Annotated in this window: 69 protein-coding genes (2 of these 69 running past the window's edge); 9 read left to right on the forward strand and 60 right to left on the reverse strand. The window is 43.1% G+C overall.

Annotated features, from left to right (window positions below; all coding sequences use genetic code 11):
• Both ES017_RS08245 and ES017_RS08250 read left to right on the forward strand, forming a co-directional pair.
• Window positions 1-125, forward strand: partial view of a hypothetical protein gene (locus ES017_RS08245; RefSeq protein WP_021094967.1) — the final stretch only. 136 nt of this gene lie to the left of the window's left edge; the window shows 125 of its 261 coding nt (coding positions 137-261); the start codon falls outside the window, past its left edge; its stop codon occupies window positions 123-125.
• A gap of 73 nt (window positions 126-198) precedes the next feature.
• Window positions 199-624: an Hsp20/alpha crystallin family protein gene (locus ES017_RS08250; protein WP_021094968.1), complete on the forward strand. Its 426-nt coding sequence runs from the start codon at window positions 199-201 to the stop codon at window positions 622-624.
• A 72-nt stretch (window positions 625-696) separates the two neighbouring features.
• Here ES017_RS08250 and ES017_RS08255 read toward each other — a convergent pair whose 3' ends face one another.
• Both ES017_RS08255 and ES017_RS08260 read right to left on the reverse strand, forming a co-directional pair.
• Complete coding sequence (locus ES017_RS08255) at window positions 697-2,349, reverse strand: glycerol-3-phosphate dehydrogenase/oxidase (RefSeq protein WP_075039308.1); 1,653 nt, start codon at window positions 2,347-2,349, stop codon at window positions 697-699.
• A 113-nt stretch (window positions 2,350-2,462) separates the two neighbouring features.
• Window positions 2,463-2,615, reverse strand: coding sequence for a hypothetical protein (locus tag ES017_RS08260; RefSeq protein ID WP_160289329.1), 153 nt, complete (start codon window positions 2,613-2,615; stop codon window positions 2,463-2,465).
• 124 nt (window positions 2,616-2,739) lie between these two features.
• Here ES017_RS08260 and ES017_RS08265 point away from each other — a divergent pair, with 124 nt between their 5' ends.
• On the forward strand, window positions 2,740-3,162 hold the full coding sequence (locus tag ES017_RS08265) for an Hsp20 family protein (RefSeq protein ID WP_021094970.1): 423 nt from the start codon (window positions 2,740-2,742) through the stop codon (window positions 3,160-3,162).
• Window positions 3,163-3,263: 101 nt separating this feature from the next.
• Here ES017_RS08265 and ES017_RS08270 read toward each other — a convergent pair whose 3' ends face one another.
• Window positions 3,264-3,584: a YppG family protein gene (locus ES017_RS08270; RefSeq protein ID WP_021094971.1), complete on the reverse strand. Its 321-nt coding sequence runs from the start codon at window positions 3,582-3,584 to the stop codon at window positions 3,264-3,266.
• Window positions 3,585-3,736: 152 nt separating this feature from the next.
• Between ES017_RS08270 and ES017_RS08275 the strand changes: the two genes are divergently transcribed.
• Window positions 3,737-3,949 carry a YppF family protein gene (locus ES017_RS08275; RefSeq protein WP_021094972.1) on the forward strand — a complete coding sequence of 71 codons (213 nt, stop codon included), beginning with the start codon at window positions 3,737-3,739 and terminating at the stop codon, window positions 3,947-3,949.
• Window positions 3,950-4,009: 60 nt separating this feature from the next.
• Window positions 4,010-4,177: a hypothetical protein gene (locus tag ES017_RS08280; RefSeq protein ID WP_019417582.1), complete on the forward strand. Its 168-nt coding sequence runs from the start codon at window positions 4,010-4,012 to the stop codon at window positions 4,175-4,177.
• Window positions 4,178-4,200: 23 nt separating this feature from the next.
• On the opposite strand, the gene ES017_RS08285 is transcribed toward ES017_RS08280, so the two are convergent.
• Window positions 4,201-4,404, reverse strand: coding sequence for a hypothetical protein (locus tag ES017_RS08285; RefSeq protein WP_035063231.1), 204 nt, complete (start codon window positions 4,402-4,404; stop codon window positions 4,201-4,203).
• A 410-nt stretch (window positions 4,405-4,814) separates the two neighbouring features.
• Here ES017_RS08285 and recU point away from each other — a divergent pair, with 410 nt between their 5' ends.
• Complete coding sequence (recU, locus tag ES017_RS08290; protein ID WP_021094974.1) at window positions 4,815-5,414, forward strand: Holliday junction resolvase RecU; 600 nt, start codon at window positions 4,815-4,817, stop codon at window positions 5,412-5,414.
• A gap of 15 nt (window positions 5,415-5,429) precedes the next feature.
• Window positions 5,430-8,045: a transglycosylase domain-containing protein gene (locus tag ES017_RS08295; RefSeq protein ID WP_021094975.1), complete on the forward strand. Its 2,616-nt coding sequence runs from the start codon at window positions 5,430-5,432 to the stop codon at window positions 8,043-8,045.
• Between the two features lie 8 nt (window positions 8,046-8,053).
• On the opposite strand, the gene ES017_RS08300 is transcribed toward ES017_RS08295, so the two are convergent.
• The 19 genes from ES017_RS08300 to ES017_RS08390 all read right to left on the reverse strand — a co-directional run bounded on the left by ES017_RS08300 (window position 8,054) and on the right by ES017_RS08390 (window position 24,686).
• The gene (locus ES017_RS08300; protein ID WP_021094976.1) at window positions 8,054-8,545 is read right to left on the reverse strand and encodes a YpoC family protein; all 492 of its coding nucleotides are present in this window, start codon (window positions 8,543-8,545) and stop codon (window positions 8,054-8,056) included.
• A complete protein-coding gene (nth, locus tag ES017_RS08305; protein WP_021094977.1) occupies window positions 8,546-9,196 on the reverse strand; it encodes an endonuclease III in 651 nt (216 codons plus the stop codon). It abuts the gene before it with no gap.
• A 13-nt stretch (window positions 9,197-9,209) separates the two neighbouring features.
• Window positions 9,210-9,881 (reverse strand): DnaD domain-containing protein, encoded by a 672-nt coding sequence (locus tag ES017_RS08310; RefSeq protein WP_021094978.1) that lies wholly within the window; start codon window positions 9,879-9,881, stop codon window positions 9,210-9,212.
• Window positions 9,882-9,948: 67 nt separating this feature from the next.
• The gene (gene asnS / locus ES017_RS08315; protein ID WP_021094979.1) at window positions 9,949-11,241 is read right to left on the reverse strand and encodes an asparagine--tRNA ligase; all 1,293 of its coding nucleotides are present in this window, start codon (window positions 11,239-11,241) and stop codon (window positions 9,949-9,951) included.
• A 111-nt stretch (window positions 11,242-11,352) separates the two neighbouring features.
• Window positions 11,353-12,540 (reverse strand): pyridoxal phosphate-dependent aminotransferase, encoded by a 1,188-nt coding sequence (locus ES017_RS08320; protein WP_021094980.1) that lies wholly within the window; start codon window positions 12,538-12,540, stop codon window positions 11,353-11,355.
• Window positions 12,537-13,025: a cell wall elongation regulator TseB-like domain-containing protein gene (locus ES017_RS08325; protein ID WP_035063233.1), complete on the reverse strand. Its 489-nt coding sequence runs from the start codon at window positions 13,023-13,025 to the stop codon at window positions 12,537-12,539. The genes ES017_RS08320 and ES017_RS08325 overlap by 4 nt, the downstream gene beginning before the upstream one ends.
• Window positions 13,026-13,031: 6 nt before the next feature.
• Entirely contained in the window at window positions 13,032-13,202 is a 171-nt protein-coding gene (locus ES017_RS08330) for a YpmA family protein (protein WP_006319505.1), read from the reverse strand.
• 184 nt (window positions 13,203-13,386) lie between these two features.
• A complete protein-coding gene (locus ES017_RS08335; RefSeq protein ID WP_021094982.1) occupies window positions 13,387-14,127 on the reverse strand; it encodes a ComEC/Rec2 family competence protein in 741 nt (246 codons plus the stop codon).
• 53 nt (window positions 14,128-14,180) lie between these two features.
• A complete protein-coding gene (gene dinG / locus ES017_RS08340) occupies window positions 14,181-16,826 on the reverse strand; it encodes an ATP-dependent DNA helicase DinG (RefSeq protein WP_021094983.1) in 2,646 nt (881 codons plus the stop codon).
• 51 nt (window positions 16,827-16,877) lie between these two features.
• Window positions 16,878-17,261 carry an aspartate 1-decarboxylase gene (gene panD / locus ES017_RS08345; protein WP_009373643.1) on the reverse strand — a complete coding sequence of 128 codons (384 nt, stop codon included), beginning with the start codon at window positions 17,259-17,261 and terminating at the stop codon, window positions 16,878-16,880.
• A 12-nt stretch (window positions 17,262-17,273) separates the two neighbouring features.
• Window positions 17,274-18,122, reverse strand: a complete 849-nt coding sequence (panC, locus tag ES017_RS08350) for a pantoate--beta-alanine ligase (protein WP_021094984.1) — start codon at window positions 18,120-18,122, stop codon at window positions 17,274-17,276.
• A 1-nt stretch (window position 18,123) separates the two neighbouring features.
• Window positions 18,124-18,954: a 3-methyl-2-oxobutanoate hydroxymethyltransferase gene (gene panB, locus ES017_RS08355; protein ID WP_021094985.1), complete on the reverse strand. Its 831-nt coding sequence runs from the start codon at window positions 18,952-18,954 to the stop codon at window positions 18,124-18,126.
• A gap of 225 nt (window positions 18,955-19,179) precedes the next feature.
• On the reverse strand, window positions 19,180-20,160 hold the full coding sequence (locus ES017_RS08360; protein WP_021094986.1) for a bifunctional biotin--[acetyl-CoA-carboxylase] synthetase/biotin operon repressor: 981 nt from the start codon (window positions 20,158-20,160) through the stop codon (window positions 19,180-19,182).
• Window positions 20,130-21,323 (reverse strand): CCA tRNA nucleotidyltransferase, encoded by a 1,194-nt coding sequence (locus tag ES017_RS08365; RefSeq protein ID WP_035063236.1) that lies wholly within the window; start codon window positions 21,321-21,323, stop codon window positions 20,130-20,132. The genes ES017_RS08360 and ES017_RS08365 overlap by 31 nt, the downstream gene beginning before the upstream one ends.
• Window positions 21,323-22,453: an N-acetyl-alpha-D-glucosaminyl L-malate synthase BshA gene (gene bshA / locus ES017_RS08370; RefSeq protein WP_021094988.1), complete on the reverse strand. Its 1,131-nt coding sequence runs from the start codon at window positions 22,451-22,453 to the stop codon at window positions 21,323-21,325. Before bshA ends, ES017_RS08365 begins: the two co-directional genes overlap by 1 nt.
• The gene (bshB1, locus tag ES017_RS08375; RefSeq protein WP_167333731.1) at window positions 22,450-23,142 is read right to left on the reverse strand and encodes a bacillithiol biosynthesis deacetylase BshB1; all 693 of its coding nucleotides are present in this window, start codon (window positions 23,140-23,142) and stop codon (window positions 22,450-22,452) included. The genes bshA and bshB1 overlap by 4 nt, the downstream gene beginning before the upstream one ends.
• Window positions 23,142-23,549 (reverse strand): methylglyoxal synthase, encoded by a 408-nt coding sequence (gene mgsA, locus ES017_RS08380; RefSeq protein ID WP_042535577.1) that lies wholly within the window; start codon window positions 23,547-23,549, stop codon window positions 23,142-23,144. Before mgsA ends, bshB1 begins: the two co-directional genes overlap by 1 nt.
• A gap of 13 nt (window positions 23,550-23,562) precedes the next feature.
• Window positions 23,563-24,357 carry a 4-hydroxy-tetrahydrodipicolinate reductase gene (gene dapB, locus ES017_RS08385; RefSeq protein ID WP_042535575.1) on the reverse strand — a complete coding sequence of 265 codons (795 nt, stop codon included), beginning with the start codon at window positions 24,355-24,357 and terminating at the stop codon, window positions 23,563-23,565.
• On the reverse strand, window positions 24,354-24,686 hold the full coding sequence (locus tag ES017_RS08390; protein WP_021094990.1) for a nucleotide pyrophosphohydrolase: 333 nt from the start codon (window positions 24,684-24,686) through the stop codon (window positions 24,354-24,356). Before ES017_RS08390 ends, dapB begins: the two co-directional genes overlap by 4 nt.
• Before the next feature lie 118 nt (window positions 24,687-24,804).
• Here ES017_RS08390 and ES017_RS08395 point away from each other — a divergent pair, with 118 nt between their 5' ends.
• Window positions 24,805-25,665 (forward strand): YitT family protein, encoded by an 861-nt coding sequence (locus ES017_RS08395; RefSeq protein ID WP_035063237.1) that lies wholly within the window; start codon window positions 24,805-24,807, stop codon window positions 25,663-25,665.
• 22 nt (window positions 25,666-25,687) lie between these two features.
• Here the strand turns inward: ES017_RS08395 and ypjB are convergent, their stop codons facing one another.
• From ypjB to ES017_RS08575, 36 genes are all read right to left on the reverse strand, one after another.
• On the reverse strand, window positions 25,688-26,461 hold the full coding sequence (gene ypjB / locus ES017_RS08400; protein ID WP_021094992.1) for a sporulation protein YpjB: 774 nt from the start codon (window positions 26,459-26,461) through the stop codon (window positions 25,688-25,690).
• Between the two features lie 66 nt (window positions 26,462-26,527).
• A complete protein-coding gene (gene lhaT, locus ES017_RS08405) occupies window positions 26,528-27,097 on the reverse strand; it encodes a lipoprotein heptaprenylglyceryl N-acetyltransferase LhaT (RefSeq protein ID WP_021094993.1) in 570 nt (189 codons plus the stop codon).
• Window positions 27,098-27,154: 57 nt separating this feature from the next.
• Entirely contained in the window at window positions 27,155-27,922 is a 768-nt protein-coding gene (locus ES017_RS08410; protein ID WP_021094994.1) for a menaquinol-cytochrome c reductase cytochrome b/c subunit, read from the reverse strand.
• A gap of 25 nt (window positions 27,923-27,947) precedes the next feature.
• Window positions 27,948-28,622, reverse strand: coding sequence for a menaquinol-cytochrome c reductase cytochrome b subunit (qcrB, locus tag ES017_RS08415; RefSeq protein WP_006319468.1), 675 nt, complete (start codon window positions 28,620-28,622; stop codon window positions 27,948-27,950).
• 3 nt (window positions 28,623-28,625) lie between these two features.
• Window positions 28,626-29,135, reverse strand: coding sequence for a Rieske (2Fe-2S) protein (locus ES017_RS08420; RefSeq protein WP_021094995.1), 510 nt, complete (start codon window positions 29,133-29,135; stop codon window positions 28,626-28,628).
• A 129-nt stretch (window positions 29,136-29,264) separates the two neighbouring features.
• Window positions 29,265-29,699: a YpiF family protein gene (locus ES017_RS08425; protein WP_021094996.1), complete on the reverse strand. Its 435-nt coding sequence runs from the start codon at window positions 29,697-29,699 to the stop codon at window positions 29,265-29,267.
• 105 nt (window positions 29,700-29,804) lie between these two features.
• Window positions 29,805-30,329, reverse strand: coding sequence for a ReoY family proteolytic degradation factor (locus tag ES017_RS08430; RefSeq protein ID WP_021094997.1), 525 nt, complete (start codon window positions 30,327-30,329; stop codon window positions 29,805-29,807).
• Between the two features lie 31 nt (window positions 30,330-30,360).
• A complete protein-coding gene (locus ES017_RS08435; RefSeq protein ID WP_021094998.1) occupies window positions 30,361-31,614 on the reverse strand; it encodes a tetratricopeptide repeat protein in 1,254 nt (417 codons plus the stop codon).
• Window positions 31,615-31,703: 89 nt separating this feature from the next.
• Window positions 31,704-32,990 carry a 3-phosphoshikimate 1-carboxyvinyltransferase gene (gene aroA / locus ES017_RS08440; protein WP_021094999.1) on the reverse strand — a complete coding sequence of 429 codons (1,287 nt, stop codon included), beginning with the start codon at window positions 32,988-32,990 and terminating at the stop codon, window positions 31,704-31,706.
• 14 nt (window positions 32,991-33,004) lie between these two features.
• Window positions 33,005-34,108 (reverse strand): prephenate dehydrogenase, encoded by a 1,104-nt coding sequence (locus ES017_RS08445; protein ID WP_021095000.1) that lies wholly within the window; start codon window positions 34,106-34,108, stop codon window positions 33,005-33,007.
• Window positions 34,090-35,205 carry a histidinol-phosphate transaminase gene (gene hisC, locus ES017_RS08450; RefSeq protein ID WP_021095001.1) on the reverse strand — a complete coding sequence of 372 codons (1,116 nt, stop codon included), beginning with the start codon at window positions 35,203-35,205 and terminating at the stop codon, window positions 34,090-34,092. The genes ES017_RS08445 and hisC overlap by 19 nt, the downstream gene beginning before the upstream one ends.
• The gene (trpA, locus tag ES017_RS08455; RefSeq protein WP_021095002.1) at window positions 35,147-35,989 is read right to left on the reverse strand and encodes a tryptophan synthase subunit alpha; all 843 of its coding nucleotides are present in this window, start codon (window positions 35,987-35,989) and stop codon (window positions 35,147-35,149) included. Before trpA ends, hisC begins: the two co-directional genes overlap by 59 nt.
• Complete coding sequence (gene trpB, locus ES017_RS08460) at window positions 35,986-37,182, reverse strand: tryptophan synthase subunit beta (RefSeq protein ID WP_021095003.1); 1,197 nt, start codon at window positions 37,180-37,182, stop codon at window positions 35,986-35,988. The genes trpA and trpB overlap by 4 nt, the downstream gene beginning before the upstream one ends.
• Window positions 37,176-37,811, reverse strand: coding sequence for a phosphoribosylanthranilate isomerase (locus ES017_RS08465; RefSeq protein ID WP_021095004.1), 636 nt, complete (start codon window positions 37,809-37,811; stop codon window positions 37,176-37,178). The genes trpB and ES017_RS08465 overlap by 7 nt, the downstream gene beginning before the upstream one ends.
• Window positions 37,808-38,569 (reverse strand): indole-3-glycerol phosphate synthase TrpC, encoded by a 762-nt coding sequence (trpC, locus tag ES017_RS08470; RefSeq protein ID WP_021095005.1) that lies wholly within the window; start codon window positions 38,567-38,569, stop codon window positions 37,808-37,810. The genes ES017_RS08465 and trpC overlap by 4 nt, the downstream gene beginning before the upstream one ends.
• Window positions 38,562-39,572 carry an anthranilate phosphoribosyltransferase gene (gene trpD / locus ES017_RS08475; protein WP_021095006.1) on the reverse strand — a complete coding sequence of 337 codons (1,011 nt, stop codon included), beginning with the start codon at window positions 39,570-39,572 and terminating at the stop codon, window positions 38,562-38,564. Before trpD ends, trpC begins: the two co-directional genes overlap by 8 nt.
• Window positions 39,565-41,070, reverse strand: a complete 1,506-nt coding sequence (gene trpE / locus ES017_RS08480; RefSeq protein ID WP_021095007.1) for an anthranilate synthase component I — start codon at window positions 41,068-41,070, stop codon at window positions 39,565-39,567. Before trpE ends, trpD begins: the two co-directional genes overlap by 8 nt.
• 168 nt (window positions 41,071-41,238) lie before the next feature.
• Window positions 41,239-41,619 (reverse strand): chorismate mutase, encoded by a 381-nt coding sequence (gene aroH / locus ES017_RS08485; RefSeq protein ID WP_021095008.1) that lies wholly within the window; start codon window positions 41,617-41,619, stop codon window positions 41,239-41,241.
• The gene (gene aroB / locus ES017_RS08490; RefSeq protein ID WP_021095009.1) at window positions 41,579-42,718 is read right to left on the reverse strand and encodes a 3-dehydroquinate synthase; all 1,140 of its coding nucleotides are present in this window, start codon (window positions 42,716-42,718) and stop codon (window positions 41,579-41,581) included. Before aroB ends, aroH begins: the two co-directional genes overlap by 41 nt.
• Window positions 42,718-43,887 (reverse strand): chorismate synthase, encoded by a 1,170-nt coding sequence (gene aroC, locus ES017_RS08495; protein ID WP_021095010.1) that lies wholly within the window; start codon window positions 43,885-43,887, stop codon window positions 42,718-42,720. The genes aroB and aroC overlap by 1 nt, the downstream gene beginning before the upstream one ends.
• Before the next feature lie 108 nt (window positions 43,888-43,995).
• Entirely contained in the window at window positions 43,996-44,766 is a 771-nt protein-coding gene (locus ES017_RS08500; RefSeq protein ID WP_021095011.1) for a CheR family methyltransferase, read from the reverse strand.
• A gap of 100 nt (window positions 44,767-44,866) precedes the next feature.
• Entirely contained in the window at window positions 44,867-45,313 is a 447-nt protein-coding gene (ndk, locus tag ES017_RS08505; RefSeq protein WP_009373682.1) for a nucleoside-diphosphate kinase, read from the reverse strand.
• Window positions 45,314-45,434: 121 nt separating this feature from the next.
• Entirely contained in the window at window positions 45,435-46,397 is a 963-nt protein-coding gene (gene hepT / locus ES017_RS08510; protein ID WP_021095012.1) for a heptaprenyl diphosphate synthase component II, read from the reverse strand.
• Between the two features lie 11 nt (window positions 46,398-46,408).
• Complete coding sequence (locus ES017_RS08515; RefSeq protein WP_021095013.1) at window positions 46,409-47,122, reverse strand: demethylmenaquinone methyltransferase; 714 nt, start codon at window positions 47,120-47,122, stop codon at window positions 46,409-46,411.
• Between the two features lie 25 nt (window positions 47,123-47,147).
• A complete protein-coding gene (locus ES017_RS08520; protein WP_042535563.1) occupies window positions 47,148-47,798 on the reverse strand; it encodes a heptaprenyl diphosphate synthase component 1 in 651 nt (216 codons plus the stop codon).
• 60 nt (window positions 47,799-47,858) lie between these two features.
• Complete coding sequence (mtrB, locus tag ES017_RS08525; RefSeq protein ID WP_004889838.1) at window positions 47,859-48,086, reverse strand: trp RNA-binding attenuation protein MtrB; 228 nt, start codon at window positions 48,084-48,086, stop codon at window positions 47,859-47,861.
• Between the two features lie 8 nt (window positions 48,087-48,094).
• Window positions 48,095-48,658: a GTP cyclohydrolase I FolE gene (folE, locus tag ES017_RS08530; protein ID WP_035063241.1), complete on the reverse strand. Its 564-nt coding sequence runs from the start codon at window positions 48,656-48,658 to the stop codon at window positions 48,095-48,097.
• Between the two features lie 109 nt (window positions 48,659-48,767).
• Window positions 48,768-49,040: an HU family DNA-binding protein gene (locus ES017_RS08535; RefSeq protein WP_003394524.1), complete on the reverse strand. Its 273-nt coding sequence runs from the start codon at window positions 49,038-49,040 to the stop codon at window positions 48,768-48,770.
• A 259-nt stretch (window positions 49,041-49,299) separates the two neighbouring features.
• Window positions 49,300-50,778, reverse strand: a complete 1,479-nt coding sequence (spoIVA, locus tag ES017_RS08540) for a stage IV sporulation protein A (protein WP_009373691.1) — start codon at window positions 50,776-50,778, stop codon at window positions 49,300-49,302.
• A 124-nt stretch (window positions 50,779-50,902) separates the two neighbouring features.
• Window positions 50,903-51,625 (reverse strand): hypothetical protein, encoded by a 723-nt coding sequence (locus tag ES017_RS08545; RefSeq protein ID WP_171335001.1) that lies wholly within the window; start codon window positions 51,623-51,625, stop codon window positions 50,903-50,905.
• Window positions 51,626-51,640: 15 nt separating this feature from the next.
• Entirely contained in the window at window positions 51,641-51,844 is a 204-nt protein-coding gene (locus tag ES017_RS08550; protein ID WP_042535560.1) for a DUF2768 domain-containing protein, read from the reverse strand.
• A 174-nt stretch (window positions 51,845-52,018) separates the two neighbouring features.
• On the reverse strand, window positions 52,019-53,038 hold the full coding sequence (locus tag ES017_RS08555) for an NAD(P)H-dependent glycerol-3-phosphate dehydrogenase (protein ID WP_042535559.1): 1,020 nt from the start codon (window positions 53,036-53,038) through the stop codon (window positions 52,019-52,021).
• Between the two features lie 12 nt (window positions 53,039-53,050).
• Window positions 53,051-54,361 carry a ribosome biogenesis GTPase Der gene (der, locus tag ES017_RS08560; protein WP_042535557.1) on the reverse strand — a complete coding sequence of 437 codons (1,311 nt, stop codon included), beginning with the start codon at window positions 54,359-54,361 and terminating at the stop codon, window positions 53,051-53,053.
• Window positions 54,362-54,451: 90 nt separating this feature from the next.
• A complete protein-coding gene (locus ES017_RS08565; protein WP_042535555.1) occupies window positions 54,452-54,634 on the reverse strand; it encodes a capping complex subunit for YIEGIA in 183 nt (60 codons plus the stop codon).
• On the reverse strand, window positions 54,631-55,527 hold the full coding sequence (locus tag ES017_RS08570) for a YIEGIA family protein (protein ID WP_042535553.1): 897 nt from the start codon (window positions 55,525-55,527) through the stop codon (window positions 54,631-54,633). The genes ES017_RS08565 and ES017_RS08570 overlap by 4 nt, the downstream gene beginning before the upstream one ends.
• Complete coding sequence (locus ES017_RS08575; protein ID WP_042535552.1) at window positions 55,524-56,123, reverse strand: YphA family membrane protein; 600 nt, start codon at window positions 56,121-56,123, stop codon at window positions 55,524-55,526. Before ES017_RS08575 ends, ES017_RS08570 begins: the two co-directional genes overlap by 4 nt.
• 101 nt (window positions 56,124-56,224) lie before the next feature.
• Here ES017_RS08575 and ES017_RS08580 point away from each other — a divergent pair, with 101 nt between their 5' ends.
• Window positions 56,225-56,329, forward strand: a complete 105-nt coding sequence (locus ES017_RS08580; protein WP_009373698.1) for a YpzI family protein — start codon at window positions 56,225-56,227, stop codon at window positions 56,327-56,329.
• A gap of 45 nt (window positions 56,330-56,374) precedes the next feature.
• On the opposite strand, the gene fni is transcribed toward ES017_RS08580, so the two are convergent.
• Window positions 56,375-56,691, reverse strand: partial view of a type 2 isopentenyl-diphosphate Delta-isomerase gene (gene fni, locus ES017_RS08585; RefSeq protein WP_042535549.1) — the end only. Its footprint extends 733 nt past the window's final position; the window shows 317 of its 1,050 coding nt (coding positions 734-1,050); the start codon falls outside the window, past its right edge; its stop codon occupies window positions 56,375-56,377.

The raw sequence follows: 56,691 nt of genomic DNA on the forward strand, positions 1-56,691 counted from the left end.
AATCACCTTATGAAAAATTTTCATTAGCGATGAAGCGAATTGCCACATCATCGCTTGATGCCAAACAGCAATACGAGCTCGTTCGTTTATACGTGCAACAGCTTGAAAACTTGCCTTCTCGCTAAGGCAAGTTTTTTTGTATAACATTGTCCGATTTGCACAAAATACGTATCGAATATGATACGAGGAGGCTTTACGATGGATCCATTTCGTTCGTTAGATGTGATGCGCCGAGATGTAGAACGTATGTTTTCTAACTTCCCTTCTTTTTTATCGCATATGGATGATATGTTTCGTATGCCGCGCGTCGATGTGCATGAAAATGACAAAGAAATGATTGTCACGTGCGACATTCCGGGACTAGAACGAAAAGAAGATGTTGACATTCATATCGACGATCAAACATTATCGATTAGCGGTCAAGTGCGGCGACAATATGATGTAAAAGATGAACATATGCATCGACAAGAGCGGTTTTACGGACGATTTTATCGCACGATCCCACTTCCGTCCCATGCTGCACATGAGAACGTACAAGCATCATATAAAAACGGTGTGCTTGAAATTCGCATTCCGAAAGCACAATCGGATGGGAAAAAACGAATTGATGTACAATTTCATTAACACCGGCACAATTGCCGGTGTTTTTTTTAGAAATGAAAGAAATAGAAAAGGCGGAAGATCCCGCCTAGCGCGCTAACGTTGTGCTTCATCGCTCGGAATAACGACATCATGAAGCGCAACGTTTACTTGTTGTTCGTATTTATTTCGCTCTTCTTCTGTCCAATGAAAATACGATTGCATCAACGTAACAACTGCTTCTTTTAACTGACGAACCGCATGAATGTCAAAAAAGAGCGCTCCGGTACGCCGAATGAAAAAGTCGAGCGGTGTCACCGTCATTTCGCATTCGAGTGCATATAGGCACATCGCATACCAATCAATAGGAAGAGCTGTTTCTTTTCGATTATATGTGCCAGCCAAAGCGAATAAACGATCGACATTCGTACCGTATCGTTGCACGAGCCGTTTTGCTTGTTGTTCCGTTAAGCCGCAAGCCATTCCTTCGGCTATTTTTTCGGCCATAAACGTATGCCATCGGCTCGCACCGCCAACGTCTCCACCGGAAATCGGCAAATGTTTCGTTTGACACGGTGGATACGTCCCACCTAGCTGTTTAGCAATCAAATCAACAACAGTTTCAGCCATTTTGCGATATCCTGTTAACTTTCCGCCTGCAATCGTAATCAGACCAGATGCCGATTGCCAAACTTCATCTTTCCGTGAAATTTCAGATGGATCTTTCCCTTCTTCATAAATGAGTGGACGCAATCCAGCCCAACTTGATTCAATATGTTGTTCCGTCAAATGAACGGACGGGAACATGTACCGAATGGCGCGCAGTAAATAGTCGCGATCGTCTCTTGTCATTTTCGGATGGACGCGATCTCCGTCATAAAACGTATCTGTCGTGCCGACGTACGTCTTTCCTTCGCGCGGAATCGCAAACACCATGCGACCGTCAGGCGTATCAAAATATACCGCTTGCTTGAGTGGAAAATGCGCTTGATCAACGACAATGTGCACCCCTTTTGTTAAGCGCAATTTTTTTCCGACGTGTGAGCCGTCTTTTTCACGTAATATATCGACCCATGGCCCTGCCGCATTGACAATTTTTTTCGCATATATCGTAAACGTTTTCCCTGTCGTTTGCTCACGACATGTCACGCCATTAATCCGCCCATTTTCATCATACAAAAACGATTCTGCTTTTACATAATTGACTGCGTGAGCTCCGCATTCCATCGCTTTTTTTATCACTTCTATCGTTAATCGTGCATCATCTGTCCGATATTCAACGTAATAACCGCCACCAAGCAATCCGTCTTGTTTAATTAACGGCTCTTTTTGCAACGTTTCATGTGCGGATAACATCGTCCGCCGTTCCGCTTTTTTGACGCGTGCCAAATGATCATACACCCATAGCCCGATAGACGTACTCCATTTTCCGAACGTGCCACCGCGATGAATCGGCAATAACATCCATTCTGGTGTCGTGACATGCGGACCGTTTTCATACACAATAGCTCGCTCTTTCCCGACTTCTGCGACCATTTTTACTTCGAACTGTTTTAAATAACGTAATCCCCCATGAACGAGTTTCGTCGAACGGCTTGACGTGCCAGCCGCAAAATCTTGCATTTCAATGAGCGCTGTTTTCATTCCGCGCGTCGTTGCATCAAGCGCGATGCCACAACCGGTAATGCCACCGCCGATCACAAGCACATCATACGTCGTTTTGCTCATTTCCTCTGTTATTTCCATTCGTTGTTTCGCTGAAAACATCATCATTCCCCCTGTAAAAATAAAAAGAGACCAAAACAAGCACAATAAGCTTCACTTATTATGCATGTATGGTCTCTCTTCGTCTCTTGACATATATGAACTTTAGTTTCATTGTATCATATATGTGGAAAAAGGCAACTGTTTTGCACAAAAAGCCATTTGATCGCTGAACGTGGCTTACATAAGCTAATGTTAATTCCTTTTTCTTTATATTTGTTGACGATATGTTTGACGTTTGGTCGCTTGTTTTCCTCTCGCTTTCTTTGCACGCGCTTTCTTCCTTTCTTATTCTCTTTTACATATTTACGAATCACCATATAAAAAGTTTCGCGAACAATTTATTTTTTCCTGCATATATTACGAACAAACATATGTCGTAAGGAGTGAACATGTATGAAAAAAGATTTGTCTCATATGCTCGATTCGTTTTTTGATGATCGGTCATTAAAAAAATTGTTGTATACGCTCGATGAATATGTTCACCGTGCATTTTCACCGATTTATATTCCAATTGATGTACGCGAAACAAAAGAACAATATGTCATCATTGCCCATCTTCCAAATGCGAAACGTGAGAACGTTCATCTACAATTTATTGACAACACACGTCTGTTGTTATCCGTCGTTTACGATGAACAGACGGAAACGATTGATGATGAAAAGAAAATGATTCATCGTCAGCACACGTATGAACGAGCGACAAAATCCATTTTTCTCCCTTATCCTGTTCAGGAATCAGACATTCAAGCATCGTTTCAAGACGGCAAACTCATCATTCAACTCCCACAAAAGAAAACATTTATTCCAATTGAATAAATAAGAAAAGCGCAAAGCGCCCGCCTATCGGCTTGAAGCTAGACAGTTCCCTAAATTAGAAATTGTATACTTTCTTAATCTTTATAAGAAAAACGCAAACGTTATATTTTAAACGTTTGCGTTAATCCTTTTACAAGCCCGCTCATTTGATTCATCACTTGCACCGCCTGCCCCATCGTATTCATCATTTTTGTAATATCGTACGTCCCATCTTTCGTTTTAAACTGCTCAAGCAAGCTTGGCGGCTTTGCAGGAGCGAATGGGGGCATAGGTGGAACGAACGGAGAGACAGGTGGTGTGGTGAATGGAGACATGGGCGGAACGACTGGTAGAACAGGAAACGAAGTCGGTTGGGAATAATATGGATAATAATGCGCAGGTGCCACATGTGGCATTTGCATCGTAGACCATGGCTGGTACATATTTTCTCTCCCCTTTCACTACATCGTATTCGTTTTTCATAAAATGGTTCTTGACTAATCGTGTCAATCGATGTCGGAATTCTCAATTTTTTGAATTTAACATGTTGTCTTTTTTTATGTTATGATAAGTGGAAAAGGGGGAGGGAATAATTATGACAATTATTGAATTAAAAAACAAATTTATCGCAACGAAACAATATGAGCCGATCGATGCAAACGAGCTGCTTGACTTTGCGCGTCAACTTTATTTGCGCAACGAATTGCCGCTTAGCGTGTACCGCCATCTTGTGCGTGATTTAGAAGCGCTTGGGGCTTACAAACCTGACGATGAGCGTATTAAACAATATTCAGGAAGCGCTGAATGATTTCTCCCCTCTTGTGCCATGCTAAGTGGGACGCTAGCATGGAAAAGGAGGCGGATGAAAATGGGTCGTGGTGTTCATTTTCACCATAAGAAAAAAGGACATGAAAGCGAGAAGCCAAAACATGGCGAACATGTTGAGTCGAAGCAACGTGAAGTTGTCGACTATGCCATTGACACAGTAGGAAGCGAAACGCATCGTCCAGTGACAATTGAACGTGTAAAAGAATAAAGGTGGCCAACGCGCCACCTTTTTTATATTGCCGGAACGAACATATACGTTTCTTTTTTTTCGATTTGTTGTTCGATGTTGTTGAGTTGGCGTTCGATGTCTTGTAAACTGTCTTGTTGCATATCGTAATGTGTATCCATTTGCTCGGTCGTACGCTCTTTTAATTTTTTTTCTAATTGTTCAATTTCCTCAAACAATTGTTGTAATTGCATTTGAATATGTTCCATCCTCCAACTCCCCTTTCGCCTTTGCCATACACATTCGCTATCCATATCCTCGTCCCTTCTTGATTGACAAAACTAGAAGAAATTCGGCAAACAAAGTCGTATACGTACAAAATTCGACAAATATGTTCGCATGTTTTTTATATGAACGGTCAAAATAAAATGATGAAAGGAGGCGACAACATGGCGAAAAAAGAGCAAAAGAAAAAACAAAAGCCGAAGCAAGAAGAAACAACAGGATTTGGCGACAAAAAACTAGAAGGTCCAGACCGCCCTTCTACATAAAATCGAAAAATATCCAAAGTCATGTTTTAGAAAAAGCGAGTATATTTGCTCGCTTTTTTCTAATTTTCGGGCAAATGACGAACAGACGAAACATATGGTATAATGTTGAACATTCAAGGGGGGATGATATGTTTAAATATCCGAATGGGCGAGCATATGAAAAAAAAGAAGATGAACGCATATTGCATACTCGTGCTTCTGATACGTATGGAAATCGCGGAATGACGCTAGAGGCGGATTTAAACGAAACAAACGCCTATTATTTAGCTCAAGGCATTGCCGTCATTCATAAAAAGCCGACGCCGGTGCAAATCGTCCGAGTCGACTACCCGAAACGAAGCGCGGCCGTCATTAAAGAAGCGTATTTTAAACAACCGTCAACGACGGACTATAACGGCGTATACCGTGGGAAATATATTGACTTTGAAGCAAAAGAAACGAGAAATCGCACGTCGTTCCCGCTTCAAAACTTTCATGAACATCAAATTGAACATATGAAACAAGTGCTAGCCCACGGAGCGATTTGCTTCGTGATTTTGCGTTTTACAACACTCGATGAAACGTATTTATTCGATGCACATCACCTCCTTGAATATTGGGAGCGAAAGCAACAAGGTGGACGCAAATCAATGACAAAAGCGGAAATCGAACGACATGGCCATCTCATCCCGCTTGGCTATCACCCACGAATCGATTATATTCAAATTGTGGACAAACTATATTTTTAGAATAGGAGGAACGATATGGCGAATTATCGTTCACGAACGGAACGAAAACAAGTAGAACAAAAAAAACAACGTCCGCGAGAGCGAGGGCGTTCGATAATGAAAAAAATTGTGCTCATCATGTTGCTCACCATGACCATTGGCATGTTTTCTGGTGTAGCCGCATTTGCTTGGATGATTAAAGATGCACCGCCGCTCGATGAAACGTTGTTGCGCGATCCTTTAGCTTCGATCGTGTACGACGTGAATGGCCAAAAAGTAACAGAGCTCGGTCAACAAAAGCGCATTTACGTATCGTATAACGATATTCCAAAAGTGCTTGAAAACGCGGTGCTTGCGACAGAAGATGCGCGCTTTTACAAACATCACGGTTTTGATATTGTACGCTTTTTCGGTGCCGTTTTAGCAAACATTCGCGAAGGATTTGGCGCTGAAGGTGGAAGTACGATTACACAACAAGTCGTCAAACTTTCTTTTTTAACGCCTGAAAAAACGTTAAAACGAAAAGTGCAAGAACTATGGCTTGCCATTCGACTTGAACAAAAATACTCTAAACACGAAATTTTAGAAATGTATTTAAACAAAATTTATTACTCAAATCGGGCATACGGTGTCGCAAAAGCGGCGGAAACGTACTTTGGCAAAAGTGATTTATCGCAATTAACGCTTCCGGAAGCGGCATTGCTCGCCGGCATTCCACAAAGCCCGAACAACTACAATCCGTTTACGCATCCAGAAACGGCGGAAAAGCGTCGAAATACAGTATTGTCGCTAATGGTAAAACATGGTTTTATTTCAAAAGAAGAAGCTGAAGCGGCGAAAAAAATACCTGTTCAATCGTTATTAACGGAAAATAAACAACAAAGCGATATTCCATACGATTCCTTTATTGATCAAGTGATCGATGAAGTGACAGAAAAAACAGGGCTTGATGTATTTACTGCCGGATTACACATTTATACAACATTAGATCCGAACGCCCAATCATATGTGGAAGATTTGTTGAACTCGGACGAAGTCATTCGTACGAACAAAACTGATTTCCAAGCTGGCATTGCGGTCGTAGATACGAAAACAGGTGAAATTCGGGCGCTTGGCGGCGGTCGGAAAAAAGAAGAAGGCGTCACGTTCGGATTCAACTATGCAACCGATACACGAAAACAACCAGGTTCGACAATTAAACCGATTGTCGATTACGGCCCAGCGATTGAATATTTAAAATGGTCAACATACCACCAATTAAAAGATGAACCGTATCAATACTCTGATGGAACGCCAATTAAAAACTGGGACGGCAAATATGAAGGACAAATGTCGATGCGAACAGCACTTGCTCGTTCACGAAACATCCCTGCCTTAAAAGCGCTCCAAGAAGTCGGTTTAGAGCGAGCGAAACAGTTTGCGAACAAGCTTGGCATGGGCTTTGAAGAAATGCATGAGGCCTATGCGGTTGGCGGCGTCGGCAAAGGGGTGTCACCGCTACAAATGGCTGGCGCATATAGCGCATTCGGAAACGGCGGCATTTACATTGAACCGCATGCGGTGAAAAAAGTGGTGTTTCCAGATGGAACAGAAATGGATCTTCGTCCAGAACCAAAAGCCGCGATGAAAGATTATACGGCGTTTATGATTACCGATATGTTAAAAACGGTCGTTCAATCAGGTACAGGTACAGCAGCAAACGTACCAGGGCTTCATATTGCCGGAAAAACAGGAACGACGAACTACGATGAAAAAGACCGTCGCAAGTATGGTCTGCAAAGAGGAGCTGTTCCTGACAGTTGGTTTGTCGGTTATACACCAAACTATACAGCAGCCATTTGGACTGGTTTTAGTAAAAAAAGTAGCGAAGCCTATTTATCAAAATCCGAACAACAATATGCGAAACAGTTGTTTAAACGCGTCATTTCCCATATTGATGACGGCAGCGGCGGCGATTTTAAACAACCGAAAAGCGTTGTGAAACTAGCGGTGAAAAAAGGAACGAATCCGCCGAAACTCGCCAGTGAACATACGCCAGAAAGTGAAATTACGTACGAATATTTCGTTCGCGGTTATGAAGAGCCAACAGAAGTGGCCGAAGATGAACCGGAAGTGATTGAACCAGTCAAAGACTTACGAGCGCAATACGATCCAGCAACACAAACGATTTCGCTCGCATGGTCATACACGATCGACCCAGAAAAAGATGTATCATTCGAAGTACGGCAAACAGTAGACGGTCGCAAACCGACAGTTATCGCAAAAACAAAAGATTCACAGCTAACTGTCGATGCGAAAGAAGGCTCCGTATATTTGTTTGAAGTATACGTCGTGACAGCTGACGGCACACAAAGCGCGCCAGCGACAGCGCTTGTGCAAATTCCAAAAGAAGAACCGAAACAACCAAACGAAAATGAGTCACCAGGACAGTCGGGAAACGAAGGAACCCCGGAGACGCCAACAAATCCGGAAAATCCAACAAATCCGAACGAGCCAAATCCGAGCAATCCGGGGACACCAACAAACCCGACAAATCCGACAAACCCGACAAATCCGAACGAGCCAAACCAAAACAATCCGAACAACAATCCATCGGGGACGAATAGCCAACAACGAGGCGGAAATAATGATGGCACACCAAAAAGAGACTGAGCGCGTACTCAGTCTCTTTTTTGTTGAACCATTTGTTTATAAAACAGTTTCGCAAGCTCGATAAATAATTCATCTAACTGAATAAACGAATGATGAAGAGCAGGATGAGCGAAAATAAAAGAAAGACGATCGATGACATTTAACGGGCGAAGCGAAAGCGATTGGACTTCCTCTTCCCAGCAGCATATGTTTCCTATCGGGCGTTCGTTCAGCCAATATAGTGCGCATAAAAAATAGCTTATCCCCCGAATGATCCCGTCTTTTGCTTGTTTCGCTTGACGTTTTGCAAACAACGGGGCAAGCTCACGTTTTTCTTCTTCCCAAAGCTGAAATACGGCAGGAAGCGCGCGTTCTTTTTGTTGCCACGGCTTTTCTTCATTTGTTATATCATAATAAAACGGCACATGCTTCATCATCATCGGAAACGGCTGAAGCGTATCGATATCGACCGTATCGGTCGCAAAAAAGAGCGGATGTTGAAACGTTTTCGGAACGATCATTTACATCTTCCCTTTCATCCGTTTTTTTCCTTCACGACAAAGATGAAGAAGTGGACATGCGTCACACCTAGGCGATTGTGCTTTACAATGATAGCGCCCAAAAAAAATAAGGCGATGATGGGTCACCGACCATTCTTCTTTCGGAATTTTACGCATTAACGTTTCTTCTACTTCTAACACTGAATCTTTCCAGCGGCAAATGCCGATCCGTTTGCTTACTCGTTCAACATGCGTATCCACAGCAATGGCAGGAACGCCGAAGGCAACAGATACGACAACGTTCGCTGTTTTGCGCCCAACACCAGGAAGCTTCATTAATTCCTCGCGGCTTTGCGGCACGTTTCCATCATATTGTTCAATTAATATCCGACATAATTGTTGAATGTTTTTCGCTTTATTCCGATATAAACCGATCGAACGAATATCTTGTTGTAGCTCTTCTAGCGGAACAGACACGTAATCTTCTGGTGTTTTATATTTTTCAAATAGTTGCTTCGTCACTTTATTGACGAGTGCATCTGTACATTGGGCTGATAAAACGACGGCGATTAACAGCTCAAACGGGTTGCGATGAACGAGCTCACAATGCGCATTTGGAAACATGGTTGCGATCTCATCCAAACAGTAGCGAATTTGTTGCTTTGTTAACATGTAACCATCCTTTCTACGACTGTTCAAGCCAATTATAAATCGGAACGGTTGGTTTATATGGTTGTTCTTGCTTTCCTTGGTTTTTGCGAAACTTTTTTGCATGTTGCTGCGCTTGTTCAATTGTTTTAATGCCGTTCTTTTTCCATTCAAATAAAATTCGATCAATATAACGGAAATTTAGTTTTCCAGATAATACAGCTTCTCGTAGGGCCGCTTTAATGATCGTTGGATCATGCTCGTCTTGATCCATCCACATCGCTAACGTTTCACACTCCATCGGTGAAAGCGGACGGCCAAACTCATGCTCGAAAACGGTGTACAGTTGTTCTTCTTGTTCTTCCTCTTGTTTTTGTCCTTGAAAAACGGTGCGAACGAGCTTTTCCCAAAGCGGATCAAGCGAATAACATTCACTTCGAATATGGTTATCCATCTGTTCTTCAATGGCTAAAAACCCTTTTTGAACGAGCTTTCTTAATTGTTGCATGCACATTTCTGGAGAAATCGTCATTCGAGCCGCAATTTCATCTGGCGTTGGAAACGAAATGCCTTGCTCAAGAAACGAATGAATGTGTAAAAGGAGCATAAACTCTGTTTCATTTAATCCAAGCGTCTTATAGTTCGTTAACAATAATCGTGGAATGGCAATGCTTCCTTCACGGAAAAAACGAATCATTTCATTATTCATATCAAACACCTCACGCCCTATTATACCATAAAACAAATCCCCCATGTGAGCACGGGGGATTTGTTCATTATGGATATAAACGATTTAATAAACGCGGGAATGGAATCGTTTCACGAACGTGTTCGACGCCACAAATCCACGCAATTGTCCGCTCAAGACCTAATCCGAAACCAGAATGCGGCACAGAACCGTATTGACGAAGCTCTAAATACCATTTGTATGCATCAAGCGACAGTTGATGTTCTTCTAACCGTTGCTTTAATAAGTCGTAGTCGTGAATGCGCTCCGAACCGCCGATAATTTCGCCGTATCCTTCTGGAGCAATTAAATCGGCGCAAAGAACAACTTCAGGACGCTTCGGATCCGGCTGCATGTAAAACGGCTTTAATGTCGTTGGATAATGTGTAATAAATACCGGTTTATCAAAACTTTCGGCAATCGCCGTTTCATGTGGAGCACCGAAGTCATCGCCCCATTGAATGTCGTCAAACCCTTTTTCATGAAGAAGCTGAATCGCTTCATCATACGTAATGCGCGCAAATGGCGGCTTTACATTTTCTAATTTCGACGTATCACGACCGAGCGTTTTTAGCTCTAGCTGACAATGTTTTAACACCGACTGTACAATATGCGATACGTATTGTTCTTGTACTTGTAAATTGTCTTCAAACTGATAAAACGCCATTTCCGGCTCGATCATCCAAAACTCAATTAAATGGCGACGCGTTTTTGATTTTTCGGCACGAAACGTCGGACCGAACGAAAATACTTTGCCGAGCGCCATCGCTGCTGCTTCCATATAAAGCTGGCCACTTTGAGAAAGGTACGCATCTTCATCAAAATATTTTGTATGGAACAATTCTGTCGTTCCTTCTGGCGCGCTTCCTGTTAAAATGGGTGGATCGACTTTGACGAAGCCATTTTCATTGAAAAATTCATACGTTGCCCGAATGACTTCGTTGCGAATTTTCATAATTGCATGTTGACGTTTCGAACGAAGCCATAAATGACGGTGATCCATTAAAAACTCGATCCCATGTTCTTTTGGTGTAATCGGATAATCAACAGCCATATGAATGAGTTCAATGTTTGTGACAGAAAGCTCGTATCCGAACGGTGAACGGGCATCTTCACGCACAACACCTGTGACATAGAGCGAACTTTCTTGCGTCATGCTTCTTGCCGCTTGAAAGACGTCTTCGCTCACTTGCGCTTTTTCCACGACTCCTTGAATAAAGCCTGTACCATCGCGCAATTGTAAAAAGGCAATTTTTCCGCTTGACCGTTTGTTCGCAAGCCAAGCCCCAATCGTTACTTCTTGACCTACATATTTATGTACTTCTGCAATCGTCGTTTTCACAAAAAGTCCCTCCAAAGACGTTCAACTAGTATGTACATCATCAATATTATACATTTCGACAAAAAAACGCAAGATCATCTCGCGTTCAGAAGAAAAGGCTAGTCACATCGACTAGCCGCGCGTCTTTTCACTAATAAACGTTTCAATGCGATCGAGTGCTTTATGCAGAAGATCAAGCGATGTCGCATATGATAAACGCACGTTATTTGGCGCACCGAAACCTGAACCTGGCACGAGCGCCACTTTCGCTTCTTCAAGCAACGCTTCGACAAACGCATCGACGTTTTCATATCCGGTCATCGTCGCCGCTTCTTTTGCATTCGGGAACAAGTAAAATGCTCCTTGTGGTTTCACGCAAGAAAACCCTGGAATTTGAACGAGACGATCATAAATAATGTTTAAACGTTGTTCAAACGCTTGACGCATATGTTCTACTGGCTCTTGCGGCCCGCTATATGCGGCAATTGCTGCATATTGAGCAATCGATGTCGGATTCGATGTGCTATGGCTTGCTAAGTCTGTCATCGCACGAATGATGTCAGCATCGCCTGCTGCATAACCAATTCGCCATCCTGTCATTGAATGTGATTTGGACACACCGTTAATAATGATCGTTTGTTTTTTCAATTCCGGTGAAAGTTGCGCAATCGAAACGTGTTCATGTCCACCGTAAACGAGCTTTTCATAAATTTCATCAGAAACGATGAGAATGTCGTGGGCTAAGCATACTTCACCGAGCGCCTGTAGCTCTTCTTTCGTATAAATGACGCCCGTTGGGTTGCTTGGCGAGTTAATAATAACCGCCTTCGTCCGATTTGTTATTGCCTGTTTTAGTTGCTCCGGTGTAATTTTGAACTCGTTTTGTTCAAGCCCTTCCACATAAACAGGGACGCCACCTGCCAGTTTGACTTGCTCTGGATAACTAACCCAATACGGCGTCGGAATAATGACTTCATCGCCTTCGTCTAAAATAACTTGAAATAGCGTATAAAGCGCATGTTTTGCTCCAACACATACGATAATTTCTGACGGTTTATAATCGAGCTGTTGATCTTGTTGAAATTTTTTTATAATCTCTTGTTTTAACGTTGCTAATCCACCGGATGGCGTATATTTTGTATGTCCGTCGTACATCGCTTTTACAGCAGCTTCCATAATATGTTGAGGCGTATTAAAATCTGGTTCACCAGCACCAAGCCCAATTACATCATGCCCTGCTGCTTTTAATTCTTTTGCTTTTGCCGTAATGGCAAGCGTTGATGACGGCGTTAATGCGGCGACGCGTTTCGCTAATTTCATACATCCTTCCCCCTCGTCAAATGATATCTTTTCAAAAAGGCCCCGTCTTCAAAACGAACGTAATAAAACGAGTAACGGTTTTGTTCGTCAATATATGTAATTTCCCAAAGCGGGATCCCTTTTTCCATTCCTAATTTTACGGAAATGACTGTTTTTGGACGATACGGCTTAACGGAAGATAACGCTTGTTGTTTCGTCAGTCCTTCTGAAGCCCGATGCATCGCAGCCACTTTCCCTTTTTCTGTCACCCATACGATCCATTGTTCACCTTCATCGTCTTTCCCTGTCACAATGACGTATACGTCGTTTCCTCGATACGTATATACGTCAGTCACTTGAACAATTCCTTTTTTCTCGGCTTGTTTCACCGCACGCTGCTCGCTTTCATTTTTAGACGATACCGCATCACTATATGCATGAATATATAGCGATAACGCAGCGAACAAAACGCACGCGAAAGCAATGATTATTTTTTTCACCCTCATCCCTTCTTACGTTCGATAAATCGTAAACACGGCCTTTTCTTTATTTTCTTCATCAAGCGCGAGCCCGAACATTAAGTCTTTTTCTTTTAACGTCCGATTTAAACAATCGACAATTTTGTATAAATCTGATGAGTATTCAACTTTTACAGTAGCTAACACTTCTATTTTACTTTCCACGACCCGATCCTCCATGTGCACAAATTTTGTTACTTATATCGTTCATCGCGAACGGAAACAATACAACTACACACCGATTTTAGTGTATAAACATCTTCATTGTAGCAACGGTTTCCTACATTGGTCAATTTGAAATAAAAAAATTCCTATCGTACACACCGCGGGCCGAACGTTGGCCCTTTTTTTAAAACGTTATGACGTCATATTCGTGTAAATTACATTTCACAGCAATGACTCCGAAACGGCTCGTTTCATAGCAATCAATCCAGGCCGCATACAACCGTTCAAGCAATCGTTCATTCGGCCAACTTCCGTGCTTTTTAAAGATGATGGCCACTTGCGGATCGACATGTTTTAAAAAAGAGGTACGCGGATAATCATTTAAACCAAAATGTGCAATTTTCAATATGTTTACATCGCTAAGTGGCATCGTCATTAATTTTCGTTCAACGTCATTGTCAGCATGCGCCATATATAAAAGGCGAAGCTGGCCGTATTGAAGAGACATCGTCACATCCCCATGGGCAATATAGAGCGGCTGCATACGAAAATGCGGAAACGGCTCATACACTTTTTGTTCTTCCCATTCATTCACAATTTTCGGACCGTACGTTTGTTCAATCCATTCTACATTTCCCACATACTCTTCATCATCGCTCGTGAGAATGAGTTCATCAATTTCAGTAATATGAAAATGTTCAAACCATCTTTTTAGTTCCCGCTCTGTATGTGGGGCACCTGTATTGAACAATATTGTCTTTCCGCTTGCATGTTTAAATAACGTCGCTTCCCCGTTACTGAGGGGCAAAAAAATGATCGCCATTTCTTCTTCTTCAAGCATCATATCAATTTTTTGAATATGCTCTCCTGTCGCAGAAGGATGCATTAAACTATTGAGTAGCAAAAATAATAACGCCCACGGCAAAACCGCCCACTCCCTTCATCTACCCCTTTTATTTTTCACCGATGAAGGGAAAATTATAGCCACTCATTTACATGTTGTAAAAGTTCCGTAAGCGGCGCATGATATACACGGATAGGCGGTAAAGATTGCAAAAAATATTTACTGTATGATGCGGTTAATAAACGTTGGTCTAAAACGAAAATGATCCCGCGATCTTCTTTTGTGCGAATTAATCGTCCGAATCCTTGTTTAAAGCGCAAAATCGCTTGTGGCAACGATAAATCGTAAAATGGATTGCCCCCTTTTGAACGAATATAATCGCTTTTTGCCGCCATGACCGGATCGTCTGGTGGAGCGAAAGGTAAACGAACGATAACGACGCATGTCACTTCATCTCCCGGAAGATCTACCCCTTCCCAAAAGCTACTTGTCCCAAATAAAATGGCTTGCTCAAACTGTTGAAAATGGCGTGTTAATTTAGCTGCATTGCCTCCGCTCACTCCTTGCGCAAGCAATACAAATGATTGCTCGTCATTGAGCTGTTTAGCAAATGCATACGTTTGTTTCAATAGCTCATACGACGTAAATAATACGAGCATTCGTCCTTTCGTATGTTTAGCGATACGTATTATTTGTTGTGCCGCTTGCTCAGCGTATTGTTCAACCGTAGCGGAAGGAAACGTCGGCAAATCGGTCGGAACCATAAGCGCTGCTTGTTTTTCATATGAAAATGGCGACGGAATGGTACGTGTAAACGGATAAAAATCATCGAGACCAAGCCGTGAAATCATGAATGAAAAACGATTGTTTGTCGTTAACGTAGCCGACGTTAAAATGACGCTTCGCTTACGTGAAAATAGTTGATCTGCAAAAAACTGGGCTAAATCAAGCGGCTGTGAAATAACCGTAACCGCATTGACCGCCGCTTTTGTATCTACCTCTAGCCAGCGGACGATGTCGTCATCGTCGCTCGTGAGTAAATGTTGTAACGTATATAAAACGTCTATAAACGTTGTAAAAGGTTTGACATCTTCTTTCGGAACATCGTTCATCATATATGACAATTGCTGTACATCGCTCATAATACGCATAAGCAATTCTATCGTTCCGCTCCATTCTTTTCCGTACTCTTTCCAAGGAACGAAACGGTAACGGATGCGACCGTCCCCTTTTTGTCGGCGCAGTACGTAATGGCGAAGAGATTGAAACAGTTGATTTAGTTCATATTCTAAATCCCCAAGAAGCGAGCGAAGTGCGCCCATTTGGTGCACCGTGGCTATATCGTTCATCCGCGTCCATAATAGCCGAACGTACTCATATGACACGTGCCGTCCGAAAAAATGAGCAGCGACATCTTCCAAATGGTGTGCCTCATCGATAATAAGCTGTTCGTGTGGCGGCAAAAACTTTTCGTCTGCTGTTAAATCATGCATAACGAACGAGTGATTTGTAATAATCACATGCGCATGTTTCGCTTTTTCTTTAGCGCGCACAAAAAAATCGTGTTCTTCATTTGTTTCATCGCTATGCACCTCTTCCCAAAATAGCGCTCCCCCTGCAGTTAAGTTTAATTCATCGACATCTCCTGTTTCCGTTTCCGTTAGCCAAACGAGCAATTGACATTTTGTTAAAGCAATATCATAGTTTGCATCGACATGTTTTAACGTACGGGCAAATTTTCGCACGCTCATATAGTTTCGTTTACCTTTTAACATCGCGGTCGTAAATGAAAAAGGAACGAGCTTAGCGACGCGTGGTAATTCTTTTTCAATCATTTGTTTTTGCAACTGGAGGGTATGTGTGCTAATGACGACAGGGCGCTGTTGTGTTACTGCATAAAACGCTGCAGGAAGTAAATAAGCGAGCGTTTTTCCAACGCCTGTTCCTGCTTCAATGAGCGCATGTTGACACGTTTGCAACGCTTCGTTTACGTCGATCATCATTTGCTGTTGCCCGTCGCGATATTCAAATGGCGCAACAAACGGATTTGTCGCAAGCCATTGTGAAAAAGACGGAACATGTTCATTCCGTTCTTCACGTTTCGGCAAAAACCATGCTTTTAAAGCGATTCCTTCATATTCAACGACTGATTCATCCGGTTGAACCGTGCGTTCTTTTTTAGCAATGAAATGATTGAACAGAGCGGTCAAATCGCTTTTTAACGGTTGGCTATGTCGGCGTAATTGCTTTAATGTCACAAGCGGTAAGCGAGATAGCTTGTGAAGTAAAAAAAGAAGAAGTTGGGCAGTCGCTTCCGCGTCGTAATCGGCTTGATGTGGGCGATCGTGCGCAAGCGACAACGATTCAGCTAAATGGCTAAGCTTATAACTTGATTGTGTCGGCATGAGAAAACGTGCGAGCTCTACCGTATCTAAAAGCCGACATGTCGGTGGTTGTACCCCGCTACGAATAAATTCCTCTTGCAAAAACGCCCAATCAAAATGGACGTTATGGGCAACAAAATAAGCTCCTTCCCATTTTTCAACAAGCATCGGTGCAATATGATGAAACGAAGGAGCATCATGCACCATCGTATCATTAATGCCTGTTAACTGTTGAATAAATGGCGGGATGTCCCGCTCAGGCTGAATAAATGTTGAAAAACGTTCGCTAACTTTGCCGTCCTCGATGACGACAAAACCAATTTGAATGATACGATCTTCTTTTTTCGGGGCATTTCCTGTCGTTTCAATATCGACGACGACAAAGCGATCATTCATATTTCTCCACCTCACATGTATAACAAACAAAAAGAGGCGGCATGGCTCCCGTTATAAAACGGTCGCCGCCGGCTCTTGAACAATAAGCTCTTTAATGCGATTATGCTCGTCCATAATCGCGATTTTCGGACGGTGTGAAGCGACTTTTTCTTCTGGTACGAGCACATATGAAATGACGATAATGACATCGTCTTTTTGAACGAGACGAGCTGCTGCCCCGTTCAAACAAAACACGCCGCTCCCTCTTTCGCCTGGAATAATATATGTTTCAAATCGTGCACCGTTATTGTTATTTACAATTTGCACTTTTTCATTTGGAACCATGCCGACTGCATCTAAAATATCTTCATCGATCGTAATGCTGCCAACATAGTTTAAATTCGCTTCTGTCACGCGAGCACGGTGAATTTTAGCGTTCATTAATGTGCGAAACATGATGTTTCCCCCTTATTGTACGTTCATAACGATATTATCAATCAAACGAGCGTTTGTAAACCGCACAGCGAGCGCAATAATGATATTTCCTTGCAACGTTTGAATTGGCTTTAATTCAGGATACGAATACATTTCAACATAATCAATCACACCGCTTGTATGTTGTTCGATATGATGCACAATGGCTTGTCGTACCTTCTCTACGTTGCGTTCCCCAGCTTCGATGCATGCTTTTCCTTTTTGTAAAGCAGCATATAATGCAGGGGCTTCTTGTCGCTCACGCTCGCTTAAATATACGTTGCGCGAGCTTTTAGCAAGTCCGTCCTCTTCACGAACGGTCGGAACGACAATTAACTCAATCGGAAAATGAAAATCCCGAATAAGCCCATCGATCACAGCGACTTGTTGTGCATCTTTCATTCCGAAATAGGCGCGATGTGGCATGACAATATGAAATAGTTTCGTCACAACCGTCGCAACACCATCAAAATGACCTGGGCGCGATTTTCCACAAAGCACATCGACGCGCTCATGCACTTTCACCGTCACAGATGGCTCGTGTGGGTACATTTCATCGACGGATGGATAAAAAACAATGTCGACACCTGCCTGTTTAGCCATTTCACAATCGCGTTCAAAATCGCGCGGATAACGATCAAAGTCTTCATTTGGTCCGAATTGGAGCGGATTGACAAAAATACTTAAAACAACGATGTCATTTTCTTGGCGTGCTCGTTTTAATAATGCGACATGCCCTTCATGTAAATAACCCATCGTCGGTACAAAACCGATTGTTTTTCCTTTTTGTCGTTCAGCAATGATATGCGCTTGCATTTGCTTAATTTTTTCAATGATAACCACCTTATTTCCCTCCATACAATGCAATCCATTGTTGCTCGTTCATCGTAAATGATTGTTCATCGCTCGGGAATTGACGTGTTTTGACGTCAGCAACATACTCGGCAAGCGCTTGTTGCATCGTTTGTTGAACGTTCGCATATTGTTTAACAAACTTTGGCACACGGTCTACACCATATCCAAGCACATCGTGATAAACGAGCACTTGTCCGTCAGTACCAACTCCCGCTCCAATGCCAATCGTCGGAATCGTTAGTTGTTTCGTGATCGCCTCTCCAAGTTGTTTCGGCACACATTCTAACACGAGCGCGATCGCTCCTGCTTGCTCACACGCTTTCGCTTCTTCTAAAAGACGCTTTGCACTTTCGGCATCTTTTCCTTGCACTTTATATCCTCCTAATACGCCGACCGATTGTGGCGTTAAGCCGAGATGGGCAACAACAGGAACGCCCATTTCTGTTAAAGCAGAAATGACTTGCAATACGGAACCTGCTCCTTCTACTTTTACAGCATTTGCACCGGATTGTTGCATGATCGCTTTTGCATGTTGCAAAGCGTCGTTCACCGTACTATAAGACATAAAAGGCATGTCTGTGACGATAAACGTATTCGGTGCACCACGTCGAACAGCTTTCGTATGATGAATCATATCTTCAACTGTTACAGGGATCGTTGAGTCGTATCCTAATACGACCATGCCGAGCGAGTCGCCAACTAAAATCATATCAACACCGGCCGCTTCAGCAAGCTTGGCTGACGGATAATCGTAAGCCGTCAGCATAACGATTGGCTCGTGATTTTTTTTCATGCGAAGAAAATCTAATTTTGTTTTCATATACATCCTCCTCTCATATGCAGAGGAAATGGACAAAAAAAGCCTTCTTTCTGCCAACATCGAGAAAGAAGGACTTTTTGTTTCGCTCCATCCCTCTGTCCCCGTCCGCTTCATCGGATCAAGGCAGAAATCATTTTCAACGTATCGTCCATGCGTGGTGCAGTTCTTACAAAGATACTGCCCAATTTCAACCGCTTTCATTTTAACAAATATTTCGAAATTTTCCTACTGTTTTTTTATTTCAATATCTGCTGAGTAAATGTAATGAATCGCTCCGTCTTCTGTTTGTACTTTTAATGTCCCCGAATCTGTAATGCCAAGTGCAACACCGCGAATCGCTCCGTTTAGCGTACGCGCTACAATTTGTTGACCAATCGTTACCGCATAACCTTCCCACAACAGTTTAATTGGTAAAAATCCGTGCTGTAAATATTGTTCATATAACTGTTCTAATTTTTGCAATAACGTTTGAACAATTTTCGGACGATGAAACGTTCGTCCTGTTTCGATCGCAAGCGATGTCGCAATCGAGGCAATATCGCTTGGAAATTGTGTTTGATTGACGTTCATGCCAATGCCGACGATGACCGCCCGCACTTGATCGGGATCCGCTTGCAATTCTGTTAAAATGCCCACAACTTTTTTCCCGTTGATTAATACATCGTTTGGCCATTTAATGTCTGGTACGATGCTTGTTACTTCTTGAATCGCTTGGGCAACCGCAACGGCAACTAAAAGCGTCAGCTGAGGTGCTTGTTGTGGCGGAACGGACGGACGTAAAATGACGCTCATCCAAATGCCTGTTCCTTTCGGTGAATGCCATGATCGGTTTAAACGTCCTCTTCCTGCTGTTTGTTCCTCAGCAATGACAATCGTTCCTTCTTCGGCACCTTCGTGCGCAAGTTGATGGGCTAATTGTTGCGTGGATGGCACGCTTTCTTGATCGTATACGTTCCAACCAAAACGTTTCGTTTTTAACCCAAGTTGTAATTCATTCGCGTTCAGTTTGTCAGGCATTTGTTTTAGGCGATAGCCGAGCCTTCGAACAGCTTCGACCTCAAACCCTTCTTTTCTTAAGTCTTCAATATGTTTCCAAACTGCTGTTCGTGAGCAACCGAGCAGCTCGCTAATTTTTTGTCCCGATAAAAATGACTCGCCTGCTTCTGTAAATAGTTTCAATAGTTGTTTTCTCGTCTCTGATTGCACACCGCCCACTCCTTTAACTTCTCTTTCTCGTTTTCCACTTGACGATGCAGTACGGCACGCTCGATATTTTCAATCATTTCAGCTAACCACGGACCGGATTTTCTTTCGAATAACGCAAGCAAATCGTGACCGTTGATCGCAAGCTCTTTCCGATCACGAATCGGCAACGCTTCCCACTGTTTCATTAACAGAGACACATGCGGTTCGTCACCATAAAGCGCTGCGCGTGTACGCTCGATATGCGGAATGTACGGTCCGTACTCATACAGTGCATCGATTGTCCAATCCGCAAGAGAACGAATATGTTCGAGCGCTTTTAAACAAATCGAAACGTCGCGAATGAGGTGGTTTGGCAATTTCCATTTTTTCAATTGTTGGTTGTCAAAATGGACGACAAATGCTAATCGCGCCCACGCTTCAATGCGATGAGCTGGCACAAGTGAAGAAGCACCGAGTTGAGCAAGCTCTCCTTTTTTTGTCGCAAGCTCAGGCAAGTACAAAAATAAATTCGTTTCCATTAAAAGCTCGATCGCTTTAGACATGAACGGGCCGAGCAACAACTTTTCGAATTCAACCGCTATGCGCTCAACTGCAATATGTTGTAATAAATGACCGTATTGCATGATCGCTTGTTTTGTCCCTGTTGATAAAGAAAAGCCCAGCTGACTAACAAATCGAAGCGCGCGCATCATTCGCAACGCATCTTCGTTAAATCGCTCTGCGGCATCGCCAACTGTTTCGATGATGCGTCGTTTTAACGCTTCGATTCCGCCAAACGGATCGATCATCTCACCGTGTTCATTCATCGCAATGGCGTTCATCGTAAAATCCCGTCGCTGCAAATCTTCATAAAGAGAACGAACAAACGTGACGTCTTTCGGTCTTCGATAATCTTCGTAACGCCCCTCTTTTCGAAATGTCGTCACTTCATATGAAATGCCGCGCTCAATGACCATCACTGTTCCGTGAGCAATACCAACGGGGACGGTTTTCGGGAAGATGGCCATCACTTCTTGCGGGTGGGCGGATGTCGCAATATCAATATCTCCGATTGGTCTTTGCAATATGTAGTCACGAACTGCGCCGCCGACAAAATACGCTTCATGCCCGTGACGTTTTAATGTTTCAATGACAGAAAGCGCCTGTTGAAATTGTTCGTTCATCATTCATCCCCTTTAAGTTGAAAATAAATGTGTTCATATTGTGCCACAATTCGCTCGGAATAAAATTTTTCATACACCGTTTCATACGCCTTTTGTCCCATCGTTTCCCGAAGATCTTCATCCGTCAATAAGCGAACCGTGTGATGCGCCGCTTCGTTTATATCACCGAGCGCACATAAAAAGCCGTTTTTTCCATCTTCAATCACTTCAGGAATGCCGCCAATCGCAGTTCCTACACAAGGAACGCGACAAGCCATCGCTTCAAGCAAGACGAGACCGAAACTTTCTTTTTCTGACAATAACAATTTTACATCGCTCATTGAATATAACTCCGCTAAGTTTTCTTGTTTTCCTAAAAAACGAACGTGATCGCATAGTTTTAATTCTTTTACAAGGCGACAAACGACCGTCATTTCCGGTCCATCGCCGACAAGAAGCAATTTCGCAGGGACTTGTTTCACGACGAGCGCAAACGTGCGAACGACATCGCATACCCGCTTCACTTTACGAAAATTCGAAACGTGAATGATCACTTTTTCATGCGGGGCGATGCCGTATTGACGACGAAGTTCATCATTTCGCTGTTTGCTGTATACACGTTCATCAACGAAGTTGTACACCGTTTGAATTGGCTTTTGTACGTCAAGTAGCTCATACGTTTGAATCGCTAACGCATTCGATACCGCCGTTACAACATCTGATTGTTCAATGCCAAATTTAATTAAGTCGCTTAATGACGGGTCGTATCCAAGAACGGTAATATCTGTCCCGTGTAGCGTCGTCACAATTTTCAAATGGTCGCCGACCATTTGTTTTGCTAAAAAGGCGCAAAGGGCGTGCGGAACAGCGTAATGTGCATGAATAATATCTAGCTGCTCCCGCTTTGCCACTTCCGCGATTTTGCTCGCCAACGCTAAATCGTATGGCGGATATTGAAATACAGAATACTGATTGACTGTCACTTCATGATAATAAATGTTTGGATACACTTTATTTAGCCGAAACGGAATGCTTGAAGAAATAAAATGAATATCATGACCGCGTTCGGCAAGCATTTTTCCTAATTCCGTCGCAACGACTCCAGAGCCGCCGACTGACGGATAACAAACAATTCCTATTTTCAGTTTCATCGTTCTTCCCCTAACAAGTCATGTGCAAGTATAAGTGGTTTTTTTGAAATAAATCCTTCCGCAAACGAAACACCAACTTCTTTTCCGAACAATCGCTCGCGGCTTTCAACGGTTTCAATATAGCCGTTTGTTAACGGTGTGTCAACTGAACCGCTCATTCGTTCAAACTGGCTTTCATATGCTCGTAAACTCGCCAATTTTTTGTCGATCGTATCGCTAATATCAACGACAAAATGAGGGCGATGAAATCCGTTAATCATATAAAAATAAACCGCTTGCACGCGATGAGGGGGAAGTTCTCCGTAACGGCGAATAGCGGCTGAAAACACCGCTTCTTCCACTAACTTCGCACATTGTCCATGATCGGGATGGCGATCTTCCCAATATGGTGCAAATACGATGCGCGGCCGATACGTACGAATGACAGTCACGATCGGATCAATATGCTCCTTTTGGATCGTTAATCCTCGATCAGGAAGTTTTAGCTGTATGCGCGTGCGAACGCCGAGAATGTCGGCTGCCCGCTTCGCCTCTTGTTGCCGAATATGTACGGTTCCGTTCGATGAAAGTTCTGCTAGCGTCAAATCGCATATGCCGATGTCATATCCTTGTTGGGCGTATTTCGCAATCGTCCCACCCATTCCGATCTCTACGTCGTCCGGATGGGCGCCAAACGCTAACATATGCATTATTGTTTTCCTCTCTTCACAATATTTCGCCATGCAAAATCGCCACGCTCTAAACCGTGTATGAGCACCTCAGCTGTTCCCATGTTCGTCGCTAACGGAATGGCATACACGTCACAAAGGCGAATGAGCGCGCTCACATCTGGTTCATGTGGTTGGGCAGTCAACGGATCGCGAAAAAAAATAACCATATCCATATCGTTATTTGCAATCATCGCACCAATTTGTTGATCGCCGCCAAGCGGGCCAGATTGAAAACGGTGAACAGAAAGACCGGTCGCCTCTTGAATACGCAATCCTGTCGTACCTGTCGCATATAACTCATGTTCCGCTAAAATATGTTGATAAGCTGTCACAAATTGTACCATGTCTTCTTTTTTCTTGTCGTGCGCAATTAATGCAATTTTCATTGTCCTCGCCTCCTTATTCAATTAAATGCTCTAATCCATATACGAGCGTTTCTAGCTTCATCACCGTTTCAACAGCAAAGCGAACGCCTGACATAAATGACGCGCGGTTAAACGAATCGTGACGAATCGTAAGCGTCTGTCCATCGCCACCAAAAATGACTTCTTGATGCGCCACAAGCCCCGGCAAGCGAACGCTATGAATGCGCATGCCGTCATATAATGCACCGCGGGCACCTTCAATCGTCTCTTTCTCAGCTGGATGCCCTTGCATGAATGAAGAACGCACTTGTTGAATGAGCTGGGCCGTTTTTAACGCTGTCCCTGATGGGGCATCAAGCTTTTGATCGTGATGAAGTTCAATGATTTCCACGTGAGGAAAATATTTGGCCGCCATTTGTGCAAATTTCATCATTAAAATGGCACCGATAGCAAAGTTTGGCGCAATGATTGCACCTATTTTTTTCTCTTCAGCAACTTGTGTTAAACGTGCGATATCATCTTCTGTAAATCCCGTCGTACCAACAACAGGCCGAACACCATAGCGCAATGCGATTTCTGTATGAAGTTTTCCGACTTCTGGCGTCGTTAAATCGATCACTACATCCGCTTGCACCGTTTGCAAGCACCGTTCTAAATCGGTAAAAATCGGCGCCTCTATCGCAGGAAAGCCGTCAAGTTCCGCTAACGTTTTTCCTTCATTCATTCGATCTACAACTGCCACGAGTTGAAAATGTTCTGTATGATGAACGAGAGAAACAGCCTCCCGTCCCATTCGTCCACGTGGTCCAGCAATGACAATTCGAATCATCGTTCCTCTTCCTTTCTTGTCCAACGATCGCGATCTCGCGTTTGAAATTTATGCATGACTGCATCATGTGCCTCTTGTAAATCGATATGTAACGAATTCGCCATGCATATAAGTACAAACAATAAATCGCCTAGTTCTTCTTGAATCGTTTTTTCTTGTTCCGTTTTCTTTTTTGGTTTTTCCCCATAATAATGGTTGACTTCACGAGCGAGCTCCCCCAATTCTTCTGTTAAACGAGCGAGCATCGCCAGCGGACTAAAATACCCTTCTTTAAACTGTCCGATGTATGCATCGACTTCTTGTTGTAGTTGCCGCATCGTTTTCTCCATTGCGATCACCTCTTACATTCATGTTAGCCAAAAGTGGGACATTTGACAAATGTTTTTGACGGGTATGCTGACATTCCTCTATAATAAAAAACGCAGTCATATTCAAGGGGTGAAGTTAATGAAGCTAAAAAACGTAGCATTTATTTTACTAGGTTCGGCCATTTTTGCGTTTGGACTTGTCCATTTCAATATGGAAAATAAATTAGCGGAAGGCGGGTTTACAGGAATTACGCTTCTTTTATACTTTTTGTTCGGGATCGATCCTTCGATTTCGAACTTAGTGTTAAATATTCCTCTCTTTTTTATCGGTTGGAAATTGCTCGGGCGAACGACGTTTTTTTATACGATTCTCGGAACGGTTAGTTTATCTGTCTTTCTTTGGATTTTTCAACGATACGGATTTCACATTCCGTTAAATAACGATCTCACGTTAGCTGCGTTGTTTGCAGGGGTATTTATCGGAGTCGGTCTCGGTATTATTTTCCGCTACGGAGGAACAACAGGTGGTGTCGATATTATTGCTCGACTCGTTTATAAATATAAAGGCATTAGTATGGGAAAAACGATGTTTCTATTTGACTCGTGCGTCATTTTTCTCTCGTTGCTTACGTATTTACCTTATCGTGAAGGGATGTATACGCTCGTTGCGGTGTTTGTCGGTGCGCGCGTCATCGACTTTTTACAAGAAGGAGCATATGCAGCAAAAGGGGCAACGATCATTTCTGAAAAAAGCGACTTAATTTGCGAAAAAATTATGACAGAAATGGAACGAGGGGTTACGATTTTAAAAGGAATCGGCTCTTACACAAAACGCGAGCGCGATGTTTTATATTGCGTTGTAGCGAAAAACGAATTATCGCGTTTAAAATCAATTATTACGTCCGTCGACCCGTATGCATTCGTTGCGATTAGCGATGTGCATGATGTGCATGGAGAAGGATTTACGTTAGATGAAAATAAACAACCGCTACATGAATAAAAGCGTCCGACGTTGGACGCTTTTATTGTTTATCCCTTACCATTTTTCGTTCTTTTTCACCACGGTATTTTCGCCACCCTACATACGTTAACGTCATCACGATCATGCCACCGATCGACGTCATCACCCACCAAAGTGAAGGAAGTGCCGTTTCTTTTTTTCCATCCGCAAACAACGCTTGCAAATCTTCTTCCATTTGCCGCAACTCTTTCATTCGCTCCGTTGCATGCAGTTGACGAAAAGCGGGTGCTTCCAAAAGGGAAATATGGGCAGATACACGTTGTACTTGTTCACGATCAGCGTTAATTTTCACGCTCGGTTCAATGAGTTGGTACCGTTGTAAAAATTGATGAAACGCCTGTTGAAACGATTGCTCGTCTTCTCGCTCCATCGCTTGCTTCATCTTGTCAAACGCGGACATGACAGCGTCTTTCATTTCTTTCCAAAGCGGTTGATGTTTGGCGTGAACAGCATCCACCGCAAGCCGAAATTGCGTCAATTGGTTAATTCGTTGTTCCATCGGTACACTTGATGCCGTGACCGCTTTCAACGCTTCTTCGTGTGTAGCTGTTAACACATATATGACATCCATCGAATGAATATCTTCACGAAATAAAGTGAATTGTTGTTCAAAGTATTCCAATAACTGCTTTGCTTCTTGCAAGCGGTCATTTTTTGTTAGCTGAAGCGCTTCGTCAGAAATTTGATCTAGTTTGTCCCATTCATGACCGGTTGCATATACTGTATACGGAAATAAATAAATGATGATAAACATCACGACGAGTCGAATGCGCATCTCCTTGTCCCTCCTTACGATCTTACTATTGAATATATGACCGTAAAAAGAGACATAGACCATGATTTATCGCCGACGTGAAAAAATGTAAGCCACAGCAATCGAAACGATGCTGAGCCAAAACGTAAAATAGCCAATTTGTAACGTATATTGCGCTAACATATGATATTGTGGCATCATGCCAAACACGTAATCGATGACGTCGTTATGCAACGTCCAAATCGCTGCGACAACAACATGAACGAACGACATTCGATAGTGTGGAGCATACAACAACGCTTGCACCGCCATCGCCCCGTGCGATATAACGAGCATCCATCCTGCCCAACCGAGTTGCCCGGTCACAACAAATACAAGCATATTCATCACAACAGCCCAAATGCCATATTTCACAAGCGTTACAACGGCTAACGCTTCCATAAACGGCCAATGCGTATGACGAAGCCATGCCATTAAAACAAATACGAAAAATAAGCTCGCTGTCGGACTATCTGGAACAAACGGAAGAAAGATCGTTGGCGTTTCCGACAATTGTGGTCCGTACCATATGTAACCGTAAATCGTCCCAATGACATTCACGATCAACAAAAGCATAAGAAACGAACGATGCATTAACAAAGTACGTATGTGTAGCATATATTGACCTCCCGTATGTACAAAAAAGCTGACTGATGTTCAGTCAGCTTTTACACATTATTCTGCTTTTAAACCGGCGACAAACTCTGCAAGTTTTTGCAATTCTTCATCTGTACCTTTGAAAATACCTGCAGGCATGCTCCCTTGACCATTTTTAACAATATTAATAACTTCTTCAGGAGATAATCCTGTGCCAACGAGCGATGGTGCCGCTGGGCCCCCTTGCAAGTTTTCACCGTGACATGTTAAACATGTATTTGCTTCTAAGATTTTATATCCTTCTGCATTTTTGTCAATGTCTACTTCCGCACGAATTTTTCCTTGCTCAGCCGCTGCTTCCCAGTCGTGCGTGACGACAGATTCCCATGTTAAGAAAATGATTGCCGCAAGCGTAAGCAACATCATCCCGACAGCAACTGGACGTTTTGATGGACGACGTTCTGGACCACGATCTAAAAACGGCGCAAGCAATAGCGCTCCAAACGCAAGCCCAGGAATAATAATCGCTCCAACAACTGTATATGGACCAGATGCAAACGAGTACTTCAATAGTTGGTATAAGAATAAGAAGTACCAGTCTGGAAGCGGAATATAACTTGTATCTGTCGGATCCGCAATTCGCTCAAGTGGCGACGGATGCGCAACGGTTAAACATAAAAAGCCGATTAAAAAGACGGAGCCGACCATCCATTCTTTTAATAAAAAGTTCGGCCAAAACGCCTCTGTTTTCCCCGGATATTCGGAATAGTCTTTCGGAATGTTCGGCTTGCGTACTGCAGGTACGCGCGAGTCGCCGACAAATTTCATCCCTTTTCCGCGATGCATAGTGTTCCCTCCCTTATGCTAAATTTTACAGTGGACCAGAAATTCCTTGTTTCCGAATCATTAAGAAGTGTGCAGCCATTAATCCTAATAACGCTCCAGGCAAGAAGAAGACGTGAATCGCAAAGAAGCGCGTTAACGTTTGTGCCCCAACGATTTCGTGATGACCCGCTAATAACGTTTTAATCGCTGGACCGATTACTGGTGTCGCCTCAGCAATTTGCAATCCTACTTTCGTCGCAAAGAGCGCTTTCATATCCCAAGGCAATAAGTAGCCTGTGAAACCAAGACCCATCATGACCATAAAAATAAGTACGCCAACGATCCAGTTTAATTCACGTGGCTTTTTGTAAGCACCTTGGAAAAATACGCGCAACGTATGTAAAAACATCATCACGATAACGAGACTTGCTCCCCAGTGATGCATGCCGCGCACAATTTGTCCAAAGGCTACTTCGTTTTGTAAGTAATAAACAGATTCCCAAGCGTTTTTAATATCTGGTACGTAATACATCGTTAAAAACATACCAGATAAAATTTGAATGACTGTCACGAAAAATGTTAATCCACCAAAGCAGTAAACAAAGGCAGAAAAGTGATGCGCAGGGTTTACGTGCTCTGGCACTTCATGGTCTGCGATATCGCGCCACAAAGGCGTAATATCTAGCCGTTCGTCAACCCAATCATAAATCTTATTAAGCATGTATTACGCCTCCCCTCGTGGTTTCGCTTTCCCTAAATACAACGTGCCATCTTTTACTTCGTACTCATATCGATGCAATGGAGCCGTTGGCGGTGTGTTCGGCACGTTCGTTCCGTCCTTTTCATATAAACCGTAGTGACAAGGACAGAAGAAACGGTTCGGATTGCTTTTTTCACCGTTCCAGTTTACCGTACAGCCAAGATGTGTACAAATTGGTGATAGCGCAACGATATCCCCTTTTTCATCTTTAAATACCCAAGCAGATCTTGGCTCTTCTGATTCGTACCACGCGTCTTTTACTTTTACTTTAAAGTCAAAGCGCTGTGGCTCTGTCGTAATGTCTTTTACTTGGGCAACCGCAACCATATCTTGCCCAGCTTCTTCTTTCAAGATCGGATCTAAGGCGAAGCGCACCATCGGTGATAAAATGCCAGCCGCCATAAATCCGCCTACACCTGTTAACGTGTAGTTTAAAAATTGCCGTCTTGACACGCGATGCTTTTTCTCGCTCATCGTTTTCCCCCCTCTATGCGAAGTTAAGTCCATCCGGACGAATTGTTATAACACATATATAAAACTAGGACAACCTAATGATATATCATGTTTCCACCAAGGTCAATATAATGATAGTGTAAACGCTATCTAATTTTTTAACGTCCATTTTGCGACTAACGCATCCATTACTTGTTCCACTTGTTGACGAGCAACTTTTTGCTTATATTCCTCATCCGCATGTTCAAGCGGAAGCGCTGGTACATAAATAAACGAATCATCAGCAACGTCCGCATGTGAAGTGACAAAACATACATGTTGAAATCCCGCTTGTTTAAGCACGTTTGTCCATTCATGCACGCGCGCTTGGATTTGTTCTTGTACGAAATATGTCAATGGTGGAAATAGCATCACCCTCCCTTTAAACTGTCGTTCTACTTCATTTGTAATAAACAACGTATGCTCGCTCATTTCAGCAAACGCTTTCATATTTGTGCTTCCTATCGGTATGCACGGAACGAGCGCTGTATCAACATACTCTTTTGCTTGATGATACGCATCTACATCTTTTGCTGTCCATTTCATTGAAACCACTCCTTATGTTTCCATCTTACACGAAACGCATATGTATTTTTTTGAACATTTTGTGAAAAATATATGCATCGTAAAAAGCGTTGCGAAACCACGAGGTTAACGCAACGCTTTTAATTGTTCGGTCAGCTCGCGAAATTTTTGTTCATCTTGCTGATCAAGCGCCTCGTCAATTAATCGCATAATTTTTTGCCGTTGAAAATGTTGAATCGATTGATGAACGATTGTTTCTACCAGTTGTTCATCTTGTTTATTCACCCGTTTTGGCATGTACGGATTTTCTTCAAGCACCGCCACATATTGTGGCGAATGAAAGGCCCCGCGAAAGTTTAATTGAATGTAAATGTCTTCATCGCGGTTTAACCGAATGTCGTGAAACGATTTTTCTGCATCCGTCGTGATGACGTTTTGCTTATAAAACCGAAACGGTACGTCGTCTACACAATGTGTCGACATCATCATGCCGCGCGGGCAATATTCAGCATGTTCTACAAAATGCACTTTTTCCATCAGCGCATCATGGCTAAGTAAATAGTTTAAAATCCATACACATTCGCGCCGTTTTAATTGGTAATTGTTTAAAAACCAGCGCACGAACTCTTTTTTCTCCCGAACGGAAACCATTCCCTTCCCCCCTTGCATCCGAATGACATCTTCATTCAAATTGCAACATCATGTGGGCAATCTCTTCGTTTGTCGGATCAATACGCAATAGTTGTTCAAATATGTCTTTCGCCCTTTCTCTTCTTCCCTCCTCAAATAAAAAATAGCCAAAATCATATAAAAAGTTTGGGTCATCTTTAAAAAAAGTATATGCCTCTTCATAATGATTTAATGCCTGATCATACATTTCAAGCTTTTGCTTCGCTTTCGCAAGCTCCCACTCAAATTGCGGATCGTATTCCCCTTGATCGAGCGCTTGTTGAATGATACGGACGACATCTTCGTACCGTTCTTCGTGAAACAGCAAGCTTGTCTGTATGAACAACGCTTCTAAATAGCCTGGATCGATACGAAGCGCTTGCTCGATATACCCGATCGCTTCTTCCCGCTTCCCAAGCTTCAATGCAATTTTTCCAGCATATACGAGCAATTCTTTATTCCATTCATCAATCGTTAACCCTTCTTTTGCTATTTCGTAACTTTGTTGTATATCTCCTTCTTGTTCATACGATTTCGCTAAAAATAAATAAAGCGGCACGTATTCGCGATCAAGCGCCTTTAACTCACTTAGTTTGGCAATCGCTGTTTTATATGCTTCCGCTTGATATGCCGTAAATCCGTATTGAAATAACGTGTGAGCATCGAAACGTTCATTTAATGCTTGCTCATAATAAAACATCGCTTGTTCAAATTCACCGAGCAAACTGTATGCTTCCGCCATGCGCTGGGCGATTACTGTACCTGCCATCGTTTTTACTTGCTTCATGACTTTCTCATAATACGGCAAGCTTTTTTGATATTGTCCGCTCGTAAAATATAGCTCAGCTAACGCAAATTGAACAAGCGGTTCGTCGGGCATTTTTTCGTACGCTTTTAATAGTTTTCGCTCACTTACTTCATCTAACCCTTGCATTTGATAAAGATCTGCCATTAACAAGCACGCGCACACGTAATACGGATCGTCTTCTTCTATATCAATCAACAACTCAAGCGCTTCTTCCTCTTTATCCATTTCTGTATATATTTCTGCTAAAAAAAGTTGCAGTTCACGTTCATCTGGATAGCGCGCAAGCAACATGTGAACGAGCGCTTCCGCTTCTTCTAACAACCCCCATGAAAACAATTGATCAGCTAACATATATCGCTCTTCATCGCTTCCGTTTTGTTTCACTTCCTCCGCAAGCGCTAACGCGCGTTCAACGTCACCTTGTTCAACGAGTTGCACGATTTCATCTAGTTTTCCCATCAATCTCACCCTTATCATTCATATCGTCACGCTTTATCATACCATCGAACAAATAAGCATGCAAAAAAAGAAGCTGATCCATGATCGAATCAGCTTTGTAGCATGCGGAGATGGTCAAAAAACGTCGGATATGACACTGCTATCGCTTCCGGACGTTGAAGAGTGACATGTCCTTTTGTGATGCACGATGCGATCGCTAACATCATGCCGATGCGATGGTCGCCATAACTATCGACGAGAACATCGTTCGCATGCAGCGGCGTTTTCCCATGAATAATCATTCCGTCTTCTGTCGCTTCAATATGTGCGCCAAGCTTTCGCAATTCAGACACGACCGTCGCAATTCGATCTGTCTCTTTCACTTTCAACTCGCTCGCATCTGTAATGACTGTCGTTCCTTCTGCTTGCGTTGCCAAAAGAGCAATGATTGGAATTTCATCAATTAATCGCGGAATAATGTCACCACCAATATGCGTTGCCTTTAACGCCGATGTGCGAACAGTGATGTCAGCTACCGGTTCACTTTCTTCGTGGCGAACGTTTTCGATGGAAACGTCTGCTCCCATGTCTTTTAACACATCAATAATCCCTGTGCGCGTCGCGTTTATTCCGACGTGCTTTAGCGTAATTTCGCTGTTTGGAACGATCGCACCAGCGACTAAAAAGAAAGCTGCTGAAGAAATATCCCCTGGCACTTCTATATCGATCGCACGAAGCGTTTGCCGTCCCGTAATAGAGACGCTCAGTCCATCCACGCGCACAGCTGCACCAAATGCCCGCAACATTCGCTCAGTATGATCGCGCGACTGATGTGGTTCGATTACTGTCGTCGTTCCGTCCGCATGCAACCCTGCAAGCAAAATGGCCGATTTCACTTGCGCGCTTGCCACTGGGGAATGATATGTGATTGGCTGGAGTTGTCCGCCACGAATCGCCAACGGTGTGTATCGTCCTTGTTCCCTTCCATCGATGTGTGCGCCCATTTGTTTTAACGGTTTTGTCACACGATCCATCGGCCGTTTAGCGATCGAATCATCCCCAATTAAACAAGCATGGAACGGACAAGCAGCTAAAATGCCTAACAATAAACGTGTCGTTGTACCTGAGTTGCCGACGTTTAATATATGTGTAGGCTCTTTTAAACCGTCAATTCCTTTTCCTTCAATGATCACTTCATTTCCTTGTTGCGCAATGGCTACACCCATTTTCCGAAAACAATCTATTGTACTTAAACAATCTTCCCCTGTTAAAAAGTTTGTCACCCGTGTCGTTCCATTCGCCAATGCTCCAAACATAACGGCACGGTGGGAAATAGACTTATCACCTGGAACAGCAATTTCTCCTCGTAACGCATGGATATTTGTTTTTAAATTCACAATTTCACCCTCTTTTACACAACGTACGTTTCGTAGTTCGTATTTGCTTCAATGCAATGTTTCGCGCGTTGCCGATCATCTTCTGTTTGAAAACTTAAACGAAGCACACCGTAAATATCTTCTCTCGTTTCAATGATGCGAATGTTTGTAATGCTAATACGCTCTTTTGCCAAATAACCGGTAATTTCAGAAATAACCCCCGGATAGTCTGGCACATCAACATATAAATCGTAAAAGGAAGGAATCGCTCCTTTCGTTCGGACAGGCAGCCCATCACGAAACTGTTTCGCCTCACGAAAGTATTGATAAATCCGTTCGCTATCACCGTCCGCAACGTACGTACGAATTTTTTTCATTTCCTCTATCCAACGATCAAACAAATGTAGCAATTCCTCTTTATTATGTATGAAAATATCGCGCCACATTTCTGGGTTGCTAGAAGCAATGCGCGTAATATCACGAAAACCACCTGCCGCTAATCGACTCACAAGCTCATCTTCCCGTTCGTACTGTTGCGCTTGGTGAACGAGGCTTGCCGCAATGATGTGCGGAAAGTGGCTAATGACGCCAGCGATGCGATCATGTTCTTTCGGTGTTAATGTAACAAAGTGTGCTTTCGTTCCTTCAAGCCATCGCTTTAATCGCGTGATTTGTTCTTCTTTTACATGTTCTGTCGGTGTTAAAATGTAAAAGGCATTTTCGAACAAGTGTGCCCGCGCAGCCGCAACTCCGCTTTTATGTGAACCGGCCATCGGATGTCCGCCGATAAACGTGACTCCTTGTTCTAATAACGGCCATGCTTGTTTCACAATGCGCTCTTTCGTACTCCCAACATCTGTGACAATGACGTCTGGTCGTAAAGGAAGAGCGACTAATTCACGAAGCAATTGTTCCGTTTGGGCAACAGGTGCAGCAAGCACGATGACATCCGCCTCACAAGCCGCATGAGCAAACGACGGTACCGCTTCATCAATTACGCCAAGTGAGCGAGCCAAACGCAACGACTCGCCTGATACGTCATACCCAATCATTGTCGCGTCCGGATGCACCCGCTTGATCGCAAGCGCAATCGAACCGCCAATTAAGCCGAGACCGGCAATTAAAACGTTTCCTCGCAAAGTTTTTCCCTTCTTTCTTTCAACATGTTTGTTAACGCTCGGATGATCGTTTCGTTTTGTTCTGCCGATCCGACTGTAATGCGCACAGCTGTCGGAAAACCGAGAGCGCATCCTGAACGTACAATGATGCCACGTTGAAGCAAATACGTAAACACTTCATCACCGCTAAAGCCAAAATCAATTAAAATGAAATTTCCCTCGGACTTGTAGTAGTGCAAACCGTATTGATCACAAAAAGAATAAAATTCGTTTAACCCTTGTTTATTTTTTTGGACACATTGTTGAATAAATGTTTGGTCGTTTAATGCGGCTAATGCAGCGACTTGCGCAAGACGTGATGTATTAAATGGCTCGCGTGCTGGCTCCATCGCTTGTAACATATGCTCATGTCCAATGCCGTATCCGATACGAAGCGCGGCTAACCCGTATGCTTTTGAAAACGTGCGTAAAATCATTATATTTTCATATTGTTGAAGCAAAGAAACGGTATTTGGATAGTCATCCGCTTGCACGTATTCATAATACGCTTCATCGACAACGACGAGCACATGTTTCGGTACTTTTTCTAAAAATGCACGCAAAGAAGCGTCATTGACATACGTACCTGTCGGATTGTTTGGGCTACAAATCCAAACGACGCGCGTATCGTCATCGATCGCTTCAAGCATCGCTTCTAAATGATGATGTCCGTCTCGAAGCGGAATTTCACGCACTTCTGCACCTTCGATGATCGCGTTATGACGATATTGCGGAAACGTTGGTGTAGCCATCACCGTGTTCGTTCCTTTTTGTAAAAAAGCGCGACAAATCATTTGAACAACTTCATCCGACCCGTTTCCAAAAATGAGTTGCTTTTCATTGACGCCAACATGCTTAGCGAGCGCCTCGCGCAACGCTCGGCTATATCCGTCAGGGTACAACGCCAAATGAGCAAGCTCGGCAGTGATCGCTTGCTGAACGAGCGATGAGCAACCGTACGGATTTTCATTTGATGCTAACTTAATGACCGTTTCTAATTGATATTCGCGTTTTACTTCTTCAATCGGTTTGCCCGGTTGATACGGTTTTAGTTGTTTTAGTTGTTGTTTCACTTTCATTTTTTCTCACCCTCATTTTCAGTGGTTCAATGAGCGAAGCGACGTATTGTGAAAAAACGCGAAGCGCCTCTTGACGTGTATGCACATCGTTCAATTCGTCTTGAAGTTGTTCAATTTTTTGTACAATGGCGCTGCCGATGACGATTCCATCACATACATGCTGAAGTCGCTCCACTTGTTCTGCTGTCGAAATGCCGAATCCGACGACAACGGGAACACGGCTATATGATTTCACTTGTTGCAAAAATTCGTGCAATTTTGTCGGCAACGAGTCCCGAACACCTGTGACACCTAATGATGAAACACAATATAAAAACGATTGTGCTTTCGATGCAATCATCGCGATGCGTTCATTAGACGTTGGAGCGACAAGTGAAATATAAGGGATGTCGTACGTTTCGCCTAACGTTCTCATATGCTCGCTCTCTTCGAAAGGCAAATCTGGAATGAGCACACCGCTCGCACCGTTTTGTTGCGCTAAAGCAAAAAAGCGTTCTTCTCCTAATTGTAACACAGGATTATAATACGTAAAGACAATAATCGGAATTTTTACACCTTTTTTTCGCATTTGACCGATGAGAGTAAGCGCTTTTGTTAACGTCATGCCATTTTTCAACGCCCGACTCGCTGCTCGCTGAATAATCGGTCCGTCTGCAAGCGGATCAGAATAAGGAACGCCAAGCTCTAACATCGTTGCCCCTGTCTGCTCAAGAGCGATCGCTAAATCAATCGTCACTTCTTCACACGGATCGCCCGCCACGATAAATGGAATAAAATGTTTCATTCCTGTTCATCCCCTTCCAAATAGTTCATCACTGTCTGCACATCTTTATCCCCTCTTCCTGATAAACAAACGAGAATGATTTCCTCTCGTGAGCGAAGGGGAGCGATTTGAAACGCTTTGGCGAGCGCGTGTGCGGACTCGATAGCTGGGATGATCCCTTCCATTTCTGCTGTCATTTGAAGGGCAGCGATCGCTTCTTCATCTGTGACACTTTCATAGCGAACGCGTCCAATGTGTGCTAAATACGCATGCTCCGGTCCGACACCTGGATAATCTAAACCGGCTGAAATCGAATACGGTTCTGTAATTTGACCGTGCTCATCTTGCAATACGTATGTGAGCGAACCGTGAATGACACCTTTTGTTCCTTTTGTGATTGTGGCGGCGTGTTCCGTTGTATGCACACCTTTTCCAGCCGCTTCAACACCGATACATTCCACGTCATCGTCTAAAAATGGATGAAACATGCCGATCGCGTTACTCCCTCCACCAACACAAGCGATAATTGTATGAGGAAGTTTTCCTTCTGCTTTTAACATTTGTTCGCGCGCTTCTTCCCCGATAATGCGTTGAAATTCCCGTACCATCATCGGATACGGATGAGGTCCAACGACAGAGCCAATCATGTAAAAATGATCATCACAATGCTCGACCCAATAACGAATCGCTTCATTTGTCGCATCTTTTAACGTACGATTGCCACTTGTCACCGGAATGACTTGCGCACCAAGCAATTTCATGCGAAAGACATTTAATGCTTGCCGTTTCACATCTTCTTCGCCCATAAATACTTTGCATTCCATGCCAAAACGAGCGGCAACGGTCGCCGCAGCTACTCCATGTTGCCCTGCCCCTGTTTCAGCAATAATTTTTCTTTTTCCCATTCGTCTCGCTAGCAACGCCTGCCCAATGGCATTGTTAATTTTATGAGCACCTGTATGGTTTAAGTCTTCACGTTTAAAGTACATTTTCGCCCCGCCTAATCGTTCTGTCAAGTTTTTTGCAAACGTTAAAGCGGTCGGTCGTCCCGAATATTCATACAAATGGCGCATATATTCAGCGTGAAACGAAGGATCAGCTAACGCTTCATGCAGTTGTTGTTCGATGTCAGCTAACGGACGCATTAATGTTTCAGGCACAAATTTTCCACCAAACATGCCAAAACGGCCGCGTTCATTTGGTAATGTCAACATGTTTTCACCTTCTGTTCGATTGTTTTTATTTTTTGTTCACTTTTTCGCTCATTTTCTTCAATTCCGCTACTAATGTCTATCCCGAACGGCTCATATGCCAACAATTGTTCAACGTTATCCGGCGTAATTCCCCCTGCGATGAAACAAGGTACACCTTGGCGATTCGCTTCTTCCATGTAATAAGGAACAACGCTCCAATCAAACGAGATACCTGTTCCACCCCATGCTCCTTTTCGGCCGCTATCAATAACAAAACCGTCGGCTATTCCTTTCCAAACGCGCATATATGTCCACGCCTCTGGGGCATGATGAATGGCTTTCCAAACAGGAAGTTGGAACGTTTCTTTTAATTGCTTTACCGTTTGAGTCGTCTCCATCCCATGACATTGAATGATCGATAAAGGAACGTGCGCAAGAACAGAAGCGACAGACGTCATTGTTGGATGAACGAAGACGCCAACAATTTGTTTCGTTTCTAGTTGAACGACAGATAGCCATCTTTTTACATGTTGCGGTTTGACCTTCCGCTTACTTTCAGCAAACACGAATCCGATGTAGTCTGCTTCGCTTTTTGCAACAAGTTGCACATCTTGCAACGAGCGATTGCCACAATATTTCAAAACGGTCATACACAACGCTCCCCAAACAATTCATAAACAGCCGCCCGAACATCTGGCTTGCGCATGAGCGCTTCGCCGACGAGCATCGCATGTGCACCTGCTTGTTGTACCGTCTGCACATCATCGAATGTGTGGATGCCGCTTTCACTAACAATGATGCAATTTGGCAATAGCGGAACGATTTGTTTTGTTACATGAAGCGATGTATGAAACGTCATTAAGTCACGGTTATTAATGCCGATCACTTTCGGTGTGAACCGTTTTAAAATGGCCTCTACCGTGTTTGGAGCATGCACTTCCACTAAACAGTGCAATCCCATTTCGTGCGCTTCTTCATATAATTCGTGTAAAACACTTGGATCGAGCGCCTCACCGATGAGCAAAATTGCATCTGCCCCAATACGGACACTTTCAACAAGCTGTTTGCGATCAATAATAAAGTCTTTACGTAAAACCGGTATTTGAATATGTTTTTTCACCTGCGTGACATATGAGCGATGACCAGCAAAATATCGTTCATCTGTTAATACAGACACAGCATCCGCACCTGCTTGTTCATATGCACGTGCAATATCAACGACATTCATATGTTGTCGAATGACGCCTTTCGACGGCGATGCTTTTTTCACTTCCGCAATTAACCCTAAAAAGCGATGCGGCTTTGCTAATGCGTCATAAAACGAGCGACGAGAAAATCGTTCGCACGGTTCTGGTAATTGTAACGATGCCACTTCTTCTCTTTTCGTTTGCAAAATCGTTTCAAGCATATAGTTCACCTCTTAATCTTTGTAAATACGCATATGCATTGCCGTTCTCAATCGCACGTTTTGCCATATTTACTCCATCTGAAATATTCGACACAACACCAGCGACATATAAAGCAACACCCGCATTTAGTAAAACAACATGAGTTGCACTTTCATTCGCGCAGTTTGCAAACACGCGCTCAATGAGTTGGGCACTTTCATCTACACTATGAACACATATGTCGGACAACCGCCCGCGCGGTAAACCTACATGTTCGGGAGCGATGATGCGTTCAATCATATGTCCGTTTTTTAGTTCAATGAGTTTTGTTTCGGCAGCAATGCTACATTCGTCTAAGCCGTCGCGGCTTGTAACGAATACGGCATGTTCGGTTCCGATTCGCCACAACGCTTCCGCCATTTTTCGCGCATCTTTTTCATCATGTACACCAATCACTTGTCGTTTCGGTTGAGCCGGATTAACGAGCGGTCCAAGCAAATTAAATACCGTTCGCATTTTTAAACTTTGACGAACAGGGGCAACGTGCTTCATCGCTTCGTGATAAAATGGAGCAAATAAAAAGACGAGTCGATGTGTACGCAACGCTTTTTTTGCTTCTTCTTCCGTTTTCGGCATCGGAATGTGAAAATGTTCAATGACATTTGCGCTTCCACTCTTTGATGAAACCGCCCGATTCCCATGTTTTGCAACTGCGACATCGAGCGAAGCAACAAGCAAAGCGACGGCTGTCGAAATGTTAAACGTCCCTTTTCCGTCTCCACCTGTTCCACACGTATCGATCACCGATTCCCCAAGGGAAACCGTCCGCATTCGGTCGCGCATCGCCTGAATAAAGCCGACAAGCTCATCGACCGTTTCACCGCGAAACCGTAATAAAGCTAAAAAAGCTGCCACTTGCTTTTCATCCACTTCCCCGCTCATCATCGCATGCATCGCTTCATACGCCTCATGCTCCGTTAACGTTTCGCTTCTCGCACATTTATGCAGCAACTGTTCAAACACGTTGTTCTCCTCCTTTAAATACGTGCTCTGCAAGCTGAATCGCATGAATTAAAGCGCTCGCTTTATTTCTCGTTTCTTTCCATTCTAGCTCGGGCAATGAATCAGCAACGACTCCCGCCCCTGCTTGCACATATGCTACTTTATTTTTTAACACCGCCGTTCGAATGGCGATGCACGAGTCAATATTGCCGTCGAAGCCGATATATGCAATCGCCCCTGCATATACGTTGCGTGCCGTCGGTTCTAACTCTTGAATAATTTGCATCGCACGAATTTTCGGTGCCCCGCTCACCGTTCCAGCAGGAAAAGCAGCGATTAACGCATCAAGCGGATGAACGTCTTTCCGAAGCGTTCCCGTTACTTTTGAAATTAAATGCATGACATGCGAGAACTTCCCCACTTGCATAAATTGCGGTGTACGAACCGTTCCATACATAGCGACGCGACCAATATCATTGCGGGCAAGATCGACAAGCATATAATGTTCCGCTCGCTCTTTTGGGTCATGAAGCAACTCATTCATAAGCACAGCATCTTCTCGTTCATCTTTTCCGCGACGACGCGTGCCAGCGATCGGATCGATCTCAAGTTCCCGATTTCGTACTTGGATGAGCTTTTCCGGAGAGCTGCCGATAATTTGTTCTTCACCGAGTTGTAAATAAAATAAATACGGCGATGGATTTAATAGACGCAATAATCGATATAGCTCAAGTCCATCAATGGACGTTTCGATCGCAAATCGTTGCGACAAAACCGTTTGAAACACATCTCCGCTTGCAATGTATGATTGAATGTTTTCCACCGCTTTATAAAACGTCTGTCGATCCATATTCGAATGAACACGATCAAACGAAACCGAAATATTTCGATCGAACATCATATGTGCTTGTTCATTACAGCCTTGAACCATTTTGCGCGCAAGCTCATCGATTGTTCGACATGCAGCTTCATACTTTTCTACTCGCTTTGCCTCGTCATCTGTTTCTTGTACACGCACATAATGGATAAGCAACAACTCTTTTTTTACATGATCAAACGCAAAAAGTGATTCACAAACGACGAAATGAACGATTTTCATTTGTAAATCGTTATACGCATGATAAGGAACTTTCTCAATAGAAGAAATAAAATCGTAGCTAATATAACCAACAGCTCCCCCACGAAATGGAACGTCTAATGATAACAGTTGAACGTGAAGATGTTGCTGCATAATAGCAAACGCCTCTTGAATCGTCCCGGTGCACGCTAACACTTGTTTTTGTTCTTTTACAAAAAATTGTTTGCCATCATCGCTTTCAATGGACATGAACGGCCGAATGCCGATGAATGAATAGCGAGACCAAGGCGACACGTCGTCTCCACTTTCAAGCAAAAAGGCTGCCTCATCGCGTAAAGACATAAATAGTTGAATCGGTTGAAGCGTGTCAGCGAAAAACCGACGCACAATCGGAATCGTCCGAAATTGGGAAGCTGTCTGCAAAAATGTAGATATATTCATGATCGTTCTCCTTTCTCGGAGAATGAACATGAGGGGAAACAAAGAGGAAACAAAAAAGCCTAAAGACGGGCAGTCTTTAGGCATACGTACCTTAACGATCCTCTGCTCCGCTCTCACTCATTCTCTACTCAACTCTTACTCTACTCAGCTAACTTATAAACCATCATATTATATGTCTGACTTTTTTGTCAACTGCAGATCCGGCCGAAGCTGGATTGCATCGCGTAAATATACGTGATGAATATCTTGCTGCGCTCGCTTCGTATGTACAGTCATCATGACGCGAATACATTTCGGTAATGCATGCGGAACGTTAATTTCGCGCATACACATCACTGGAACATACGTCCATCCATCGAGATGACGCAACGCTTTCGCCGGGAACGTGGCGTTTAAATCATCGGTCATCGAAATGAGTACCGATACGACGTCTTCTGCGTTCACATCGTTTTGGCGGATCATTTCTATTAACAATCGTTTCGTTTCATCGACAATCTCTCGTTCATCGTTATTGCTCACAGTCGTTGCCCCGCGAATCGCTCGAATCACATGTTTCCCCTCCTTCTTCGGCAAACGCGTATAACCATTGCAACAATTGTTCATCGCTTATCTGTTCTACACATACCGTTCCGATCTCTTTCATTAACACCATGCGCACCGTTTGATCTTTCGCCTTTTTATCTTTTTTCATTTTTTCAAGCAAACGTTCAGGCGATACGTGTGATGGAAGCGAAGTCGGAAAGCCGTAATGATGAAATAACGTCCGAAACGACGAGTAAAAAAGCGGTTGGTTGTAAAAACGTTCACTGACAAAAATGGCAAATAACATCCCGAGGGCAACCGCATCTCCATGCGTCATCACTCCGTACCCGAGCTCGCTTTCTAGCGCATGACCAAGCGTATGACCGAAGTTCAAGTGGGCGCGAACCCCATGCTCTTTCTCATCTTGTGAGACAACTGCCGCTTTAATTTCAATTCCTCTTTGAATCGCATATTGTAATCGTTCGCCATTCAAATCCTCTATCTTTTCTACGTTCGCTTGTAACCAGCCAAAAAAAGCGCGATCATAAATTAAGGAATGTTTAATAATTTCCGCAAAACCAGATCGCATTTCTCTTTTTGGGAGGGTGGACAGAAGAGAAATATCATAAAAAACGAGTTCAGGCTGATAAAAAGCACCAATCATATTTTTCCCAAGCGGATGATTGATGGCCGTTTTTCCTCCAACAGCGCTATCGTGCGCTAATAACGTTGTCGGCACTTGAACAAACCGAATGCCACGCATATATGTCGCTGCGACAAAACCAGCTAAATCTCCAACGACCCCTCCGCCGAGGGCAACAATTAATGAATCACGATCTAAATGGTTTGTTAACGCTGCGGTATGACAAGCATAAAATTGTTCAAACGACTTCGCCTCTTCCCCGCTTGGAATCACATGCGCGTACACACGGTCATATGTTTGATGAAGAGCTTGTTGCACATCAGCTAAATAAAGCGAAGCGACCGTTTCATCTGTAATGATGAGCACAGCTGTCACATGCGGGCAAACGCGATCAATCATCCGATCCATCATGTGCAATAATTCATTCCCAATGACGACTTCATATCGTTTCGACGGCGTAGCGATGTGAATGCGTTTCATCATTAAAACTCCTTTGCGTACCGACGCATGTTTTCGACATTTTGGATAATCAGATCCATGCGATCTTGTCCAAATTGTTCGACAATGGCTGCGGCAATTTCCCACGCCACTACTGCTTCAGCGACAACGCTTGCGGCAGGGACAGCGCAACTATCTGAACGTTCAATGCTTGCGGCAAACGGTTCTTTCGTTTCAATATCGACACTCATAAGCGGTTTATATAACGTCGGAATCGGCTTCATCACCCCGCGCACAACGATTGGCATCCCTGTCGTCATGCCACCTTCAAATCCGCCAAGTCGATTCGTTTTTCGCGTATATCCCGTTTCTTTGCTCCATATAATTTCGTCATGCACTTCACTTCCGAAGCGGCGTGCCGCTTCAAAGCCGATGCCAAACTCAACTCCTTTAAACGCATTAATGCTTACAATAGCTGCGGCAATTTTTGCATCTAACTTGCGATCATAATGGACGTAGCTTCCAACGCCAGTCGGAACACCTTCCACAATGACTTCGACAATTCCACCGATCGAATCACCTTTTTCTTTCGCTTCATCAATGGCCGCCATCATCTTTTTTTCCGCTTCTGCATCAAAGCAGCGAACAGGAGATTGCTCTGTCACTCGTTGCAACTCTTCAAGCGATGTATATGCGATATGCTCCGCCTTGACTCCTCCAATTTCAACGACGTGGCTTGCGATACGAATGCCTAACTCCGACAAAATTCGTTTCGCTACCGCACCAGCAGCGACGCGCACCGTTGTTTCACGCGCTGACGAGCGCTCTAACACATTGCGCATATCGCGGTGGCCGTATTTTATCGCCCCATTTAAATCTGCATGCCCTGGACGTGGACGCGTCACTTTTCTTTTCACTTCTTCTGTATCGTCAACTAACGGTTCAATGCCCATAATGTTCGTCCAATGTTTCCAATCGCGATTTTCAACGACAAGGGTAATTGGAGAACCGAGCGTTTTCCCGTGTCGCACCCCGCTTAAAATTTTCACTTCGTCTTTTTCAATTTGCATGCGTCGTCCGCGACCGTATCCTTTTTGCCGACGCGCTAAATCTTCGTTAATATGCTCTGCGAAAAGCGTCAATCCTGCCGGAACACCTTCAATAATTGTTGTGAGTTGTGGACCGTGAGACTCACCAGCTGTTAAATACCGCAATTCCCTCTCTCCCTTCATCTCTTTAAAGCGATTATGTATGAATATAGCACATTTTTTCTACAGACGTAACCCCTTAATTACACAGAAAGCGACCGAGTTCGGCCGCGGCTACATTTTTCGATAAAAAAACGTATCTTCCACTTCAAAACCGTATGCAGTCGGATTAAAAATTTGTTCCGTGCTACCGACAAAAAATATTCCTCCCGGACGAAGAGCGCCATTAAATTTCAAATACAATTCGTGTTTTGCTTCTTCCGTAAAGTAAATGAGCACGTTGCGGCAAACGATTAAGTCGAAATTCGCATCAAACGGGTCGGCAAGCAAATTATGTTTTTTAAATGTGACCGTTCGTTTAATGTCATCAATAATTTTGTAATGAGATCCTTCTTTGACAAAAAATTTTTTCTTTACATCTTCTGGCACTTCTTGAAGGGAACGCTCCATATAAATGCCGAGCTTCGCCCGAGCCATTGCGTTATCATCAATGTCAGTCGCTAGCACACTGACTTGCGATAGCGGCATAAATTTGGACAAAATGATGGCCAACGTATACGGCTCTTCTCCTGTCGAGCAGGCAGCGCTCCATACTTTTAATCGTTTGTTTTTTTCAAGAAGTTTTGGAATAATCTTTTTTTCAAGCACTTCCCATCGTTTCACATTGCGGAAAAATTCAGATACATTAATCGTCATGCGATCTAAAAACTCATGGAACAACGCTTGATCATGATTCATCGCCCGAAAAAATTCATCGAAATTTTTAAATCCTTTTTTTTCGTACAGAGAAGTTAAGCGCCGTTTCATTTGCGCTTCTTTATACAACGCTAAATCAATACCTGTTTTTCGTTTCACGTTTGCAATAAATTGTTGATAATCACTCATACAAAAAACTCCTCTTCCTTTTCTTTCATAAATACAGTATAACGAAAATGTGAAAAAACAGAAATAAAAAAATAAAGATAGGCGTGTGCCTACCTTTTTATTAGTATATCCACTCGTTCATCAGTTTGCTGTAAGAAACGAGCTCTTCTTCTTTGAAAAATAGTTGAATTTCGCGCGCTGCGCTCTCTTTTGAGTCAGAACCGTGAATAATATTTTTTCCGACCGTTAAACCGAAGTCACCACGAATCGTCCCAGGCAACGCTTCTTGCGGGTTTGTTTTCCCCATCATTTGACGAGCTGTAGCGATGACGTTTTCGCCTTCCCATACCATCGCAAATACTGGACCGGACGTAATAAATTCAACAAGTTCACCAAAAAACGGGCGCTCTTTATGCTCTGCGTAATGTTGTTCAGCAAGCTCGCGCGATACTTGCATGAGCTTTGCGCCTACAAGCTGAAAGCCTTTGCGCTCAAAACGCGCAACGATGTCACCAATGACACCGCGTTGTACCCCATCTGGTTTGACCATTAGAAATGTTCTTTCCATGACGAATTCTCCACCCCTGATACGTTATGTATTGGAATTCACTCCTCCGCAATTATACCACCTTGTATGCAAATTAGCAATATTCGCCATGAAAACGATTTAATTTTTTCTTTTCATACGTCTAATATTTCCGTTTTCCGATATATTTCGCAATGTTGTAAAGTGCCGTCCAAGCACGGTTGCGTGGCAGTTTTTGTAATGTGTGAAGTGCTTTTTGTAAGTAGCGATCTCCGAGCTCATATGATTTTTCAATGGCGTCTGTTCGCTTAATGCCATCAATCACGTGCGCCATTTCATGACTTGTTGTATGTTCGTTTACTTTTATAATTTGTTCTTTTAACGTCTGTTCCTTCATCGCGTACAAAACAGGGAGCGTCACATTTCCTTGCGATAAATCGCTGCCTGCTGGCTTGCCGAGTTGTTTTTCTGTTCCGATAAAGTCAAGAATATCGTCTGTAATTTGAAAAGACATTCCAACGTAATAGCCAAACCAATACAACTTTTTATGAACCGCTTCAGGCGCCCCTGCAACGACGGCACCAAGCTGACAGCTTGCCGCAATAAGTAGAGCTGTTTTTCTTTTGATTCGTTGTAAATAGCGACGCAAATTTTGGTCAAAGCGATATTTGTCGCTAATTTGTTCGATTTCTCCACGACATACTTCGACGATGGTTTTCGCTAAAATATGATGGGCAACAGGATCATCAATTTCACACATTTGTTCAAGCGCTCGAGCGAACAAATAATCGCCAACGTACATCGCAAATTGGTCGCCCCATTTCGCTTGAATCGTCTCTTTTCCGCGTCGTAACATCGCGCCATCAATGACATCATCATGGACAAGAGAAGCCATATGAATGAGTTCAAGAGCAACAGCTACCCGTTTCATTTTCTCAAAATGATATGTGCCAAATTGTCCACCAAGTAAAACAAAAACCGGACGAATGCGCTTTCCGCCCGCCTCAAGCAAATGCAACGATGCTTCATTGACGAGCGGATCAGACGTTTGCACCGTCATTTTTAATTGTTCTTCAATTCGGTTTAAATCTCCATTTAAAAACGAATACATCGCTTTTAGCTTCATCACTATTCACCTTAACGTCCATCAGGTTTATATCCGAGATGCATCGCTGCCACTCCGAACGTATACGGTTTCACTTGTACACGCACGAGACCAGCTTGGCGAAACATGTCTGCTAGCTCGTCCATTCCCGGAAATTCACGTGCCGATTCTTGCAACCACGAGTATTCTTCATAACTTTTCGCGAAAATTTTCCCGAAAAAAGGCATGATGTAACGAAAATATGCATAGTACAGTTGTCGAAAACCGATGAGCGTTGGCTGTGACGTTTCTAAACAAACGACTTTTCCACCTGGCTTTGCTACGCGATACATTTCTTTTAATACGGTCATATAGTCGGGAACGTTACGCAATCCGAAACCAATCGTCACATAGTCAAACGTGTTGTCAGGAAACGGTAAGTTCATCGCGTTTCCGTGCACGAGCGTCACATGTTGAAACCCGCGCTCTTTTACTTTTTCTTCCCCTACTTTTAGCATATTGCGACTAAAATCAAGCCCGTACACTTCGCCGCTCGGTCCGACCGCTTCCGCCAACGCAATCGTCCAATCTGCTGTTCCACAGCATACATCGAGCGCTTTCGCTCCTTTTTGTACATTCATTCGTCTCATCGTATCTTTTCGCCATGCGACATGACGTTTAAAGCTAATGACTGAGTTCATGCGATCATAATGATCTGAAATTTTTTCAAATACGCGATGAACACGTTCTTCTTTCGACTGTTGCATAAAAATCCCCTTCTTTCAACTGAAATCAAGCGAGGAGATGAGAAAACCGCTCTTTTACCTCTTCGTGTATATGAAGCGGAAGAAGATCTTGTAATTTCCGCTTACAGTAGTCGATATAATCTATCGATGCTTTCGATTTCGCTCCATCACGATGAACGCGTTTCAGCGAGAACAAGTAATACGCTAATTCTCCCCATTCATCAGCATGAACATGCTCTGCAAGCTTACAAAGCAAGGCGGACTCAATGACACCGATGCAATGAAAGCGCTCAAGATCATCCAAGGATAGTTGCCGTAAACGAATTTTTTGTATATTGATCTCTTTGATCGCTTCAGCAAAGCGACGAATGAGTGAAATGTCATGCCGTCGCGCTAAAAACTCGTAATACAATCCGCTATATAAATCTCCCGCAAGCACTGTTAATTGCCTTTGTTGTATCGTTTGTTGCTCATCTATTTCATCATGGGTATCAAGGGCGAGCTGAATGAACATCATGGCAAACACATAATCGAGTGCGATGTTTGCGTCCACTTGAGCCGAACGTAGCATAGAAAGAGCAAACAATATGCGATCTTCGTCTACGATACGTGGCTGTATATAGCGATCGACATACGAATGGGCAATTGCCCGTTGAATGCGCGTTCGTACTTGTTCCATTTGCTGTTGCATATCCATGACTCATCACCCTTGCTTCCCAAAAACTCAAACTTTATTATATCATAAACTGCCTTTACGTTAACGATGATTTTTCGCATCAGATTGGATTTCACCGTGCTGCGTTTGAATCAGCGCTTTTCCGCGCACTTTGATCGCTGATGTATGCTCCGTAAATTGTGCAATGAGCACTTCCCCTTGATCGAGCTTTTCTGAATGGTGGAAACGCGTATCTGAACCGCGTGTCAATCCAATGACGTTCACTCCGTCCTCTAACGCTTTAATGACGACATAATCTCCTTGCATCATGATCCCTCCTACTTAATGAGCGCTAATATTTCAGCACGTGCTTTCTCGTCCGTTGCAAGCGTTCCACGAACCGCAGTTGTGACCGTTTTCGCTCCTGGTTTTTTCACGCCGCGCATCGTCATGCACATATGTTCTGCCTCAACAACAACCATCACTCCATGCGGCTCGAGCGTCTCCATAATCGCATCAGCGACCGTTGCCGTAATTCGTTCTTGTAACTGCGGACGGCGCGCCACTGTTTCGACTGCTCGTGCGAGTTTGCTTAACCCTGTGACTTTGCCGCCACGCGGGATGTATGCGACATGAGCCACGCCGAAAAACGGGACGAGATGATGTTCACACATGGAATAAAACGGAATATCTTTAACGAGGACAAGCTCTTCATGATCTTCACTAAACACCGTTTGCAAATGTATTTTCGGATCTTCATTCAAGCCTGAAAACACTTCTGCATACATTTTCGCCACTCGCTTCGGTGTATCGAGCAACCCTTCGCGATTCGGATCTTCTCCAATCGCTTCTAAAATTAAGCGGACAGCCTGTTCGATTTGTTCTACATTCATTTGTTGCATCCTCCTAGCATTCAACTTCACGTAATCCGATTCTAGCATATAAAGATGAAAAAAGGCAAAAAAGAAGAGGTAGCTCGCAACCGGCTACCTCTTGGCTGTATGTAATTTCTTACTTTACAGCATCTTTTAACGCTTTCCCAGGTTTGAAAGCAGGAACTTTGCTTGCAGCAATTTCGATTTCTTCTCCTGTTTGCGGGTTGCGTCCTTTGCGCGCCGCACGCTCACGCACTTCGAAGTTACCAAAACCGATTAATTGCACTTTATCACCGTTTTTAAGCGCTTCTGTAATCGCGTCAAAAACAGCATCAACTGCTTTAGATGCATCCTTTTTAGAAAGACCGCTTGCTTCAGCTACCGCATTAATTAATTCCGTTTTGTTCATGCCATTCACCTCCTCCCAAAGCGTATGTATCATACATTACTTTCAGTTGTTTACACTTTCTATTGTTTCTATACATTAACATGCCTTATATTAACTGATTCTTGCTCATAATTCAACATTTTTTCAGCAAAATCATGCAATTTGCCTATTATTCTCCAAGGAGCCTAACATTTTCTGAATAAAGATTATCATATTGCTCTTTTTCACTGCAAGAGAAAATTTTCGTTTAAAAGCAAAAAAGACCCCAAATGGAGTCTTTTTATAAGATGATGGCAATGAGTCCACCGGATCCTTCATTAATGATGCGCTCTAACGTCTCTTTTAATTTATAACGCGCATTTTCAGGCATGAGAGCAAGCTTGGCTTGAATGCCTTCACGAACGATCGAGCTGAGCGAGCGGCCAAATATATCTGAGTTCCAAATAGAAAGCGGATCATCCTCAAAATCTTGCATTAAGTAACGGACGAGTTCTTCACTTTGTTTTTCTGTTCCGATGATCGGTGCAAACTCCGATTCGACATCGACTTTAATCATATGAATAGACGGTGCTACCGCTTTTAAACGCACACCAAAACGTGATCCTTGGCGAATAATTTCCGGTTCATCTAAGCTCATATCAGAAAGCGATGGAGCAGCAATGCCATAACCTGTTTGTTTCACCATGCGGAGCGCATCAGCAATTTGGTCGTATTCCGCCTTCGCATAAGCGAAATCTTGCATTAATTGCAACAAATGATCTTTCCCGCGAATTTCTACGCCGACAACTTCTTTTAAAATTTGATCGTACAATTCGTCTGGGGCGTATAAATCAATTTCTGCGATGCCTTGCCCCATTTCAATGCCAGCCAAGCGAGCTTCATCAATAAAATCGTACTCACTAAATTGTTGAACGACGCGATCGACATCACGCAAACGCTTAATATCTTTTACTGTATCGCGCACCGCTTCTTGATAACTTTCACGCAACCAATGGTTTTCGCGCAAAACCATGACCCAGTTCGGTAAATTTACATTCACCTCTAATACCGGGAATTCATACAATGCTTCACGAAGCACTTGATACACATCCGCTTCACGCATTCCTTCCACGCTTAACGCTAATACCGGAATATCGTATTTTTCACTTAGTTGTTGCTTCAATGTTTCTGTTTCAGGATGTTGTGGACGAACGGTATTAATAATCATAATAAATGGCTTACCAACTTCTTTTAATTCATTTACAACACGTTCTTCTGCTTCCACATAGTTTTCACGCGGAATTTCTCCAATCGAGCCATCCGTTGTAATGACAACACCGATCGTCGAATGTTCTTGAATGACTTTGCGCGTACCGATTTCAGCTGCTTCTTGAAATGGAATTGGTTCTTCATACCACGGTGTATGGATCATACGTGGCCCATTTTCATCTTCAAATCCTTTTGCCCCTTGTACTGTATAGCCGACACAATCAACGAGGCGAATATTTACTTCCAATCCATCGTCTACTTTTACTTTCACCGCTTGATTCGGAACAAACTTCGGCTCTGTCGTCATAATTGTTTTTCCCGCTGCGCTTTGTGGCAGTTCATCTTGTGCTCGAGCTTTATCTGCTTCGTTTTGAATATTCGGAATGACAACAAGTTCCATAAACTTTTTAATAAATGTTGATTTGCCTGTTCGAACGGCGCCGACAACTCCTAAATAAATATCTCCGCCTGTTCGTTCGGCAATATCTTTAAAAAGATCGACCTTTTCCAACTGCCTTCCCTCCCTTATATTTAAAACATATGAGGACACTATATGCATATGTCGTTGTCCTAATTGTTTATGACTAAAAAAATCCCTTCTCTAAAATGTATTTGCTTAGAGAAGGGATCATGACTTATTTCACAAGAAAAATAGGTTCTTTTTTCTTTTCATCAATCGTGTAGGGAAGGGAATAAGCTGGGACAAAAAGCGAATGCTTAACAAGCAAGTCGCGAATATCATCTCCATAGCGATAGTGATGCGCCTCTGATTGCAATTTTTCATACAAGTCGATACGGTAGTCGATATAAATTTCTCCCTTGCCGTCAATAATGAGCGGAAGATTTTTTCCTGAATATGGGCTGACGACATAAGGCGGTGCGTCTAAACGAAGTTTTTTATAATCGAGCGTAAATACTCCTTTAGCGAGCACATCTTTAAATGGTGGATAACCGTGAGCGTCTTGATACATGCGAATGCGCAACTTTAAATCGCGAATGGCTTCCGCCGCACGCAAATCTAGCAATTTGACCGTCGGATTTGTTTCTACATCGACAATAACGTATTGATATACGCCGCCGCTTTCAAACGCATTGCCCGGTGGTTCAGCCATATATCGCGGCACAAGCAAATTGAAATCAATCGGATATTTTTGATAAATGGGCGTAGACATATCTCGTGTTTTAATAGGTAACAAACCGCCTGTCGCCTGCTTATATTCATTTACTGCTTGTTGAACACGTTCGACTTGTTCTTTATATGGAATTTGGTTTTGCGCTAGCCGCTCTTGCGGGTATAAACACCCAGATAATAACACAGACACGACAACGATCATTGCAGAAAGTATCCACTTTTTCATTATTCATCCATCCTTCTATTCTTGCACCGGCCCGCTAAATACGACAAATACAATAATAAGGCCAGCGATGATCATACTTATGTATGCAATCGTCGCTAAAACAATTTTTACCACCTTATTTTTCACCTTGTATCGACTAAAATAAATCGAAAATACAGCAACAAACATTAACCCGATTCCTGTTAACGAAATCCACATTTTTAAAAGACCCGGTGACATTCCTCTCCCTCGCTTTCTCTTAATTGCTGCATAAAAAAGCTGAAGTAAAGCGGGGCTTCTTTACTTCAGACGATGACTAAACATGCACCATCCATTCGAGTCTGAGAATGTTTTCATAGCATTGTATGCAACATACATAACAAAGCTCTCTTCACATGCCTATTTCAAAGAAAATTATAACGAAATGTTCGCTAAATCTTCAAGTTCTGACGTTTTCCCGCGCGCCATAAGCGAATCGACCGCACTTTTCACATCTTTTCCGTTAAACAAAACATCGTAAAGTGCATTTGTAATCGGCATATCCACATTCATTTTTTTCGCTAGCTGATAGGCCGCTTTTGTCGTTCGAACACCTTCAACGACCATTCCCATGTTCGCGAGCACATCATCAAGCGCATATCCTTTTCCAAGCAAATTGCCCGCACGCCAGTTGCGTGAATGGACGCTTGTACACGTCACAATTAAATCACCGATGCCAGTCAACCCTGCAAATGTGAGCGGATTGGCACCGAGACGGCTACCGAGACGAGCCATTTCTGCAAGTCCGCGCGTCATAAGCGCCGCTTTTGCATTATCCCCATAACCAAGTCCATCCGTAATTCCAGCAGCTAGCGCAATAATATTTTTTAACGCCCCGCCAATTTCTACGCCAATTAAATCTGGGTTTGTATATACGCGGAAATATTGATGATTCATAAATAAATCTTGAATGCGTTCGGCTGCTTCCATGTTTTTCGATGACACCGTCACGGTCGTTGGATGGCGTAAACTCACTTCCTCCGCATGACTTGGACCTGATAAAACGACGACATCTTGCAATTGTTCTCCCATTTCTTCTTCAATAATTTCTGAAATGCGTTTATGTGTATCCGGTTCAATTCCTTTACTAACCGAGACGATTGTAATTGGCTGTTTCAAGCACGTACGAACACGCTGCAACACTTCGCGAATCGCTTTTGTCGGAACGGCTAATACAACCGTTCCAACTCCTTCAAGCGCTTTGGCAAGATCGATATAACCAACAATCGCCTCAGGAAGATGAATATTTGGCAAATATTTTTCGTTCGTATGTTTTTCATTTATTTCATCCATTTGTTCTTGACGTTGTCCCCATAGCCGAACGTGATGTCCGTTATCAGCAAGAACGATCGCTAAAGCTGTGCCCCAACTACCTGCACCTAATACAGTAACCATTTTATCCCCCCTTTAATTTCGTGGGCGTGCAATAATTTTAATTGGCGTTCCTTCAAATCCGAACGTATCGCGAATTCGGTTTTCTAAAAAGCGTTCGTATGAGAAATGCATCAATTCCGGATCGTTGACGAATACAACGAACGTTGGTGGCTTTACCGCTACTTGCGTCATGTAATAAATTTTTAATCGTTGTCCGTTATGCGTTGGTGTCGGATTCATCGCCACGGCATCCATTAGCACTTCGTTTAATACGTTCGTTTGAACGCGCATCGCATGGTTTTCACTGACCATTTGAATAACTGGAAGTAACTTATGCAATCGTTGTTTCGTTTTTGCTGATACGAATACAATAGGTGCATAGTCAAGAAATTGGAAATGATCGCGAATTTTTTGCTCAAATTCGTTCATCGTCTTTTCATCTTTTTCAATCGCGTCCCATTTATTCACAACGATTACGACACCACGACCTGCTTCATGCGCATATCCCGCAATTTTTTTATCTTGTTCAATAATTCCTTCTTCTGCGTTAATGACGACAAGCACAACATCGGAGCGCTCAATGGCTTTTAACGCTCGCAACACACTATATTTTTCGGTGCTTTCATACACTTTTCCTCTTTTGCGCATCCCTGCTGTATCAATAATGACATATTCTTGGCCGTCGCGCTTAAATGTCGTATCGATCGCATCGCGCGTCGTTCCTGCTATATCGCTCACAATGACCCGTTCTTCACCTAAAATGGCGTTCACGAGCGAAGATTTCCCAACATTTGGACGACCAATTAAACAAAACTTAATGACATCCGCATCATATTCTTTCGTCTCGCGCTTTGGAAAATGGGCAACGACAGCATCTAACAAATCCCCGATCCCTAATCCGTGCGTACCAGAAATCGGAATCGGCTCTCCGAATCCGAGCGTATAAAAATCGTAAATGTTTTCACGCATGTCTGGATTATCAATTTTGTTTACTGCCAAAACGACTGGCTTATTGGAACGATATAAAATTTTCGCCACTTCTTCATCTGCTGCTGTGACACCGTCCCGACCATTCGTCATGAAAATGATCACATCCGCTTCATCGATCGCAATTTCGGCTTGTTGACGAATTTGCGTTAATAGCGGCTCATCGCCAATATCAATACCACCTGTATCAATAATGTTAAACGTTGTATTTAACCATTCTGCGCTACTATAAATCCGGTCGCGTGTCACTCCCGGTACATCTTCTACAATCGAAATGCGTTCCCCGACAATGCGGTTAAAAATCGTCGATTTTCCGACGTTTGGACGACCAACGATTGCTACAACTGGTTTCGTCATATTCTCACACTCCTTCACTAAAATTCGAAACCCGAACAAAAAAGAAGCCCTTCGACTGAAGGGTCTAGCTTTCCCATTTTATCAAAAAAATCAATGTTTCACAATAATGAGCAAGTCATCGCTTAGCGCATGGGCAATCCCGTCTAAAATCGCTTCTAAATTCGCTGCGATTCGTTGCATTTCTTCATTGTTTTCACAAACGAACGTAACGCCGCCAGCCACTTTATGTGGCGACGTTGTAATGACAGCTAAAATCATTTTTTCTACAGTCATCGTAACACCCTCCCTGCTTGATTCGTTTCAGATTTCGTCGGCATGCGAATCGCATTTTCTAACGTCGGTACATTACGAATGATCGCTTTTGCTTTTTCGACATCTTTTTCTTGAGGCAAAATAAAAATACCAACTCGTCCATCGTCTAAATCGCGTTTCGCAAGTGGCACAAGCGCTGGCGTACCTGAATCGCGGTATACGCCTAATGCCGTTGAAATATCGTGTAAAATCGCTTGGCGTTGTCCGAGATTAGCGATTGTTGAGCGAGCGTTAAAGTTTTTCGGTTTTAAAATAAATCCCATGCCATACCGTAAAATTTCTTCTCGTCGCGCTTCTAAACCGATGTTCATAATATAAATATTGTCAACGTATAATCCCGCTCCTTTGAAATGCGGCTTCACGTATTCTACTTCAACAATATCGCCGAGCCGGCTGCCAGACATAAGTTTGCGAGCAACGATAAAGGCAATCGCTGCCGCAACAATTCCAAGCCATATATTCCAAACTAAATAAGCGAACGTGCTTAAAAATGACGCAAAAATAACTAAATAGTTTCTCCCTTCAAAAACAATAGCAATTCCTTCAATATACGTTTTTCCGCGTGGGACGAGTTCATACTGGTCAAGCTCATTTAACGTATTTCGCTCCATATTGCGCACATCACGAAACTGTGAAGCAGCGAGTGCTAAAAATGTAATGGCAGCAAACTCTTTTTCCATAATGGCAGGCACTGCAATCGTCCCAAGCCCTGCAGCAATAAAACCTAAAGCAATATGAATAATTTTCCCATGCAAATACGTCGGATATTGACGATAATCTGTTTTTAATAAATACAAGCGGGTCAATACACCAATGGTTACGCCAAATAAAATCGGATACGTATATTCGTTCACGTATTAGCCTCCTTTGCTCGCTTTTGAAATCGTGCATCGATATATATTGGTAACTGTTCGAGCCATTTCCATAAAAATAAACATACGGTTGCTAACGCCCATCCATCTAAAAACGAAAGGGAACCGATCGAATGAGAAAAAGAAAATTGTTTTAACACAAACGCATACAAAAAATCACCTTGACAGCATCCGACCGTCAAAACAAGCAAGCGTTCATCAAACGATCGATATAGCGCAAACGAAGCAAGCAAAAGCGCAAATGCAAGCAACCATGTCGCTTCAACAAACGCCCAAACCGGATCAAACAATAACAAAAAATGAAACGCAGCATACAACATCGTGACACTTGCACTTGCAAAAGAAAAATAAATGAATGCTGTTCCTGTTTGTTTCATGACAAACGAGTAACTAACAATCAACATCAATATGTAAGCAAATGAAATATGAAAGGAATAAATCGTTATCTCATGCGCAGATAGGGTAATTAACAATAAAATATATAGACAAATGCGTAAACGAACATGATTTTTCGGAGCGAGAAACGTATACACAATCCATAAAAACCAAGAAACCCAGTAAAAATAACTTCCTTCCAACCATAACACCTCCACTTTCCATTATGTCTTATTTTTAAAAATTTAATCTTTGTATGCGAAAAAAGGGAATGGAGAAAATAAAGGACTAAGGAGGGATGAAAATGGGGAAAGATCGCCAAGAAAAAAAATTAAAGCAATCGCGTCGTGTCGAGTCCGATCGGGATCCAGCAAAAAATTTTAAAGGAAGTACAAAAACAGAACAGTAAATATACACATAGGAAAAGGTGTCCTCTCAAGGACACCTTTCTCCGTTATCGCTGGCTATAACGGGTCGTTTCAATGCCACGCTCCCGCAACCAATGGTATGTTGTTCCCGTAACGACGAGCGGGACGTTTTGCAAATCGGCAATCGTTCGAGTACCGAGCGCGGTCATAATAAGTGTTAAATCTTCGTGCAGTTGATTGATTTCTGCAATTAACGCTTCCACTCCTTGCTCGATAAGAAGACGCAACATATAGCCAGCCATTCCTACCGCGGAAGCGCCGAGTGCAATACATTTCGCTACATCAAGCGCATGCTGCACCCCTCCGCTTCCAATAATACGGATGCGTTGAACTTCCGCTGCTA

Source organism: Anoxybacillus sp. EFIL (assembly GCF_013096955.1).
GTDB classification, from domain to species: Bacteria; Bacillota; Bacilli; order Bacillales; family Anoxybacillaceae; genus Anoxybacillus; species Anoxybacillus ayderensis.

What these genes read in the sequence shown, in the direction of transcription:
- ES017_RS08250 (WP_021094968.1), top strand. Translation starts at nt 199, where the DNA reads ATGGATCCATTTCGTTCGTTAGATGTGATGCGCCGAGATGTAGAACGT.
- ES017_RS08255 (WP_075039308.1), bottom strand. Translation starts at nt 2,349, where the DNA reads ATGATGTTTTCAGCGAAACAACGAATGGAAATAACAGAGGAAATGAGC.
- ES017_RS08265 (WP_021094970.1), top strand. Translation starts at nt 2,740, where the DNA reads ATGAAAAAAGATTTGTCTCATATGCTCGATTCGTTTTTTGATGATCGG.
- ES017_RS08270 (WP_021094971.1), bottom strand. Translation starts at nt 3,584, where the DNA reads ATGTACCAGCCATGGTCTACGATGCAAATGCCACATGTGGCACCTGCG.
- ES017_RS08275 (WP_021094972.1), top strand. Translation starts at nt 3,737, where the DNA reads ATGACAATTATTGAATTAAAAAACAAATTTATCGCAACGAAACAATAT.
- ES017_RS08280 (WP_019417582.1), top strand. Translation starts at nt 4,010, where the DNA reads ATGGGTCGTGGTGTTCATTTTCACCATAAGAAAAAAGGACATGAAAGC.
- ES017_RS08285 (WP_035063231.1), bottom strand. Translation starts at nt 4,404, where the DNA reads ATGGAACATATTCAAATGCAATTACAACAATTGTTTGAGGAAATTGAA.
- recU (WP_021094974.1), top strand. Translation starts at nt 4,815, where the DNA reads ATGTTTAAATATCCGAATGGGCGAGCATATGAAAAAAAAGAAGATGAA.
- ES017_RS08295 (WP_021094975.1), top strand. Translation starts at nt 5,430, where the DNA reads ATGGCGAATTATCGTTCACGAACGGAACGAAAACAAGTAGAACAAAAA.
- ES017_RS08300 (WP_021094976.1), bottom strand. Translation starts at nt 8,545, where the DNA reads ATGATCGTTCCGAAAACGTTTCAACATCCGCTCTTTTTTGCGACCGAT.
- nth (WP_021094977.1), bottom strand. Translation starts at nt 9,196, where the DNA reads ATGTTAACAAAGCAACAAATTCGCTACTGTTTGGATGAGATCGCAACC.
- ES017_RS08310 (WP_021094978.1), bottom strand. Translation starts at nt 9,881, where the DNA reads ATGAATAATGAAATGATTCGTTTTTTCCGTGAAGGAAGCATTGCCATT.
- ES017_RS08320 (WP_021094980.1), bottom strand. Translation starts at nt 12,540, where the DNA reads ATGAAATTAGCGAAACGCGTCGCCGCATTAACGCCGTCATCAACGCTT.
- ES017_RS08325 (WP_035063233.1), bottom strand. Translation starts at nt 13,025, where the DNA reads ATGAGGGTGAAAAAAATAATCATTGCTTTCGCGTGCGTTTTGTTCGCT.
- dinG (WP_021094983.1), bottom strand. Translation starts at nt 16,826, where the DNA reads ATGAATGATCGCTTTGTCGTCGTCGATATTGAAACGACAGGAAATGCC.
- panD (WP_009373643.1), bottom strand. Translation starts at nt 17,261, where the DNA reads ATGTTTCGCACATTAATGAACGCTAAAATTCACCGTGCTCGCGTGACA.
- panB (WP_021094985.1), bottom strand. Translation starts at nt 18,954, where the DNA reads ATGAAAACAAAATTAGATTTTCTTCGCATGAAAAAAAATCACGAGCCA.
- ES017_RS08365 (WP_035063236.1), bottom strand. Translation starts at nt 21,323, where the DNA reads ATGAACGAACAATTTCAACAGGCGCTTTCTGTCATTGAAACATTAAAA.
- bshA (WP_021094988.1), bottom strand. Translation starts at nt 22,453, where the DNA reads ATGAAACTGAAAATAGGAATTGTTTGTTATCCGTCAGTCGGCGGCTCT.
- bshB1 (WP_167333731.1), bottom strand. Translation starts at nt 23,142, where the DNA reads ATGCATATGTTAGCGTTTGGCGCCCATCCGGACGACGTAGAGATCGGA.
- mgsA (WP_042535577.1), bottom strand. Translation starts at nt 23,549, where the DNA reads ATGAAAATTGCATTAATTGCGCACGACAAGAAAAAAGAAGACATGGTA.
- dapB (WP_042535575.1), bottom strand. Translation starts at nt 24,357, where the DNA reads ATGATTCGAATTGTCATTGCTGGACCACGTGGACGAATGGGACGGGAG.
- ES017_RS08390 (WP_021094990.1), bottom strand. Translation starts at nt 24,686, where the DNA reads ATGGAGAAAACGATGCGGCAACTACAACAAGAAGTCGATGCATACATC.
- ES017_RS08395 (WP_035063237.1), top strand. Translation starts at nt 24,805, where the DNA reads ATGAAGCTAAAAAACGTAGCATTTATTTTACTAGGTTCGGCCATTTTT.
- ypjB (WP_021094992.1), bottom strand. Translation starts at nt 26,461, where the DNA reads ATGCGCATTCGACTCGTCGTGATGTTTATCATCATTTATTTATTTCCG.
- lhaT (WP_021094993.1), bottom strand. Translation starts at nt 27,097, where the DNA reads ATGCTACACATACGTACTTTGTTAATGCATCGTTCGTTTCTTATGCTT.
- ES017_RS08410 (WP_021094994.1), bottom strand. Translation starts at nt 27,922, where the DNA reads ATGCATCGCGGAAAAGGGATGAAATTTGTCGGCGACTCGCGCGTACCT.
- qcrB (WP_006319468.1), bottom strand. Translation starts at nt 28,622, where the DNA reads ATGCTTAATAAGATTTATGATTGGGTTGACGAACGGCTAGATATTACG.
- ES017_RS08420 (WP_021094995.1), bottom strand. Translation starts at nt 29,135, where the DNA reads ATGAGCGAGAAAAAGCATCGCGTGTCAAGACGGCAATTTTTAAACTAC.
- ES017_RS08425 (WP_021094996.1), bottom strand. Translation starts at nt 29,699, where the DNA reads ATGAAATGGACAGCAAAAGATGTAGATGCGTATCATCAAGCAAAAGAG.
- ES017_RS08430 (WP_021094997.1), bottom strand. Translation starts at nt 30,329, where the DNA reads ATGGTTTCCGTTCGGGAGAAAAAAGAGTTCGTGCGCTGGTTTTTAAAC.
- ES017_RS08435 (WP_021094998.1), bottom strand. Translation starts at nt 31,614, where the DNA reads ATGGGAAAACTAGATGAAATCGTGCAACTCGTTGAACAAGGTGACGTT.
- hisC (WP_021095001.1), bottom strand. Translation starts at nt 35,205, where the DNA reads ATGAAAGTGAAACAACAACTAAAACAACTAAAACCGTATCAACCGGGC.
- trpA (WP_021095002.1), bottom strand. Translation starts at nt 35,989, where the DNA reads ATGAAACATTTTATTCCATTTATCGTGGCGGGCGATCCGTGTGAAGAA.
- trpB (WP_021095003.1), bottom strand. Translation starts at nt 37,182, where the DNA reads ATGTTGACATTACCAAATGAACGCGGCCGTTTTGGCATGTTTGGTGGA.
- ES017_RS08465 (WP_021095004.1), bottom strand. Translation starts at nt 37,811, where the DNA reads ATGACCGTTTTGAAATATTGTGGCAATCGCTCGTTGCAAGATGTGCAA.
- trpC (WP_021095005.1), bottom strand. Translation starts at nt 38,569, where the DNA reads ATGCTTGAAACGATTTTGCAAACGAAAAGAGAAGAAGTGGCATCGTTA.
- trpE (WP_021095007.1), bottom strand. Translation starts at nt 41,070, where the DNA reads ATGAATATATCTACATTTTTGCAGACAGCTTCCCAATTTCGGACGATT.
- aroB (WP_021095009.1), bottom strand. Translation starts at nt 42,718, where the DNA reads ATGATGAAACGCATTCACATCGCTACGCCGTCGAAACGATATGAAGTC.
- ES017_RS08500 (WP_021095011.1), bottom strand. Translation starts at nt 44,766, where the DNA reads ATGAGTGATTATCAACAATTTATTGCAAACGTGAAACGAAAAACAGGT.
- ndk (WP_009373682.1), bottom strand. Translation starts at nt 45,313, where the DNA reads ATGGAAAGAACATTTCTAATGGTCAAACCAGATGGGGTACAACGCGGT.
- hepT (WP_021095012.1), bottom strand. Translation starts at nt 46,397, where the DNA reads ATGAAGCTAAAAGCGATGTATTCGTTTTTAAATGGAGATTTAAACCGA.
- ES017_RS08515 (WP_021095013.1), bottom strand. Translation starts at nt 47,122, where the DNA reads ATGCAACAGTCGAAAGAAGAACGTGTTCATCGCGTATTTGAAAAAATT.
- ES017_RS08520 (WP_042535563.1), bottom strand. Translation starts at nt 47,798, where the DNA reads ATGGATATGCAACAGCAAATGGAACAAGTACGAACGCGCATTCAACGG.
- mtrB (WP_004889838.1), bottom strand. Translation starts at nt 48,086, where the DNA reads ATGATGCAAGGAGATTATGTCGTCATTAAAGCGTTAGAGGACGGAGTG.
- folE (WP_035063241.1), bottom strand. Translation starts at nt 48,658, where the DNA reads ATGCAACAAATGAATGTAGAACAAATCGAACAGGCTGTCCGCTTAATT.
- ES017_RS08535 (WP_003394524.1), bottom strand. Translation starts at nt 49,040, where the DNA reads ATGAACAAAACGGAATTAATTAATGCGGTAGCTGAAGCAAGCGGTCTT.
- ES017_RS08545 (WP_171335001.1), bottom strand. Translation starts at nt 51,625, where the DNA reads ATGAAAAAGTGGATACTTTCTGCAATGATCGTTGTCGTGTCTGTGTTA.
- ES017_RS08550 (WP_042535560.1), bottom strand. Translation starts at nt 51,844, where the DNA reads ATGTCACCGGGTCTTTTAAAAATGTGGATTTCGTTAACAGGAATCGGG.
- ES017_RS08555 (WP_042535559.1), bottom strand. Translation starts at nt 53,038, where the DNA reads ATGGTTACTGTATTAGGTGCAGGTAGTTGGGGCACAGCTTTAGCGATC.
- der (WP_042535557.1), bottom strand. Translation starts at nt 54,361, where the DNA reads ATGACGAAACCAGTTGTAGCAATCGTTGGTCGTCCAAACGTCGGAAAA.
- ES017_RS08565 (WP_042535555.1), bottom strand. Translation starts at nt 54,634, where the DNA reads ATGACTGTAGAAAAAATGATTTTAGCTGTCATTACAACGTCGCCACAT.
- ES017_RS08580 (WP_009373698.1), top strand. Translation starts at nt 56,225, where the DNA reads ATGGGGAAAGATCGCCAAGAAAAAAAATTAAAGCAATCGCGTCGTGTC.